The 42,126-nt window shown below is 63.1% G+C and carries 27 protein-coding genes and 1 pseudogene (1 of these 28 cut by a window edge); 8 read left to right on the forward strand and 20 right to left on the reverse strand.

What is annotated here, in order from left to right; translation table 11 throughout:
* The 6 genes from ABFD92_04600 to ABFD92_04625 form a co-directional block, all read right to left on the reverse strand.
* Positions 1 to 794, reverse strand: the 5' portion of a protein-coding gene (locus ABFD92_04600; GenBank protein MEN6503798.1) for a Gfo/Idh/MocA family oxidoreductase. The gene continues 205 nt to the left of window position 1, outside the view; 794 of the gene's 999 nt are visible here — the first part of the coding sequence; the start codon lies at positions 792 to 794; its stop codon lies beyond the left edge, outside the window.
* Between the two features lies 1 nt (position 795).
* Positions 796 to 1,368: an HAD family hydrolase gene (locus ABFD92_04605; GenBank protein MEN6503799.1), complete on the reverse strand. Its 573-nt coding sequence runs from the start codon at positions 1,366 to 1,368 to the stop codon at positions 796 to 798.
* On the reverse strand, positions 1,335 to 2,231 hold the full coding sequence (locus ABFD92_04610; protein MEN6503800.1) for an N-acetylneuraminate synthase family protein: 897 nt from the start codon (positions 2,229 to 2,231) through the stop codon (positions 1,335 to 1,337). Before ABFD92_04610 ends, ABFD92_04605 begins: the two co-directional genes overlap by 34 nt.
* A 29-nt stretch (positions 2,232 to 2,260) precedes the next feature.
* Positions 2,261 to 2,842: an SIS domain-containing protein gene (locus ABFD92_04615; GenBank protein ID MEN6503801.1), complete on the reverse strand. Its 582-nt coding sequence runs from the start codon at positions 2,840 to 2,842 to the stop codon at positions 2,261 to 2,263.
* Positions 2,843 to 3,300: 458 nt separating this feature from the next.
* A complete protein-coding gene (locus ABFD92_04620; protein MEN6503802.1) occupies positions 3,301 to 4,947 on the reverse strand; it encodes an oligosaccharide flippase family protein in 1,647 nt (548 codons plus the stop codon).
* Between the two features lie 4 nt (positions 4,948 to 4,951).
* Entirely contained in the window at positions 4,952 to 5,866 is a 915-nt protein-coding gene (locus tag ABFD92_04625; GenBank protein ID MEN6503803.1) for a glycosyltransferase family A protein, read from the reverse strand.
* A gap of 173 nt (positions 5,867 to 6,039) precedes the next feature.
* On the opposite strand from ABFD92_04625, the gene ABFD92_04630 reads away from it, so the two are divergent.
* Positions 6,040 to 7,458, forward strand: a complete 1,419-nt coding sequence (locus ABFD92_04630; GenBank protein ID MEN6503804.1) for a polysaccharide pyruvyl transferase family protein — start codon at positions 6,040 to 6,042, stop codon at positions 7,456 to 7,458.
* A gap of 10 nt (positions 7,459 to 7,468) precedes the next feature.
* On the opposite strand, the gene ABFD92_04635 is transcribed toward ABFD92_04630, so the two are convergent.
* From ABFD92_04635 to ABFD92_04645, 3 genes are all read right to left on the reverse strand, one after another.
* Positions 7,469 to 8,896 (reverse strand): Coenzyme F420 hydrogenase/dehydrogenase, beta subunit C-terminal domain, encoded by a 1,428-nt coding sequence (locus tag ABFD92_04635; GenBank protein MEN6503805.1) that lies wholly within the window; start codon positions 8,894 to 8,896, stop codon positions 7,469 to 7,471.
* Between the two features lie 94 nt (positions 8,897 to 8,990).
* On the reverse strand, positions 8,991 to 9,788 hold the full coding sequence (locus ABFD92_04640; protein MEN6503806.1) for a type II secretion system protein: 798 nt from the start codon (positions 9,786 to 9,788) through the stop codon (positions 8,991 to 8,993).
* A gap of 20 nt (positions 9,789 to 9,808) precedes the next feature.
* Complete coding sequence (locus tag ABFD92_04645; protein MEN6503807.1) at positions 9,809 to 10,654, reverse strand: type II secretion system protein; 846 nt, start codon at positions 10,652 to 10,654, stop codon at positions 9,809 to 9,811.
* Positions 10,655 to 11,182: 528 nt separating this feature from the next.
* On the opposite strand from ABFD92_04645, the gene ABFD92_04650 reads away from it, so the two are divergent.
* Entirely contained in the window at positions 11,183 to 14,527 is a 3,345-nt protein-coding gene (locus ABFD92_04650) for a hypothetical protein (protein ID MEN6503808.1), read from the forward strand.
* A gap of 17 nt (positions 14,528 to 14,544) precedes the next feature.
* On the opposite strand, the gene ABFD92_04655 is transcribed toward ABFD92_04650, so the two are convergent.
* Entirely contained in the window at positions 14,545 to 16,692 is a 2,148-nt protein-coding gene (locus ABFD92_04655; GenBank protein ID MEN6503809.1) for a bi-domain-containing oxidoreductase, read from the reverse strand.
* A 145-nt stretch (positions 16,693 to 16,837) separates the two neighbouring features.
* Between ABFD92_04655 and cysC the strand changes: the two genes are divergently transcribed.
* From cysC to cysN, 3 genes are read left to right on the forward strand one after another with little or no spacing between them, the layout of a single operon-like run.
* Positions 16,838 to 17,500 carry an adenylyl-sulfate kinase gene (gene cysC / locus ABFD92_04660; protein ID MEN6503810.1) on the forward strand — a complete coding sequence of 221 codons (663 nt, stop codon included), beginning with the start codon at positions 16,838 to 16,840 and terminating at the stop codon, positions 17,498 to 17,500.
* Positions 17,490 to 18,395: a sulfate adenylyltransferase subunit CysD gene (gene cysD, locus ABFD92_04665; GenBank protein ID MEN6503811.1), complete on the forward strand. Its 906-nt coding sequence runs from the start codon at positions 17,490 to 17,492 to the stop codon at positions 18,393 to 18,395. Before cysC ends, cysD begins: the two co-directional genes overlap by 11 nt.
* A 35-nt stretch (positions 18,396 to 18,430) precedes the next feature.
* Complete coding sequence (gene cysN, locus ABFD92_04670; GenBank protein MEN6503812.1) at positions 18,431 to 20,353, forward strand: sulfate adenylyltransferase subunit CysN; 1,923 nt, start codon at positions 18,431 to 18,433, stop codon at positions 20,351 to 20,353.
* Between the two features lie 961 nt (positions 20,354 to 21,314).
* Here cysN and ABFD92_04675 read toward each other — a convergent pair.
* A complete protein-coding gene (locus tag ABFD92_04675; protein ID MEN6503813.1) occupies positions 21,315 to 22,916 on the reverse strand; it encodes a hypothetical protein in 1,602 nt (533 codons plus the stop codon).
* 5 nt (positions 22,917 to 22,921) lie between these two features.
* On the reverse strand, positions 22,922 to 24,037 hold the full coding sequence (locus tag ABFD92_04680; GenBank protein ID MEN6503814.1) for an aldo/keto reductase: 1,116 nt from the start codon (positions 24,035 to 24,037) through the stop codon (positions 22,922 to 22,924).
* Positions 24,038 to 24,126: 89 nt separating this feature from the next.
* Between ABFD92_04680 and ABFD92_04685 the strand changes: the two genes are divergently transcribed.
* Complete coding sequence (locus ABFD92_04685; GenBank protein MEN6503815.1) at positions 24,127 to 27,336, forward strand: L-fucokinase; 3,210 nt, start codon at positions 24,127 to 24,129, stop codon at positions 27,334 to 27,336.
* Positions 27,337 to 27,427: 91 nt separating this feature from the next.
* Here ABFD92_04685 and ABFD92_04690 read toward each other — a convergent pair whose 3' ends face one another.
* Entirely contained in the window at positions 27,428 to 28,483 is a 1,056-nt protein-coding gene (locus ABFD92_04690) for a WG repeat-containing protein (protein MEN6503816.1), read from the reverse strand.
* A gap of 158 nt (positions 28,484 to 28,641) precedes the next feature.
* Entirely contained in the window at positions 28,642 to 30,060 is a 1,419-nt protein-coding gene (locus tag ABFD92_04695; protein ID MEN6503817.1) for a PEP-CTERM sorting domain-containing protein, read from the reverse strand.
* Positions 30,061 to 30,275: 215 nt separating this feature from the next.
* Here ABFD92_04695 and ABFD92_04700 point away from each other — a divergent pair, with 215 nt between their 5' ends.
* On the forward strand, positions 30,276 to 31,532 hold the full coding sequence (locus ABFD92_04700) for an ATP-dependent Clp protease proteolytic subunit (GenBank protein ID MEN6503818.1): 1,257 nt from the start codon (positions 30,276 to 30,278) through the stop codon (positions 31,530 to 31,532).
* A gap of 111 nt (positions 31,533 to 31,643) precedes the next feature.
* Here the strand turns inward: ABFD92_04700 and ABFD92_04705 are convergent, their stop codons facing one another.
* The 6 genes and pseudogenes from ABFD92_04705 to secA form a co-directional block, all read right to left on the reverse strand.
* A complete protein-coding gene (locus tag ABFD92_04705) occupies positions 31,644 to 32,966 on the reverse strand; it encodes a metallopeptidase TldD-related protein (protein MEN6503819.1) in 1,323 nt (440 codons plus the stop codon).
* 161 nt (positions 32,967 to 33,127) lie between these two features.
* Complete coding sequence (locus ABFD92_04710) at positions 33,128 to 34,564, reverse strand: TldD/PmbA family protein (GenBank protein ID MEN6503820.1); 1,437 nt, start codon at positions 34,562 to 34,564, stop codon at positions 33,128 to 33,130.
* A 99-nt stretch (positions 34,565 to 34,663) separates the two neighbouring features.
* On the reverse strand, positions 34,664 to 35,860 hold the full coding sequence (gene carA, locus ABFD92_04715) for a glutamine-hydrolyzing carbamoyl-phosphate synthase small subunit (GenBank protein MEN6503821.1): 1,197 nt from the start codon (positions 35,858 to 35,860) through the stop codon (positions 34,664 to 34,666).
* 13 nt (positions 35,861 to 35,873) lie between these two features.
* A complete protein-coding gene (locus tag ABFD92_04720; protein ID MEN6503822.1) occupies positions 35,874 to 36,029 on the reverse strand; it encodes a hypothetical protein in 156 nt (51 codons plus the stop codon).
* A gap of 21 nt (positions 36,030 to 36,050) precedes the next feature.
* Positions 36,051 to 36,158: pseudogene (locus tag ABFD92_04725) on the reverse strand (SEC-C metal-binding domain-containing protein).
* Between the two features lie 212 nt (positions 36,159 to 36,370).
* The gene (gene secA, locus ABFD92_04730; protein ID MEN6503823.1) at positions 36,371 to 40,072 is read right to left on the reverse strand and encodes a preprotein translocase subunit SecA; all 3,702 of its coding nucleotides are present in this window, start codon (positions 40,070 to 40,072) and stop codon (positions 36,371 to 36,373) included.
* A 309-nt stretch (positions 40,073 to 40,381) separates the two neighbouring features.
* Between secA and ABFD92_04735 the strand changes: the two genes are divergently transcribed.
* On the forward strand, positions 40,382 to 41,503 hold the full coding sequence (locus ABFD92_04735) for a Gfo/Idh/MocA family oxidoreductase (protein MEN6503824.1): 1,122 nt from the start codon (positions 40,382 to 40,384) through the stop codon (positions 41,501 to 41,503).
* Positions 41,504 to 42,126: the final 623 nt, after the last annotated feature.

A 42,126-nucleotide genomic window follows, 5' to 3' on the forward strand; every position in this document is an offset into this window, starting at 1 on the left:
CGATACAACCGCGCCGTGCCATCCGCGTTGTCCCAAGCCAGCGTGCCCTCGCGCCCGACGATCGTCAGCCAGTGCGCGGTCGGCCGCTGGAGATAGTCCAGGTATACACTCGCCACGGCCCCGCCGGCGAAACGCAGCGACGCCATACAGACGTCCTCGGTATCGGTATCAAGCACGTCGGATCGCGCCGAAGCTGCAACCGATTCCACTTCGCCCAGCATCCAGTGCAGATAATTGAACGGGTGGCACAGGGTCAGCGTAACGCCGCCGCCCAGGTCGGCCCGCGCGCTGTAGCTGTCGCGGTAGTCTTCCCACGGATGCCACTGCGGCAGATACTCGCCCCAATGCGCCTGGGCCGACACCACCGCGCCGATCGCGCCGTCCTTGAGCCATGCCCGGAGTTGGATCAGACCGGGGTGGAACAGAAACTGAAAGCCGACCAGCACGGCCAGTCGATTGGCCCGCACGACCTGCGACAACGCGTCGACCCCTTCCGGCGAATGCGAGAGGGGCTTTTCAATCAACAGATGGCAGCCCGCCTGGGCCGCCTGAAGCGCCACGGGAAGATGCAGTGAAGTGGGGTTGCTGACGATGACCGCCTGCGGACGCTTGGCAAGGCCTGCGGCCAGGTCGTGTACCGTCGGCAGGGCAGACAATTCATCGTCGGCCATCGTGCTCTTGCCGCTACGGTAGAGCACGATGTTGCGATGTCCCAGCGACTGGAGATTCCGCAGATGGCGCCGGCCGATGCTGCCCAGGCCGGCAATCAGGATAGGGCGTGTGGGATCAGGCAAATTAGGTTCCGGGAGTCTCGGCGGCGGCCTTGGGCTGCGTGTGCAGCGCCGTCAGGATCAGTTCGCACACTTCTCGCACGGCGCCGTGGCCTCCCAGGCGGGTGCAGACGTACATGACCTGCGTGGCGGTCTTGCCCGGCGCATCGGCGGGGCAGGCGGAAAGCCCCGCCTGGGCGAGCACCGCCTGATCGTTGACATCGTCGCCTACGTAAGCGAGCTGCGGCCAATCCAGCCCGTGCTGCGCCAGCAGCGCTGCGACGGCAGTGACTTTATCCTTGACGCCCAGCAGGCAGTCTTCGATCTGGAGCTTTCGCGCGCGGGCGGCCACAATGGGGCTGTTCTCGCTGGTGCAGATCGCCACGGCGATTCCGGCCTTGCGCAGCAGCAGCAGGCCCATGGCATCGCGGGTATCGAATCGTTTGAGCTCTTCGCCTTGGGCGGAGTAGTACATCCCGCCGTCGGTGAGCGTACCGTCCACATCGACGCAGATGAGCTTCACGCGCCGCGAGGCTGCTTCGAGATCCGCCGCCGAGGCCTTGCTCATGCCCGGGCCTCGCCCGACGAACGGTTCCACTTGAGCTTCTTGCGCTGGGGCAGCTCGATCGGGGCGATATCCACCGGCCGCCGCTGAAGGGCGTCGGCGATCTGGCGGTTGTTTCGTACGACCCTTCGCATGCCGTCGGGCTCGAGGCTGGCGGCGTGATCGGTGCCCTTCCACGTCCGGTCGAGAGTGAAGTGCCGCTCAACCCAATCGGCCCCGAGCGTGAACGCCGCGATATCGGCGCCGATACCGTTGTGGTGCCCGCTGTAGCCGATGGCCTTGACCGTGCCGCCGTACGTCTCGATGAGGCGTTGGATCTCCTGCAGGTACAGGTTCTCAAATGGAACCGGATAGCCGGACGTGCAGTGGTAGACCACGGTATCCTTGAGACGATCGTGACGGTTGATGAAATCGACGATGTGCTCTTCTTCCTTGCGCGTCGTCATGCCCAGGGCGATGTGGATCTCGCCGCTGTACTCCTGGCACAGCATCGCCAACAGATCGTCCCAGGTGTTGCAGGCCGAGGGCACCTTGATGAGCTTGGGATCCAGCGAGATGATCTCCCGCGCGCTGGTCAGGTCCCAGACGCTGGAGGAATAGATCACGCCATAGCTTTCGCAGACGGCCTTGAGGTCGCGATGGATCGCCACGTCGAACTCGAGGAACTCGCGATGCTTGCCATACGTGTCGCCATAGCTGTTGGCGGGGTTGGGGTGCGGGGCGTTGTATTCCTGAGGCGTCAGACATTCCTTGATGCATCGCTTCTGGAACTTCACGACATCGACCTTGCAGAACTGGGCGGCCATCATGATCATCTCTTTGGCCGTCTCGACGCTGCCGCGATGATTCCCCCCGATCTCTGCCACAACCTTCGGAATACGTTTTTGTACCGTCATGGGTGCCCTTCCTTCGCTCCATGTGGAGATTAAGATACCGCCAACGCGCTTTCCACGAGTTCACAGATGACGTGATAAATAACCGTCGAGACTTCCTGCACGCGCGGGGTCTGGTCGGACGGAACGTCCAGCAGGATGTCCGCCAGGGCGGCGGACTGACCGCCGCCGCGGCCGGTCAGGGCGATCGTCGTCAGGCCCATCGCCTTGGCCTGCTTCATCGCGGCGATCACGCTCGGGGCGTTGCCCGAGGTGCTCAGAGCGATGGCCACGTCGCCGCTCTTGGCGTTGGCCTCGAGCTGCCGCGCGAACACGCTCTGATAGCCGAAATCATTGGCCAACGCCGTCAGGACCGAGCTGTTGACCGTCAGCGCCTCGGCCTTGAGGGCGCGGCGGTTCTTGAGGAACCGCCCCACCAGCTCGCCGGCCATGTGCTGGGCGTCGGCGGCCGATCCGCCGTTGCCGAACAGGAACACGCCGCCGCCGCTGCGATAGGCGGCGATGATGGCGTCGGCAGCCGCGGCGATGCGCGTGGCCAAGTGCTCCGGCGTCAGGCGAGCCAGAGCAGCGGACTCTTCAAACCGCTGTCGGATTATTCGTTCATCGCAGTTCACGTGTGGTTGCGTCTGGATAGACTCCGTCCCCGTCGGGCGCACCCGAAAGCTCTTGTCTACCGCGTCCAGGCGGGGGATACCTGCATTCATTCCGCCGGGAAGCGGCAAAAGTTCGGCTATCCGTGAAATACTTTCCTGTCGAAATCCGTACTTGATTGTAACATCGGCACTTCCGTCGACAAACTGAACCCGATTCGCAACAAGGATGAGAGGTATCCCGAGGCCGTGGAGAAGCCTCCAGAGTCCATGCACTATGGGGGAAACGGCAAACCAATGAAGACCACCATCGACCGTTTCTTGCACAGGAATCTTCCTCTTCTGGGCTGTGCATGGCGTCGTCGGCCACGGCGGGGATAGCCGACCATGTTGCGGCCGTAACGGCAGACAGTTCGATGGTCTGTTGGCGCGTTGAGGAAACCAACTGGCCTCACATCGTCGGGGTGGTGGACGGCCCCGCATCACCGGGGCAGATCGGAGTCTTCGGAAGCCTCTGCGACCGGACCTGTCCAGGACACGGCCGCAGGCGGGGTGTTCGGCGGCTTTCTATCGCCATTGCCGCCCGACAGTCCGATCTTGCGACGAATGCCGTCAGCTATGCCGCCGAATCGCTTCTTGTCTTCCTTGTCAAAGCCGACCCACCAGCACAGGGGAATCCACGCCAAGACGACCATGGCGGCGCAGGCCAGCAGCGGCACAAGCGTCTGGGGATTCACGGTCAGGCGAAGACCAACCGCCACGGCCGACAGAACCAGCAGCACCCACAGCGGCTGCGCATAGGCCTGTCGAAAGTACTCCCGCACCGGAAGCCCTGCCACCCTTGCGGTATGGACGGCGATGATCGGCCGCATGATGTACTGCATCACCACTGTCGGGACAATGACGCCAAGGGGCCCCAGCGGCGTAAAGCCGGCCAGGAAGACCGAAGCTAGAATATTGATGATCCCTGAGACGGTGCTGAGCTTGGTCGCGAAGCCCAGCCGATTCATACCTATCAGGACTGCCCACTGCGTTCCGCCGGCATAGTTGCCAAGGTAGACCAGCGACCAACCAACCATGAACCAGGCAGCGACATGATAGTCATCACCGAGTTTTCCCCCCATCCACACTCTCATGATCGGATCGGCAAAGACGCCGAGCATCACGCAGGTGGCTATGCCCATCAGAAACGTGTATTTGGTGCCGCGCACCAGCAGCGCGTGCAGCCGTTCCTTGTGGCCGATGGAATGGTACCGAGTGGCCAGCGTATCCAACTGATTGCGGAACCCGCCGATAACCTGCTCAGCCATCATCGGCAGCGACATTCCCGGGGTATACAGCGTTACGCCCGCCGGAGAAAAGAAATACGAGATGACGATCGGGTCACTGCGGACGCTGATGAATCGCATCAGGTTGAAGATGAACATTTTTCCCCCGAGGGAGAACAGTTCACCGAAAGCATCTCGCCGGACGTAGACCGGGCTGATCCGCATGGCCGGCCAGATGTGCCAAGCCGCCCACGCCCGCACCAGCGTCATGGCGACCAGGATGCCCGCCGAAATCAGCGCGTAAGCCATCAGGCCAGCATGCGTGACGCTCAGGATCGGAAACAGCAGCGCCGCCGTCAAAATCACATCAACGATGCCGATGCCATTGCGAATATCAAAGCGGTTGTTGCTGACGATCGTGGAATTGAACACGGGGTTGACGAAAGACAGCACCATCGACGTGCTGCCGTAGACTCGCAAGAGGAAGAGGGCCTGGTCCCACAGCGCCGCCGGCACATTGAATGCCCGGGCGATCTGCGGCGCCAGCACCACCACCAGTCCGCCCAGGAACACTCCCAGCGACAGATAGATCAGCATCGCCGTGCTGGCAACTTCGTTATAGCGGCGGTAATTCTTGACCGCGACATGCACCGCCAGCGTGCGGCTCAGGGCCGCCCGAAGACCCAAATCCACCAGTTCGCTAAACCCGATTAGAACCCCCACCAAGGCCACTATTCCATAACCGTCCTTGCCCAGTTCCCCGACCAGGAACGGGAGCAAGAACATATGCATCAAGCCCCTCGTGCCTTGATATATCCATGAACTGGCGGTATTGACGCCGATCCGTTTGGCTGTACTCACGGCCTCACCTTGAAACTGCTTTCCCACACATTATTTGCAAGTATTGCCGTATTGCCCCGACTGTTCCCCATATTCTTCTCCAAATCAAGTGGCGCTTATAGGGGTTCAGTGTCAAAACGGCCTTGAGATATTGCCGGACGATACTCAAACAGGAACCCGCCAGCATCTTGAGCATTCGGAAGCGCCCGGGGCGGGCTGAATCATAAAATTCCATGGCCGATTGCCTTCCGCGATCAAAAGCGCTGCGCCTGAAGTACCGCCAATTCGCTCGAGAACCCGAGATATGCTGCACTTTCACATCAGGGTCGTAGATCACCGTGCCCCCACGTGCCAGCACCGCGCGGATTGCGGCGTCCTCTTCCCCTGCAAAAAGCGTTTTGCCGGTGCGGCCCATCGCAGGGCTGAACCCCCCAATCTCTTCAAGTGCGGCCTTTCGGAAGGCAAGGTTAAGACCGAAGATCCCAGAAGTAACGGGCTTGCGAACAGGGCCTAGGTCCACTCGCGACAGCCAGATCTCAAATTTCGGCCCCATCCAGACAGGGGCAGGTCCATCGAGAAGCAGATCGGCCCGTCCGCCAATAATATCGGCACGCGTTTCATTGAAAGACGTATCGAGGTTGCGCAACCAGTGTCGATCGAGCAACACGTCGTCATCGAGAAATGCAACGATATCGCCCTTCGATTCGGCGATACCCCGATTTCGTGCATGCGAGAGCCCTTGCTGGGGCTCAAGCACATAACGTACATGCGGATCGGACATGAAAGGCTCGATCACCTTGGCGGTGTCATCGCGCGAGTTGTTGTCCACCACGATCAGTTCGTAGTCCAAAGCTTGCATCGCTTCCTGTGCAAGAAAACTCTCCACCGCCTGGCGAAGCAATGGGGCCCGATTAAATGTACAGATCACGACCGAGATCATTGCGCGAACCTTAAAAAAGACCGTTCCGATTGTAACAGAGCGTCTTGGCGATACACTACCATTTTCAACCGTACCCCTCGTGTTGCCCAAATCGCTTGAAAGGTTTCCCAAAGCTTGATCCTATTTTGTCCGACTAATATAGTTATTGATCTCAATCCGACGCGGAGCGCTCCATGGGTATCTTGTCGAAGGAAGTCCCCGTAACCCCCCCGCTTGCCAGCCAGAAGCGTTGCCGGATCTATCTCTATCATGGCTCGGGATGGGGCAATGCCGGCGACAGCGCCCAGATGCTTTGCGCCCTGGAACGCCTGGAGCGAATGATACCCGATGCCGAAGTGGTGGTGGCGAAAGTCTACGCTGTTGACGATACGCAGCTCTATCGCGACCGCCCCATCGGCATCGGAATAAGCCCGTTTCTGCACAAGCCCCTGCCGCCGATCATACGGTCGGTGATGGCTTTATGGCGCCGTATCCCGCTGCTGGGGCGGCTTCATTCTGTTGTCATGTGGCATGTGCTGTCGTCTCGTGGGCGGAGGCTGGTATGGGCTGCCGCTATCGCCCGCCGCACCGGACGGGTCCCGCTCCTGAATGCCAAGGGGCGGGAGTTCGTGCGGCTTATCGCTTCCAGCGACGCCGTGTATTGTTCCGGAGGCGGCAACCTTAACGACAAATGGCTGACGAGCGAGTTGGTGCCCCGGTGTACCCTGTATCGCGTCGCGCACGCCTTGCGAAAACCCCTGATCGTCTCGGGGCAGGGTATCGGCCCGCTGAAAAGCCGCAAGGGCGAGGCCCTACTGGCCAGGAGCATGCGCTGGGCCAGGATCATCGGTTGCCGGGACTTCTCCGAGTCGCGCGACCTGCTGCTGAAGCTGGGGCTGGAACAAAGCAAGCCTGTATCGCTGGGAGATGACGCTACGGACCTGCGAGTCTCCCCCCCTCAACGCATCCGGGAGATTCTCCAGGCCGAAGCCGTCACCGACGATGGCAAGCCTCTGGTTGCAGTTCACGTGCGCTTGCATACGTTTCCGCAGGATTTTCGAAAGCATGAGTCGGTGACGCGCTATGTGCAGACGCTCGATGCCATGATCGAGGAACTGGATTGCCGGCTGCTCTTTATTCCCATCACCTACGCCAGGGCCAAAGCCTATGACCAGGATATGGGCGACGCTTTTGAGATCTTCACGCGGCTGAAAAACAGGAACAGATGTCATTTCATCTGCCGCGAAGCGTACAGCCCTCCAGACATGAAGGGCGTCGTCGCCGCCTGCAAGCTCGTTGTCGCTTTCAGTTATCACGCGTGGGTGTTCGGGATGACCTCCGGCGTGCCGGCATTGGGATTGTTCTTCGGCGACTATTTCCGCCTCAAGGCCGAAGGCTTCTTCGCCTGGTACGACCGCCGGCAGTGGGCGATCAACATCCAGTCAATCCAAAAGGAATCCTTTCTGGAGATGATCAGAGAGATCATGGGCAACTACGATTGTCACCGTCGTCACCTGCTCGATGTGACGCAGGAAATGAGCCGATCCGTGCAGATGCCGGCGCAGATGCTTCGTGACGCCTTACAGCAGGACGGCAGCCCCGCGGGTTGCTGACTCGGCCTCGTCAACGGCGTCCGACGAGCCTCTTAACGCCCTTTCGTGCCAAGCTGGCCATCCTACGCATCTTCTTGTGCGCCCAATACAACCGGTTGTGCAGCAGAATCCACGGGCGCATCGCTCGCAAGAAACGATCCAGAGTTGGATCATCCTGATACCGGTAGAACATCTTCCGGCTGCGCCGCTTGAGTTGCATGCGCAGCCGCTGGATCAACCGGTTGAACAACGGCAGCGAAGTGCGGGAGGGCGCCACGCGCTTCCTAGGCATCCACTGCTTCCTGCGACGTGCCAAGTAGAGCCGGTATGCCAATCCCTGGCGCCTATGGCGCAGCCCACCGGCCTGAGACTCAATCACCCTCTCCACTTCAATGGGCGAGACATTCAGGGCGCCTTTTCCCGCGGCGACCACGATCCGCTCCAGCAGTTCCGGGTTGCGACAAATCACGATATTCGTGCCCCGATCGTCCTGCGCGTATTCAGGCAGCCAAGCGTCTCCAACGGAGACGTCGGCTGTCTCTGACAAAACGTCATCACAGCAATCGCAGGCGTCCAGCATGAAGAAGTTCAGGCTCCAATTGCCGCCGACAACATCTAAGGAACGAATCTCTCTGGAGAGCGTCTCTTGCCCTTGGCATGTCTTGACCTCGAAGGCATAGTCCCAGGCATTCCTCCCGGGAATGGACTTTCGGAAATCCACCGTCTTGATGGCATCATCGCAAACCCCGCAGGTTCGCGAAAGATACTGAGCGAACTGGCGAGTCTTCAGATGCCCGCAGAACAGACCGATGGTATAGGCGATACGCTTGTTCAAGATTGGATCGGCCAAGCATGCCAATCGGATCGCCTTGACAAAGCAGGGCAAGCCCACAAACACCACTCGCTCTGATCCGGATCGTATCCGTGGGATCACCTGCGACAACTCAACTGGATAGTAGCGGCTCTTGCGGCACTGCTCTATCTCCTCGGCCGTGCGAATAATCTTGTACTCAAACAGGCGGTCCGGCGATGGGCCTGGGCCGACACATACCGCGGCGTCAACAGCCTTGCTCTTGAGAAGATCCTGGACCAGCCATGTTATGATCCCGCCCGACGTTGAGGCCGCTCGCTGCGCCTCGTCAGCTACGGCCCCTGCAAACGATCTGATGAAATATCCCGTCTCGCGACGGTGTTGAATCCCCGGGACACTTCCGAAGAGACGGCGGGCAATCGTGTCCTCGTCTTCGCCTTGATCTCCGAATGGACAAACCGCAAGGCCTTGGAGATTGCGGGCCTGGCTTGGGGCGTCCTTGCCGGATGCACGAGCCGCATAACTGCCGAATGCGTCGCAACCGATCTGCCAATGTTCGGGAAACATCCCGGCACAGAGTCCGCACCCGACGCACGCGTGCGCTTCAACACGGCTCAAGACACTGTCGGCGCTCTTATCAAGACCCATTCTGTGTTCTTTATTTCACGAACGTCATGCGCATCAAATCGGCAGATACGAGCAGTTTAACATATGCACCTGTTTTAAAAGGACCATATTCCAGTCAGGGGATCAGGAAATCATCGGTGCTGGAGGCAGGCTTCTCCGTTCCTGCCAAAGCCCCGCCGTGCCCCGTCGGAAGCCACATGTTGTCCGTTCCGTCGGACGAGATGAGAGGCGAAGTGGTCCACTTGACAGAACTGTCGGAATAAAGAACATTCTGCCCGGCACCGTGGTTGGAGGAATTTGCAGTTGCCGCCTTGCCGCTTGCCTCCATCCTGTAATACGTGGTGCCACCAATAGTCCCCGTGCTGCCTTTGAATGTGGTCAGTGGGTTCTTGTCAGCGCATATGGGGCGCGACTCCCCCATCCGACTCAGGCGGTTCTGGTTTGCGGTAACCTGAGTCTGATGCTGGTAGGAATAGCTGACATTATTATAGGAGGCGAACCCCACCTGCGTCGAAAGCGTAAGCGGATCGGGAACCGCAGTGCTGACGCTGGGACAGACAAACGCTGCTGGGTTGGCATAGTTGAGGGCCTTGACCCCTGTGCCACTGGGAATGTACATCAGCATAAACATCGGACGAGTGCCGTCAAGGATATCCACTGCTGTCGGAGAGTTACTGTAGTAGCCGATCGCGCGCCACCAGATGCTGGTTGAATCCAGGGCTGGAAAATTATCTGCGTTGTCGGCGGCGTATTCGTGGCAGGCTTTGCCGACAGCTTTGAGATTCGACATGCACTTGGCCCGCCGGCTGGACTCCATTACTCCCACGAACACCGGCACGAGGATGGCCACCAGGACGGCCAGGATGGCCATCACCACCAGCAGTTCGATCAGCGTAAAGGCCCGACGGTTCATTGCATCCTCGCTTTCACGTCTCAAGGGACCAGAAAGACATCATCGGCGCTCTGGGGCAGTTCATCCACGGTCAGAGCGCCGGTCAATTTATTGGACGGATCCCAGATGGTGTTGTTGTCCGGGCCGATGGCCACCGATGATGTCCTGCTGACGGAGGTGTCGGCGCGCAGGATGTTCTGCTCGCCGCCGCCGTGATTGGTCGACAGCGCCCCGTGGTTGGCGGTTGTGGGGTCCATCCTGTACCACTTGCCCCCCGCGGCATTGTCGCCGGTCACCGTCCCGTGCGCCGTCAGCGGGCTCTTGTCAGCCAGCACTACCTTATCCTTGCTCGTCAGCAATCCCAGCAGGAACCCCGTCGTGCCGGTCTTGATCTGGTGCTGGTAGGAATATGAGATGTTCCTGTAAGAGTTGAATCCCACCTGGTTGGGCAGGTCCATCGGATCCGGCGAGGCCCCGCTGGCGCCGGGGCAGACGAAGGCCCCTGGCACTGCGTAGTTCACGCTGCGGGCAGCGGCGTTGTCGGGCACCGCCATCAGCATGAACAGCGGGCGAGTCGCATCGGCCACGTCGAGCGTGGCCGGATCGTTGTTATTGTGGCCGATCTTCCCGTAAGCGTTGCCGGGGGCAACAGATTCGATCGAGGGAAAGCGGGATTTGTTCGCATGGGCGAACTGGTGCAGAGCCCCGCCGATGACCCGAAGGTTTGACGCGCATTTGGTCTTGTTGGCCTCACTCATCGAATTGCCGATCACGGGAACCAGGATGCCCACCAGCAAGGCGATAATCGCTATGACGATCAACAACTCGACGAGGGTAAAGGCATGGCGGCGGTTCATCACGTCCATCTCCTGTTGCTGCGTCGGCACTCGGTCCCTGGCAGGCTCCTGCGCGTGGCCCCGTCCGGACATATTGTAACGTCGGCGGGACTGCGTTGCCATATCATCTCTTCCGCCAAGGGATTTCACCGCGGAGGTCGCAGAGACCGCAGAGGTGTTTTGAGCGAAAAGACTTTACAGCGAATTACGCAGGCAGGCCGCGTGGACAGTCTGAGGGCGCAGAAGCTGTTTCAAGGATGGGGCTGTTATGCTTGAAGCCTATTTCGTCTCTGCGGTCTCTGCGAACTCCGCGGTGAACCATCTTGCTTGACAAGGCTCGCCGGCCGTACAATATGCCATCAGCGAGAGCCTTCGGAGCGGGAGGGGGTTACGAAGGTGCATGCCCGCGCCTCAGAAAGGCCTCCAAAGACGCTGGCTGGAGCAGTCCGATGAGCTTTTTGACCTGCCTGAGAACAATCGCGAGGGGATCAGCGAATACTGGCGATTGGTTTTGCGTCACAGCGGTGTCTCAAAAACCAAGTGTCCTGCCGAAAAAGGATTGAAAGGATGGGTTTTGCCATGAAAAAAAGTAGCAGTAAAAACGGCTCGGCATTGCTGATGGTTGTCGGCCTGCTGACCATTCTGGCAATGCTGGGGGGAACCTTCCTGATTGTCGCCTCGACGCATCGCAAGGTCGCCGGAAACGTCATTGCCGCCTCGCCGCTCAACGAAGCCCAGTCCGGAGCGGCCGCCCAGGTCGTGCAGTTGCTCAAGAGCGACCTTTTTCTCGATGCCCTGGGGCCTTACAGCCTGGCCAAGGGAGCCGCCACCGACGACGAATACCTCGCCTGGTATGCCGATACTGCCGTCTCGGATGTACTCAAGCAGCCGCTCAAGGCGGCCTACAACCTCTCCCAGGGAACATACGACGGATATACCCTTGTCGACACCAATGGGGACCTGGTCCCCGACGCGCGGCTGGTTCCCATCCCGAACATGACCAATGAAAACGGTGTGCAGATCTATATTGCCGTAAGCGTAGAGGATCTGGGCTCGAAGCTTAACACCAACACGGCGGGGGAAGTCGGCCTGGCCCTGACGCCCAGCACGCCGGCGGAGGTGTATCTCAAGCAATTCCTCGACTCGGATCTGCGGCCTTACTATACCTCCGTGCATGACGCCCGGCGTGGGACGGCCGCGGCGGACCTGGCGTCATACAGCACGGGCGCGGCGCTCAAGGCCGGCGGTCTGCCCTCCACCACGGCGTACAACCTCTTCACGATGGACGACGAACTGCAGTTGCGATGGCGGGGTTACTGCTCGGGCGCGAAGGTGGGGCGCCTGTACAACGTGCTGCACACCTTCTCCAAGAACGGCGAGCTGACGACCATGTCCCGCTCGCGATCACTGCTGCGCCACCCGACGGCGGCATTGAAGAAACGCCTGTCGCTGTACTCGTGGGACGCCACCGAGAACCTGGTGCTCAACCGGGCGTTGCTGGATGACGACGCCACGCGGACCTGGTTCTACGAGGAGATGAAGAAGGCCTTGGGCGCCAAAGGTGGGGTGGAACCGCAGGAAGTAATCATGGACAATGCCGGTTCAGGCGTGACCTTTACGGGCACGTGGGGCGGTAGCACGACTCTTCCGGGGTACTACGGCACGAACTACAGCTGGGCAAATGCTGGGAGCAATACCGCCTGTTTCACCCCGGGCATGACCGCTGCAGCCAACTACAATGTTTACCTCTGGTGGACAGCGTCGGCAGCCCGCCCGACAAATGCGTCAGTCACCGTCGTGTACAAAGGCGGGACAGATACAAAAACCGTCAACCAAAGAGTCAATGGCTCGCAATGGAATTTGCTTGGAAAGTATGCCTTTGAGGCCGGAACCCTTGGGAATGTCACAATTTCCGCGGCCGGAGCGGATGGCGTCGTCACAGCCGACGCCGTCCGATTTGAACCACTTCCGCCGGATCCCATCCCAATACCGCCTCCGGTCATCATGGACAATACATCAGCAGGCGTTGCCTATGTCGGGACCTGGGCCCTCAGCACGTCCTTGGCTGGATTTTGGGCCACGAATTATGCCTGGTGCGGAGCTGGAAACTATACGGCCACCTTCACTCCTAATATTCCCGTGTCAGGAGAGTATGAAGTATACATGTGGTGGACAGCAAGCAGCAGCCGCCCGACGAATCTGGGAGTAGACGTTAAATACGCTTCCGGTACCGCTTCGCACACGGTAAATCAGCAGACTAATGGAAGCGCTTGGAATCTGCTGGGCACATACCGCATGGACCCAGGCACAGGCAACTCAGTTACCTTGAAGAACGCCGGGATCAATGGAATATCCACAGCCGACGGTGTGAAATTTGTATGTATTTCGACCGAACCAGAATCTGATGGACCCGCCGAGACTGGCATGGTCGACCATTTTGTGGCCAATCTCTGGGCGTACTTGTCGAATCTGGACCCGACGACGCATGCGTTCAAGGTGGGCAAGGCGTACGGGGTCGTGCCGCAGTTGGTCATCAGCGAGGCCTTCGCCCAGACGTATCCCGAGAGCAACCCGGGCGTCGGTGATCACGGATGGGCCTACGCCATCGAGTTGATGAACCCGACCAACCAGAGCATTCCTCTGGGCAACTATGCCTTCTCCAGCGGCACGGCCAGCGAGGTAAGGCTCAGCACCATCGGATGCCCGGCGAACCTGGCGGCCGGGGCGAAGATCGTGCTGTACAGTTTCGGCGGCAAGAAGTTCGAGAACCGATTGCAGGCGGCGACGGCGAATGACGCGGCGCTGTTTGGCGTCTCTGCCAACGTGATGGGATGGAAGCGAGTCGGCGACAGCACGAGCAGTCTGCTGGACTTCGCCCAGGCCAACACCGCCGGCGGGGCGATCAAGCTCTACCGCCTGGTCACCGACAACGGCAACCACGTGATCCCCGTCGACAGCGTCACCGGCGCTGATATCGGTTTCACCATCAAGGACCCCAAGACCGAGACAAGAACCGGCAGCCCTCCCACGCCCTTTGTGGGAATGCGCGACGACAGTTGGGCGACCAATTTCGGCGGCCGCGGGCGCGCCATCGTCGCGGCGATGGAGAAGAAGACCCTCCATTCGCTGGGTCTGGCGGCCGATAACGGCATCACCGACGACAGCATCAACGCCTCGCCGGTGTCCAAGGGCTTCTTCATCCGCAAGGGCGAGACCATCCCGGCGACGCTGGGCGAGGTGCTGGGGCGGTTCATTGTGGGTCCCGAGGCCGAAACCGCCGTCACCGAGTACAAGGACCTGCCGCGGCAGTTGCTGGCGCTGGCGGCGTCGCAGACCCGCGGCAAGCTCGACTACAAGGGCGAAGCCCCCGCGGCGTGGACGAAGGATTATCCCAACATCAACTTCTCCTGCGTGATTCCCGAGCTGCTCCAGATGCTGCCCACGCATGACAGCGTCGCCACGGGCGTCCAGTACGGGTTGATCAACATCAACACCGCCAGCAAGAAGGTGCTCTCGCAACTGCCCTTCCCGCTGACGTTGAAGATGGGCGCCACCGACGTGACGGAGTGGAACAGCAAGCGGGACACGCACATTGCGGCTATCGCCGACGCCATCATCGCCAAGCGCGACGCGACGCCGTACACCACGCCCGGGGCGGTGGCGGCCGATATCGTCGACTACACCCGCACCAAAGTGCTGGGCAGCACTACGGGGCTGGGATATTACGAAGCCCAGAACGCCCTGTGGAACGCCGTCAGCAACTGCGTCACGGTCAGCAGCGACATCTATGCCGTCTACATCCGCGTGCAGTTGGGCAGCGCCGGAACGCAGGGCACCAAGTTCTACGTGGCGATCATCGACCGCAGCAACTGCAAGCTGCCCACGGATCAACCCGCCATCCTGATGACGACGCGGGTGGAATAGCCTTCACGCCCAGGGTTCTAATCCCTGGGCTTACCGCAGGCCCAGACCGTCAGTGCGTCGCGGTACTCCCGGTCGAGGATGATCGTGCGGTTCTCGGCCGCGGACGTGACGGCGGCAAAACTGGCCAGCGTGGAGTTGACGATCTGGTCCAGCGGGATCAGCGCCTCGCCGCCGCTGCCCAGGCGGTTGACGAACGCCGCCACCTGGCGCAGGTGCCCGCGGTCGCTCGACGTCGTTCGCAGCCGCTTGAACGAGGGGAATCCGAAGCCCTCTAGTTCCTTGAAGTCTCGCAGGCGCAGCACGCGCTCGTCGCTGAAAATCTCCAGTTCGTCGCCCAACCAGTCGGCGCTTCCATTGGCGAAAAAGTTCAGCACGGCCGTCGAACCGTCCTCGAAACCCAGGCAGATGGCGGTGCGATCTTCGCGCACCAGCCCTCGCGAGGCCCGCGTCGCCGCCACAGTCTTGATGGGCGCACCGGCCAGCAGCGCCAGCAGATCGATATAGCTGACGGCCTGGCCGATCACGCGACCCCCGCCGCGCACCGGGTCGTGCAGCCAGTGTTCCGGCGGCACATAGCCGGCGTTGACAGTCATGTTCATCGTCAGCGGCTCGCCGCGCCCGATCAGCAGGCGCTGGATCTGGGCGACGTGGCGGCTGAATCGCAGGTTGAAGCCCACCAGCAACTGCCGGTCGCTGTGGCGGTCGGCCGAATGCAGCACCGCCTGCAGATCCGCAAGGTTCGTCGCCAGCGGACGCTCCACCAGCACGTGCTTGCGATTCTCCAGCGACTGGATCACCAGATCGGCGTGGGCATTGTGCCCGGTGGCGATCAGCACGGCGTTGACGTTGGCGTCGCGCATGATCGTCGAGACGTCGGTGACAGCCCGGCCGGCGTTGAACCGCCGCGCGAGCGCTCGGGCGGCATCGAGTTCCAGGTCCGCCACGTGGGCGATCTGCGCCTGCGTGCGGGCCAGGGCCGGCAGCAGAACCTCGCCGGCATGGCGACCCGCCCCGATGACCGCCACCGACGGCTCCACCGCCGATGACGAACGCTGTCGCTGGACGGGTCCAGCCGAACGGGCCTCGCCGGAACCGGGATACTCGACGAGCACCGCCCCGGCCAGACGTGTCAGTTCGGGGTAGTGATCCGCGACGTCCGACAGGGCGATCCGCCGTTCGATCAGCGCCTCGGCGTTCAGACGCCCGCCAGCCATGGCCTCGAGCACGGCCTGGATATCCCGCTGGGCGGACCAGCGGATGAATCCCAGGGGATAATCCCGCCGCCCCAGTTCGTAATCAGCGTCAAAGCGGCCTGGCCCCTGCGTGCCGGCGGCCGTAACCGTCAACTCCTTGCCCTTGACCAACGCCTCTTCACCAACCACGCTGCCCAGGCCCGTCAGGACGACGCGCCCGCCGCGGCGGCATAAGGCGCCAGCGGTCGCCGCAGCGGCGTGCTCAGCGTCGAGGTTGACTATCACCGCATCGGCCCCGCCGCCGGGCAGAGCCGCAGCGATGCGGCGCAGACTCTCGGGATCGTCCAGCGACAGGCTCGTCGCGCCAACCCGGGCCGCCAGCGCCAACCGGTCGGCGTCACTATCGGCGGCCAGCACGTTGCATCCCCCTGCCGCCAGCAACTGCGCCGTCAGCAGCCCGATCAGGTCCAGGCCCAGCACCACTGCGCTTTCGCCCAGCGTGCATTGGGCCAATCGCACCGCGTGCAGCGCGATCGCCGCGGGGATAGCAAAAGCCGCCGCCGCGTCGGAAACGGTCTCGGGGACAACCTGGCAGAGTCGCTGAGGCGCCTGGGCGATCTCGGCGTGCGGGAACAGCCCGGCAACGCGCTGCCCCGGCGCCACGGACCTCACGCCCCGCCCCACCGCCAGCACCACCCCGACGCCGCTGAAGCCCAGCGGCAGCGGAACGTTCATGTGGCGGTAGAGGGTCTCCAGCGTGGGCATGACGCCGCCCGCGGAGGCGGCCTGGAGCGCTTGGTCGATCTGGGCGGCCGACGCCCCGCCGCGAGCCGCCAGGGCGGCGGCACTGCCTTCTGCCAGCGTGCGATCGAACGTACCGGCCACCAGCGTGCGGCGCGTGCGGATCAGCACGCAACCGCTCTGGCACAGCGGGGCCTCGACCTGGCAGCCGCGCACGCCTCCGTTCTGCATGTCCTCAATGATCTGTATCAATATATTACCTCGGAAGTCGCAAAGCCCTTCTCGATAGTATCGGCTGAAAGACGTTGCTGCCAGAGCGGATGTTGGGGGGAAAAAAGTTGAAACTTGGACCATTGCAGGCCACAATGTTTTACCCATGGCAAAAGAGATAACATCGCGCAATCTGACGACCGACCGCGGGTCGATCTCACGCGCCCACCGCGAGGCGCTGCTGGGTCAGCGCGGCTGCGTGGTCTGGTTGACCGGGCTGAGCGGGTCGGGCAAGAGCACCATCGCCCGCGCGCTGGAGGAGGCCCTGACGACGACGGGGCGGCTGGTCTACGTGCTCGACGGCGACAACCTTCGCCAGGGTCTCAACGCCGACCTGGGCTTCTCGCCCCAGGACCGCCACGAGAACGTCCGTCGCGGCGGGCAGGTGGCCGCCCTGCTGGCCGACGCGGGCGTCATCACGATCACCGCCTTCATCTCACCCTATCGCAAGGGACGCCGCGAGGCGCGACAGGCCGCCCCGCACGCACGATTTGTCGAAGTCTACGTCGAGGCTCCCATCGAACTGTGCCGACGCCGCGACCCCAAGGGGCTATACCGCAAGGCCAAACAGGGCAAGATTCCGGACATGACGGGCATAGCCGCGGCAGCGCCTTATGAGGCGCCGCGCACGCCCGAAGTCGTTCTCCACACCGCCCGATACACCGCCGCCCAATGCGCTCAGCGCCTGCTGGCGTATCTGCGCCGACGCAAGATGATTCCCGCCGGTCCCACCCCGGCCAAGAAGCAAAGGTCCTCCCGTGCCGTATAACCTGACACACCTGGCGCAACTGGAAGCCGAGAGCATCCACATTTTCCGCGAGGTCGTGGCCGAGTGCCGCAACCCGGTGATGCTCTATTCGGTCGGCAAAGATTCCTCGGTGCTGGTCCGCCTGGCACAGAAGGCCTTCGCCCCCGGGCCGATCCCCTTCCCGCTGCTGCACGTGGACACGACGTTCAAGTTTCGCCAGATGGTCGAGTTCCGCGACGCCTTCACCGCCGACATCGGGGCCAAGCTGCTGGTACATATCAACACCAAGGCCCTGGAAGAGATCGGCCCGTACGAAAAATGGACCTGCTCGCTCTGCTCGAACCTGCTCAAGACCCAGGCGCTGGTGGAGGCGCTGAAGAAGTACGATTTCGATGCGGCCTTCGGCGGCGCGCGACGCGACGAGGAAAAATCCCGCGCCAAGGAACGCATCTTCTCCTTCCGCGACGAGTTCATGCAGTGGGACCCCAAGAACCAGCGCCCCGAGCTGTGGAACCTCTACAACACGCGATGCGCCCGCACGGAATCGTTCCGCGTCTTCCCGCTGTCGAACTGGACCGAACTGGACATCTGGAACTACATCTTCGTCGAGAACATTCCCATCGTGCCGCTGTACTTCGCCAAACCGCGGCCGGTCATCCGCCGCAACGGCATGCTGCTGCTGGCCGGCGAGCTCAACAAGCCCCTGCCCGGCGAGAGCGTCGAGACCCTCAACGTGCGGTTCCGAACGCTCGGCTGCCAGCTTTGCACCGGGGCCGTCGCCAGCGACGCCGACACGCTGGAGAAGATCATCGAAGAGACGATGGTGGCGCGCACCTCCGAGCGGCAGAACCGCGCCGTCGACCAGGAAAGCGGCAGCGCTTCGATGGAAGAGAAGAAGCGCGAAGGGTATTTCTGAGACTCAAAAGACGCTAAACCGCAAGCGGGTATTCCATGGACGTTAAAACATTATTGCATCAAAACGAAACTAAGGACATGCTGCGGTTGGTGACCGCCGGAAGCGTCGATGACGGCAAAAGCACCCTCATCGGGCGGTTGCTGTACGAGTCCAAGGGCATTTTCGAAGACCAGCTCTCGGCCGTGCGCAGCGCGTCTGAGCTGGGCGGCTCGGCCGGGGGCGAGTTGGACCTGGCGCTGGTGACCGACGGGCTCAAGTCCGAGCGCGAGCAGGGCATCACCATCGACGTGGCGTACCGCTACTTCGCCACTCCGCGGCGCAAGTTCATCATCGCCGACACGCCCGGGCACGAGCAGTACACTCGCAACATGGCCACCGGCGCCTCGACGGCCAATCTGGTGATCATTTTGATCGACGCCGAACACGGCGTGGTGACGCAGTCGAAGCGTCACGCGTTCATCGCGGCGCTGCTGGGCATTCCGCACTTCGTGGTGGCGATCAACAAGATGGACCTGGTGGGCTACTCGCAGGACGTCTACCGCAAGATCGTCACCGAGTTCACGGAGTTCGCCGCCAAGCTCGAGGTCAGCGACCTGACGTTCATTCCCGTCAGCGCCCTCAAGGGCGACAACGTCGTCGAGCCCAGCGTAAACATGCCCTGGTATAAGGGCTCAGCGCTGCTCAACCACCTCGAGACGGTGCATATCGCCTCCGACCGAAACCTGATCGACCTGCGATTTCCCGTGCAGTACGCCCTGCGCCCCGACCGCACGTTCCGCGGGTTCCTGGGCACGGTGGCCTCGGGCACGGTCAAACCCGGCGAGGAGATCATGGTCCTGCCCTCGGGCGTGCGCACGCGCGTCAAGTCCGTCTTCGGCCCCGGCGGCGTCGAGTTGGCCGAGGCGTTCCCGCCCCTGTCGGTCGGCCTGACGCTCCAGGACGAAGTGGACGTCGGGCGGGGCTCCATGATCGTCCACGTGCATAACGTCCCGCACGTCGACCGCACGATTGACGCCATGGTCGTCTGGATGAGCGATCAGCCGATGACCCCGGGCAAGCCCTACACCATCAAGCACACCACGCGCCTCGTCGGCGGGACAGTGAGCGAGCTGCGATACCGCGTCGACGTCAACACGCTCCACCGCAGCGACGCGGCCGAGCTGCGACTCAACGAGATCGGGCGCTGTCTGATCACGCTGGCCCAGCCGGTGGCCTTCGACGCCTACAACCGCAACCGCGCCACCGGGGCGTTCATCATCATCGACCGCGTGACCAACAGCACCGTCGGGGCGGGCATGATCCTCGACCGCCTGCCCAACGAGTTGCTCGTCAACGAACAGAAGAAAGTCTCCGCCCCCGTCAGCACGCACGTGCAGACCCACGCCAGCCTGGTTTCTCCCGCCGAGCGAGCCGAAAAGCTCCAGCATCAGCCCGCCACCCTCTGGCTGACCGGTCTGACCGGCGCCGGCAAGACCACCACCGCCTACGCGCTGGAGCGCCGGCTCTTCGAGGCGGGGGCGGCCTGCGTGGTGATCGACGGCGAGAACGCGCGGATGGGCTTCAGCAAGGATCTGGGTTTCTCGGCCGACGACCGCAACGAGAACGTCCGCCGCACAGCCGAGATCGCCCGCCTGCTCAACGACAGCGGCCTGATCGTGATCGCGGCGCTGCTGTCGCCGTATGCGAGCATGCGCGAGACGGCCCGAACGATCATCGGCCCGGAGCGCTTCCTGGAGGTGTTCCTCTCGGCCCCCAAGGACATCTGCCGCCAGCGCAGCCCCGAGCACCTGTACGACCTGGCCGAAGCCGGCGAGGTCAAACAGTTCTCCGGCGTCAGCGCCCCCTACGAAGCCCCCGACGCGGCGGACTTGACCCTGCGAACCGACCAACTCGCCACCGACCAGTGCGTCAAGCAGATCGTGGCCATGCTGAAATCCAAAGGCGTGCTGAACAAGTAGTGTTTGGGTGCCATGGCGGCCGTTATTCAGCCGCCATGCCTTCAGGAAGCATTACCCGTGCGGGGGACGAAAAAGTGCCCCCTATGGCAACTAGTTTATATTGGATGCCAAAGTTGTCCTGTCTCGTTAAGCAACATACAATGCCTCCACGAGTATGTAATAGGGACTGAACTGACTTGTCTGGCGGTCTCAGCAGGGAGCGACAATGCAGGATTGGGGCACAACAACATGCCGCTGCAAGTGTGGCAAAGTCTTTGAACGACCCTCAAGCAAGGCTGGGACGTTGTTCAGTTGCAGCGCATGTGGACGCGTTCACAAAACCCCGGGAATTGGACGTCAATTGCAGGCCACAGCGGCCCAACTTGAAATCATACACCGTGCCGTCCAAAGGCATCGCCTCGCACTCAGGATAGCGCTGCCGCTGTTCGTTATCCTGGTCGCAACGATCGTCTTCAACGCTATGCTGGCTCCTGGGACAACTTTCCAGGGACCACTACTGCTTGCGGTCAGTCTCTTGGGGGTGGCAAACAGCATAGCCATTATCTTCCTCCTATTATCTGAGCTGCAAGCAATGAGTTGCTTGGGCTATGACAAGGGTACATCATTCCTTTTGTTCTTGTTTGTTTGGCCAATCTGGCTGGTGCGATCAGCGATCGGCGGTCTGGTACTCCGTTCTTCCTTGAAAAGGCTTAATGCAGCCGGCGCGCGGCAGCCCACTATCAAGGCCGCGCCCGCTGACGAAGTCGGTACCGCCGCTCAGAAAGCCCTTACTGGTACTGCCTCTTGAGCCGTTGGTGCGCTTTGACGATTTGCGGCTGAATTTTCACCGAAGCTACTCCTCCCTGTTACCGTCAGCTCGTGGCTCCACTTCCCGTCGAACTATTCGATAACGTCGAATAGTTGCCCTTGGCACCAGTTCCTTTTCATTGTAACTAGCCTCAGTATTCCCGCTTCCAACCGGTCACTTGCGCGGTTTGAGCGTGCAGGTGTCGATGAGTTTCCCGTCCAGGTCGACGGCTTTCATCTCCAGATGGTCGCGTTTGACTTCGAAGAGCACGTAGTGATTTGCGCCGCTGATGGCCTTGGAGCCTTCGACTTCCTTCGTCCGCAGCGGCCAGCCCAGTCCGCCGGCCTTGCCGGTGATGATCGTGGGCACGCCCTTGCCCGCCGGCGGGACGACGCGCTGGTAGCAGCGGTGGATGTTGCCGATGGCGGCTGTCACGTTGTACTTGACCAGCAGCGGGTCGATCTTTTCGGCGGTGTACTTTGTGCCGTCCTCGTACCATCGCGTGAAGCTCGTGGGCGAGCAGCCGGTCACGTGCGAGTTGAGCACCAGCACGTAATCTTCCTTGGCGTCTTTGAGGACATCCTCGAGCCACTTGAGCCCCGCGCCGCTGGAGTCGTGCGACTGGCCGAAGGTTTCAACGGCCACGAACCGCACGTTGCCGACGGCGACGGTCCAGTTGGCCCAGTCGGCGTCGTCGGGGGGAAAATAGAACGAGCGGCTGAAAGTCGCCGGCGACATCATCTCGGTAATGTTGACCGTGGCAAACAGCGGAATGCTCGCAAACGTCGGCTGCGTGATCCGGAAGAAATCGCTGGTCCACATCGCGTCGACGTTGGGGCAGTTCTGGTAGTTGCCCGTGTGGATGAAGACATCCGGGCTCACCTGGCGCACCTTGGCCATGAAGGCCTCGAACTCCTGCGGGTGGTGGCCGTAGATCATCGTCCCGCCGCCGAGCATGAAGCGGAACCCCACGCCGGTTTTGGGCGTGCGGGCCTCGTACGGTCCGTACTGCTTCGACGCCCCGCCGGCGGAGACGGTGACGGAGTACTTGAACGCTCGCGTGCCTTTGGGCAGCGGGGCCTTAGCCTTGAGCTGGATGAACGGCCCGAGGGTCTGGGTGACCGTGGGCCCCGGCGGATCGGTCGGCGTGACGGCGATGGTGAACTGCGAGGGGATGATCGCCCGGCAGGCCAGGCCGAAGTAGTCCTCGCCGATCATGCCCAGCACGGGCAGGCGATCGAGCACGGCCCGGTCGGGCGGGATAGTCTCCAGCTCCAGGTCGCACGCGACCGCCCCGGCGGGGTAGTTCTTGTGCCAGAAATTGCCCGCCAGTTCGAGCGTGTTGACGCCCTTCTTCAAATCGCCCGCCTCGACGCGCAGGTAGCGGTAGAGCGTGTTTTCATCGTGGTCCAGTTTCGTCTTCTTGCCGTTGAGGACGATCCGGGTCTCCAGCAGCGTCGGGCTGGAGCCGACGTTGTAGCGGTCGACGCTTTCGGCGTTGCTGAGGGCGAAGCTTCCGGCGGGGTTGACGCAGCGAATCTTCAGCAGGCCGATTTTGCCCGGATCGTCGATGGTGAACTCGCACTTGGCCGCGTCGCGGCGATTGGGGTCCGGCGCATGCATCCCGGTGATCGTCGGCGCCGTGCGGCTGTACGTCTGGCCGCCGTCGGTGCTGTAACGCCACTGGGACGGCAAGACGGTTCCTGCCGTGATGTCATCGCCAGCAAGGGCCGCGCCCGCGGTCAGCAGCAATATGCACAAAGCCAAGCGTTTCACGCCGATCATCCTTTGAGCAGTTGGTGGGCTTTTTCCAGTTGAGCGGGGATATCGATCTTCTGCGGGCATTTCTCGCGGCACTTGCCGCACTCGGTGCAGGCGTCGGCGCGTTTGCCAGGGTCCCACGCCACGCCGATGCCGGCGTAGCCCTGGCGGGCGATGTCCCACATGCCATACACGTTGCCGGTGTTGAACTTGTCGAAGATCGAGGGAATGTTCACCTCGGCCGGGCAGGGCATGCAGTAGCGACAGCCCGTGCAGTACAGGTCGGCCAGCTTTTTGAGCCTGGCCATGTGGGCGACGATCGCTTCGCGGTCGGCCGGCGTCAGGGCCACGCCGTCCGACGCCGTCGCCACGTTCTCGCGCACCTGCTGAAGCGTGCTCATGCCCGACAGCGCCACCGAGACGTTGGGATTGGCCAGCACAAACCGCAGGGCCAGTTCCGGCACGCGCTGGATGTTCGGGATCAGCCCCTCGAGCACTTCGCTGGAGGCGCCCAGCCGCCCGCCGGCCACAGGCCCCATCACCACCACGCCGATGCCCTTGGCGTGCGCGCGGGCGATGCCTTCTTCGTGAGCGCGGTTAAGCATGTTGTACTGCAGCGTGATGACCGACGGATACCCGCTGTCGATGAGCTTCATGAGGCCGTCGTTGTCGTCGTGGAACGACGCGCAGATGTGCTTGATCAGGCCTTGCTGCTGGGCTTTGAGCATCCAGGCCCCGACGCGCGGCTGCACGTTTTCGCAGTAGACCTTCCAGTTGATGCCGTGGTGGTTGTAGATGTCGATGCTGTCGACCTGGAGGTTCTTCAGGCTCGTCTCGAGGTGCCCCCACCATTCCTTCTCATCCTCGCCGTAGTAGTGGTTCTTGGTGGAGACGACCACTTTGTCGCGCCAACCCTTGAGCGCCTCCCCGACGGCGATCTGGCTCTCGCCGCCGTGGTAGAACACGGCCGTGTCGATGTAATTCACGCCGCCGCGGAACGCTTCGTGAATCATGGCCACCGCCGCCTCGCGGTCGACGTGCTGGGCGTCGCCCTCCTGCACGGTGGGCAGGCGCATGCAGCCGATGCCCAGTTGCGAGACCTTCAATCCGGTGCGGCCCAGGGTGCGGTAAATCATCATGCTTCCTTTGTGAATGCGTTAAGCGGCAGGAACCTCTGTCAGGTGGATACTATCCTACTGGCGGCTCAGTACAAGGGCGAATTACAATGGCACCGGTGCGGCATAACTGGGACTATCTGATTGTGACGGCCTCGGACGACGCCCAGGCGGCGGCGTGCGAGGCGCAGCTTCGTCATCGCGTGCAATTGGGGCTGCTTGCCGGCGTGGGCGAGGCGCTGGTGGTGGGCGACCCGATGGGGCGGCGCATCGGCTCGGGCGGAAGCACTATCCGCTGCCTGATGGAATTGCTGGGGCGGCGACTGGGGGCGGCAGCGCCTGACCGCACGCGATGGGGCGACGAACTGCGGCGCCTTCGGGTGTTGATCATTCATGGCGGCGGCGACTCCCGCCGCCTGCCGGCATACAGTCCCTGCGGCAAAGTGTTCGTTCCCGTCCCGGGCGCCTGCGGGGCGGCCCTGCCGGCGGCGCTGCTGGACCGCCAGCTTGCGACGTACCTTGCCCTTGCGCCCGGCGGCAGCGGCGCGGGACAGTTTGTCATCGCAGCCGGCGACGCGCTGCTGCTGTTCGACCCGGCTTCGGTGCGCCTCGACCGGGCTGGGCTGACCGGTCTGGCCACTCCCGCCCCGCCGGAACAGGCCGCCCGCCACGGCGTATTCTGCACGCAGGAGGATGCGGCGGTCAGCCTGTACCTCCAGAAACCCACCTGCCAGCAGCAGGCGCGCTGCGGCGCGATCGGCACTGACGGCCGCACGCTGCTCGACACCGGCTTGATGAGTTTCGACGCCGAGTTCGCCGTCGCGCTTCTGGGGCTGGTCAGCCCCCAGAGCGGCGCCGACGGAGCGTTGACCTGGAGCGGACCGGTCGCGGCGGCCATCGAATCGTCCGGGCTGGACTTCTATCGCGAGATCTGTTGCGCCCTGGGAACGCAGACGTCGATCGAGCGGTTGATCGAATCGTCATCCGCCGCCGGCGGCCGCTGCAGCGAAGCGGTGCTGGGCGAGATATTCCAAGCGCTCTCCTCCATGCCGTTCAGCGCCGAGGTGCTGCCGGAGTGCGGCTTTTTGCATTGGGGAACGACGGGGCAACTGATCTCGAGCGGCCTGGCCCTGCTGTCGCACGACGGCCAGCCGACGCCGGACGAACATCGGCTGCTCATTGGCAGCGTGAGCGGCCCGCGCGGGCGCCTCAGCGGCGGACCGGCCTGGATCGAGGGCTGCCGCATCGACGACGAGGTGGACCTTGGAGGCGACAACGTCCTCATCGGCGCCGACATCGAGATGCCGCTGCACCTGCCCCCGCAGGCGTGCCTGGACGTGGCCGCCGGTTCAGACCGTCACGGCAAGGGCGCGTGGTTCGTCCGCTGCTACCATCGGGACGATGACTTCAAATTGCCCGTCGACGACGCGAGGTTCTGCGGCCGCCCGCTGGCGCAGTGGCTGGCCGCCGTCGGCGCCCGCGAGGCGGACATCCTGGACGCCCGCCTCCAGGGCGCACGGCCTGCTCTGTGGGAGGCGAGGCTCTTTCCAGCGGGGGCAGTTGCGACGACATGGCGGGACTGGCTGTGGATGCTGCAACCGGAAACGGCCACCTCCCAGCAGAAGCAGGCGTACCTGGAAGCCGATCGCTACAGCCTGGCGGAGATGGCGCGGCAGATCGACCCGGGCGCCTTCATAGAGCGGCGCGGTCTGCTGCACATCGAGCAGTTGCGCCGCAGCATCGGCTGCCTGTTCGACAGCGACGGCACACTCTCCGCGGCGGATCTGATCTTTGCCCTTCGCTGCTGCGACGACTGCACGGGTTGGGTGCTGGACATTCTCGATCACGCGCGGCTGCGACAGGCCCAGCGTCAGTCTCCGCCGGGGCTGAACTGGCTGGACTTCAGCCAGGGTCTGCACACGCTGGCGACGGCAGTGGAAGGCCTTCCCGGCGACGCGTCGGCGCCGATCAATCGCGTGCTTCCGGGGCTGGGCTCGCGTGCCTCGGTCGAGTTGCGGACGTGGCTGGGACAGATGGCCCTGGTGCCCGACGTGGGCACCAGCGTGCGGGAATGGTCCGCCCGGTTGCGCCGCGTGGCGCTGGACAACCTGGCCGTGACGATCTTATCCGGCCGCACCATGCCTCCCGCGCCGCGATGCGCCCTGGCCCGCGGGCAGACGGTGCGGGCCCAGGCGCCGGCGCGGCTGGACCTGGCCGGGGGATGGACCGATACGCCCCCCTACTCGCTCCAGCGCGGCGGGCGGGTGGTCAACGCGGCCGTCATGCTCGACGGGCGGTTACCCATCAGCGTCGAGCTGCGCCTCATCGACGAGCCGGTCGTCACGGTTGAATCGCTCGACCAGGGCGCGTCGCTGCGGATCACGACGGTGGAGGAACTGCTGGACTATCGCGACGTGACGGGCGAGTTTTCGCTGGTCAAAGCCGCCCTGGACTTGAGCGGCTTGTCTCCGCGAGGCCCCCGCGACGGCGGAGCCACGCTGCAGGCGATGCTGGAGGCCTTCGGCGGCGGCATTGAGGTGCGGATGCACTCGGCGGTTCCCCGCGGCAGCGGCCTGGGCGCCAGCAGCATCATGGCCGCAGCGTTGCTGGCGGGGCTGGCACAGATGCAGGGGCGGTCGCTGGAGCGGCGGGACCTGTTCCACCAGGTGCTGTGCCTGGAACAGGCGACGACGGCAGGGGGCGGTTGGCAGGACCAGGTCGGCGGCGGCGTCGAAGGCGTCAAGCTGATCTCGACGCAGGCCGGTCTGGCCAGCGATCCCCAGATCCGCCCGCTGCCCGGCGACGTGCTCGACCCGCGAAGCAATGGCGGCAGGACGCTGCTGTACTACACCGGCATCGCCCGCCTGGCGCGCAACATCCTGCAGGAGGTGGCCGGGGGATGGATGAGTCGCGATCGCCGCGTGGTCGACGCGCTGGAACAGATGCCGGCGCTGGCAGCCGCCGTCGCACGGGCGATGGAAGAACGCGACCTTCCGGGCCTGGGGCGGCTGATCGGCCAGGCATGGCGGTTGAACAAGCAATTATGCAGCCACACGAGCAATGACCAGATCGAGGACCTGCTGGCGCGGGTGGAAGAGCACGTGTACGGGGCCAAGCTGCTCGGCGCCGGCGGCGGGGGATTCCTGCTGATGGTCTGCAAGAGCGCCCAGGACGCCGCGCGGGTGTGCGGCCTGCTGAGCGTGGCACAGCCTTTCCAGGCTGTGGCTTCACAGGCTGGAAAGCCTGTGCCACCGGATCCCTCCAGGCGATTCTACGATTTCCAGGTCAGCCCCCAGGGACTGACGGTGAGCGTGGTTTGAGCCAAAACCGGCCGGGTGGCATGGCGACACGCGTTGTTCAGCGGGTCGCCATGCCACCCGTCAATCATCCATCAGCGACCTCAGCGGCTGATTACTCGCTCGTCTGGCCGGGCCAGACCACTTTGCCTTCGGTGTTGATGTACAGCATCTGATTTTCGCTGGGGTACACTGCGGCCAGGGGGCCCTTGAACGCAGTCACCGCCTCGTACTGCGCCGCCACGGCGATGGCGCCGGTCTTGTTGATGAACCCCCACTTGCCCTCGGACATCACCGGCGCCAGGCCCGACGAAAAACTCCCGCACATGGCCAATTCCGGCTTGATGACCATCTGCCCGTCGAGGCCGACGAACCCCTTCTTGCCGGCCTGGGTGATCATGGCCAGGCCTTCGGAAAAGGGCTCGGCGCCGTCGAACTGCGGTTTGATGGCGTAGGCGCCGGACTTGTTGATATACCCCCATTTTCCCTGCAACATCACGGCCGCCAGGCCTTGGGAAAAACTGCCCGCCTGCTGCACGTTGAGGCGGATGATCGTGCGGGACTCTTCATCGATGAATCGCCACTCCTTGCCCAGCATCACCAGCGCCACTCCTTCGGAGAAATCGTTGGCCTGGGAGTAGACGGTGCGGCTGGGGGACTGGCCGGTCTTGTCGATGTAGTGAAACACCCTTCCCACGCGCACCGGAGCCAACTTGCCGCTGAACGAACCGACGGAGTCAAACTGCGGGGCGATCACGATCTTGCCCTGGGGGTCGCTGTAGCCCCACTTGCCGCCCATCTGCACCGGCGCCAGGCCGCCCACGAAAGAGCCGCCCTGGTCGAACTTGGGCGTGATCACCATCCGACCGGCGGAATTGACATACCCCACGCCGGCCTTGATCTGGATCCGCCCGCCCTCCATCGCCCGCACCGGCGCCAGCCCCTGCGAGAACGGGCCCGCCCAGGCATACTCCAACTTGGCCACCAGTTGCCCCGAGGCGTCGATGTACCCCCACTTGCCGCCCTTCTCGACGGGATAGAGAACCCCCGCCCCGGCGGCCTCTTCTTCCTGTGCCCAGGCCGAAGCGTTCCACGAGGCCGGCGCCAGGCTCCAGACCAAAACGATGCCCAGACCCGCCGCGACGAATCCAATAGCTGAACGCTTACTCATTGAGGCATCTCCTGTGTGTGAGGCTGCCCTCTATTCTAGCGTCAGCAGGCCCATCGTGCCACCCGGCAGATGCGCGGCGGCATTGGGGAGCATGCACAACATTTCTGCCAGAGATCCGCCTGGCGGTGATGCGTCTGGGAATCTCCCCCGGATGGTGGTCACGCAGCCTTGCGACGCCGAAGCATCAGCGCCAGTCCCCCGCCGGCCAGCAGCACCAGGGTGCAGGGCTCGGGAATATCAAGCGTCATCAGCGTGCTGCGCCATGCCAGCGAGAAGTCCGTGCCTGCCGTGTCGCTGTTGACGGCGATGGCATAGCGTCCGGCGGCAAGGTCGGTCTGGTAGATGTGCTCGACGTTGTCGAGCGTGCTGACGCTGCTGTCCAGCAGCGAGCCGAGGGCAAACCCGTCGGCGGCGTAAAGCCACAGGTCCAGGTTCGCCAGTGAAGACGCCGGACTGCCCCAACTGGGCCCGTTGAGCGTGTCGGTGATTGTCCGGTTCCAGGTGAGGATAACGGAAAGATCCGACATGCTCGTGCCGTCGGCGACTTCGAAGAAGTAGTACTTCATCTGGCCGCTGGTGGGAGCGGCGTCGAAGTCCCATCCGGTGGTTTGCACGTCCGAGACGGCGCTGGCGTTCTGCTCGCCGGCGGTGAGGATGTGGTAGCTGTTGTAGATGTTCAACTCGCCGGCGCCATACACCTCGTCGAGCGGGCGGGTCGTGGTGCGATCCCAGGTGGCGAACTCTTCCTTGGTCGCGCCGGCCAGCAGGATCGCCTTGACAGACTCGGAGTTCCGCGCGTTGACCAGCGCGGGGCTGCCATCGGCGGTCTGCAACAGCATCGTTGCCGCCGCCCCTACCATCGGCGTGGCGTAGCTGGTGTAGGTGGCCGGGGCGACGATATCGGGCTTGACGCGCCCGACCGTGTCGATCAGCGTCGTGCCCCGGCTGTGGTTTCCGCTGCTGACGCCGACGGCGATGGAGTTGTAGCTGGCCGCCAGCAGATTGGGGACCGTGGTGCTTGATCCGTTATTGACGCCCACAACGGCGACATAGTTGTCGCGACTGATCGTGTAGTCAAACCGCCTCAGGGCCTCAATGTCGTACGCTTCATATCCGGCGCCAAAACTGCCGACCCAACTGTTGTTCTGCACCCGCTGCGTCTCTACCAGCGGCGCTAACGTGGTACCGGTTTTGAGAAAACCCGATTGGAGCCAGTTGCCCGCTTCCCAGTTATTGATGGCCGCAACGCCTTTGCCCATGCCGCTGTTGCCATACAGATACGTCCCGACTGTCGTGGCATGGCTGGAGATTCCCGTGGCTCCCGACTTCAGGGTGAAGGTCTTACCGGTGAAGGATGTACTGGCCGTGTTGGGCGAGTAGTTGTTCGACGAGTCCTTGGCCTCAACCTGGCTGACCGAAATGCCGCTGCCGGTGGGAACGCCAGCGCCGAGTTCGGCGACCAGTTGCGTATAGCCGATGTCATCAAGGTAGCCCGCCTGCACGGGAGCAGCCAGAAGCGCGATCAAAGCAAAGACGCCAATGAGTATACTTAAGCCTCTGCTGCCGACGCTTTTCATCGGGACGCTCTCCTTCTACCGCGAATCTGCTCCACTCTCTTTACCACTTGCAGTTCCTATCTTTTAGCACATTATGTGCGATTTTGCAAGTGCAAACCTCCGTCTCAGGGTATTCCCTCAGTTACAGGGGAAGGAAAAGTCGCGGCGGAGGCATTAACTGTTGCCGTTGGCAAAAGGCGCTTGTTATGCCCCCGGCCGGATATAGAATCATGCATATGGCCAAAACCCTTCATCCGGTGCTGTACGGGTGGCACATTCGAGCCTTCTTCGTCTTTTCTGTCGCGGTGTCTGCAGCGGCGCCGTGGGCCCGCGCCGACACGCTCGTGCTCGACAGCGGCAGGCAGCTCCAGGGGCGGCTGGTGCAGCAGTCGGCCAAAGAAGTGCTCTTCGAGGTGCAGACTAACGACGGCAAGATCATCGGCGTGCAGTCGTTCGACGCCAAAAACGTCGTCCGCGTGGTCGTTGCGGCCGCGGCTCCGCAGCGGGAGATCGACCCGTCCAAGCCCACGTATATGGTCGTGCCCATTGAGGGCACCATCGGGATGGACATCTCGGCGGTGCTGCTGCGCAAGATGCTCACCCTGGCGCGCAACACCCGGACCGACGTGGTGGTGCTGGAGATCGACAGCCCCGGCGGAATCGTCGAGGACCTCTTCGACATGCTCAAGGTGCTCCAGGAGTTCCGCCAGATGCGCATCGTCGCCCACGTGAGGCGGGCGCACTCGTGCGCGGCGATCCTGGCCATGTCGTGCAAAGAAATCGTCGTCACCCCCACCGCCTCCATCGGCGGGGCCGTTGTCTTCACCTTCACGCCCCAGGGAACGCCCTCGAACATCAACGCCAAGTTCGAGTCCATCGTCCGCGCCGAGTGCAAGAGCTTCGTCGAAGCGGCGGGGCACGAGCCCAAGCTCGTCGAAGGCATGATGCAGACCGACTCTCAGCTCACGCTGGTTGAAAAGGACGGCCGCAAGGTCCTCACCGACCAACCCGCCCGCGGCAAGGTCATCAAGAAGAAGGGGACGATATTGACGCTATCGGCCGGCGAGGCCGTCGAGGTCGGTCTGGCCAAAGGGCCCGCCGACACGATCGACGAGCTGCGCAAGCTCCTGGGCATCGAGTCCTGGCAGGAGGGGCTTGGCGACGCCCGCGGCGTGGCGGCGGCGTGGAAACGCAAGATGGCTTCCGATATCAACCGCATCAAGGCCGTCATGCGCCAGGCCGACGCCATGCTCGCCCAGGCGGCGGCGAACCATCCCCTTCGATTCCGCTACAGCACGCGACTGCAGCTTCAGCAGCAGGCCGACAAGTGCCTCAAGTTCCTCAACATGGCCGATGCCAATCTCGAACAGGCCCGGCGCACGATCGACGCCAACGCCGAACTGGGCCTGTCCACCACCGGCCTCGACCAGACGCGCCAACGCATCGATCAATACCGAAAAGAAGTCCAGACCCTCCGCAACGGCAGGCCGTAGGAACTCACCGCAGAGATCGCAGAGAATCAGAGAGACGGGGAGGAATCAGAAACCGTCTTCTCTGTCTCTTTATCTCTCTGCGTTCTCTGCGAACTCCGCGGTGAAGCGGATTTAGAGCGTGAAGGCGAAGTTGTCGATCAAGGCGCCGGGGAGGCGCATCGAGGCCGTGCTGCGGGAGTCGTAGGTCTCGCTGTCGGCAATCAAATCGCGCTCGGCGGTCAGGCCCAGCAGGTTGCTGCCGAACATGCGGTAGACCGTCTCGTCGAATCGCATCACGTTCAGCGGCGCGGCGATCTGGCCGCCTTCCACCCAGAACGTCGCGAACCGCGTCATGCCGGTGATGCGCCCGCCGGGGCGGTCGGAATAATTCAGGTACCACAGCGTGTTGACGTAGACGCCCTCGCCGATGCGCGTGGGCACGTCGGCCAGCGATAGCTCGCCGGCGGCCATGTCCAGCGACGCCGGGCTCTCCCAGCGGTCGGCGCCGTTGGTGGGCACGGCGTATTCTTTGGCCGAGCGCGGGCTGGCCAGCGCCCCGGCATGTCGGCCGCCTTCGACCAGCGAGACTGAATCGGGCTTGATGAACCCCTCGGCCGAGAAGTTCGCCGCCAGGCCCTCGCGCGTATTTTCCGTCAGCGCCACGCCCGGGGCGAATGTCTGCTCGCCTTCGATGAGCTTGAGCAGGCTCGTCGTGCGCGTGCGGTGGGCCTTGAGACCGAACCCGCCCCAGCAGAGCATGTTCATGACTTCGCCCACGGCCGCCGGGGACAGGTAGACGCGGTATTGGCCCGGAGGCACAGTCTTGGGCGAGCGCTTCATGACGTCGAGCTGCCGGCGTGCCAGGTCCATCTTGACGCCGAAAGCGGCGGCGTCCCAGGCGAATCCGGCGTACTGCGTTTTCACCGCCTTGTCGGCGGCGTGGTAGAAGCTCCAGTCGAGATTGAAGCTGTGCGTCGAGAACCAGTTCCGCTGGCCCAGCGAGTTGGCGAACCCGCGCGTGATCTCGCCGGCGGCGTAGAGTCCCACCAGGTCCAACCCGCCCGCGGCGGCCAGCACGGTGTCCACCGCGTCGGCGGCGTCGGGCAGGCGGTCGGGGCCGATCTGTTCGGTGCTGTGGACCTGCTCGGCAAAGAGCAGATACGGATCCTCGGACAATTCGCCCAGAGCGGTTCGAAGCTCGTCCAGCGCCTGGCGCGCGGCAGTCAGATCGGCCTGTTCGTCGGCGGAAATGCCGATCACTTTGGCCGCATGCCGCCGGCCTTCGATCAGCTCCACTCGCAGGCACTGCTGGAGGACGCTGCCCGGCTGTCGGACGGCGGCCTTGTTAAAACGGACGAAATCCGACCGCTCGCCGGCAAGGTAGAGGAGGATCACTTCGTTCTTGCCCGCCGTGGCGGTCAGTTCGTCGGCCAGTTTGTAGAAAGTTTGCTGCACAATTCACATCCTTACCAAGGGCCGGATGGGTGCCACGCACAACTCCGTTGTGCGTGTCCCTGATCGTCCGAACGGTCTGGGAGCATGGGCGAGACGCCCATGCCACAAAACCGGGAGCATGGGCGAGACGCCCATGCCACTCACTGGCGGGGACGCCCGTGCTATGCCCCGCCAAAGACTTCAACATCCGCAAACAGGCACGCTGGGCTGGCGTGGCCGGTGCCGACGCACTGATTGGGCTCGCCCTTGCCGCAGTTGGGCGTGCCCAGCGTTTCCATCGTCGCGGCAGAGCCTACCATCTTGAGATTCCGCCAGAACGTGGCGGAGATCCCGCGGTAATTGGGGTTCTTGACCACCGTCGTCAGCCGCCCGTCCTCGATCAACCGCCCCCATTCGCAACCAAACTGGAACTTGTTGCGGCTGTCGTCGATCGACCAGGAGCGGTTGGTCTTCATGTAGACGCCGCGCTTGACGGCCGCGATCATCGCTTCCAGGCTCGCGCTGCCGCACTCGACGTTGAGGTTGGCCATGCGGTCGATAGGCGGGCGGTTCCAGTTGCACGCGCGGCTGGACGCCGTCCCGGAGTCGCGCCCCGCGCGGGCCTGCGAGAACGCTCCGCCCTGCACGCCCTTGAGGATTCCCTTTTCGATGATGGCCGTCTTGCGCGCGGGCGCGCCGTCGTCGTCCCAGCCGAAGCTGGCGTTGGCGAACGCGCACGTCGGATCGTAGAACACGTTGAGCAGTTCGCTGCCGTAGCGGTACGAGCCGATCATGTCCAGCGTGACAAAACTCGTGCCGGCGTAGTTCTGCTCGTCGCCCAGGATGCGGTCCAGCTCGAGCGGGTGGCCGATCGACTCGTGAACCTGCAGCACCATCTGGTCGCTGTCGATCAGCAGGTCCATCGAACTCTTGGGGCAGTTGGGCGCATCAAGCAGCTCGATTGCCTCGCCCGCCAGGCGCGGCGCGGCGGCGGTGAAGTTGCACCGCGTCAGCACCTCCGCCCCGCCCTGCTGGCTGTACCCGTGCCCGCCGAGGGTGCGCGTCTGCGTGTCGCTGCCGCGATTGGCCGAGACCGACATGAACACCGCCGCCGACGAGAACGATTGCTCGATGCGAGTCCCCGCCGTCGTCAGCAGCAGCGTCTGCCAGTTCCAGTGTCGCACGGCCGTCATCCAGTCGACGATGCAGTCGGCGGTCTTAAGTTTCCGCGACTGCTCGGTCAGCACCTCCAGCAGCGCCGCCAGCGACAGCGACGACCAGGGCGTCTCCTCCGGCGTGCGATATTCGCCCGTAACCGCCGCGGGAATCAGCTTGCTGAAGTCGGTCACGCACCGCCCCGCGGTGTGTTTCGCCCAGCGGGCAGCTTGCTGTGCAGCGTTCTTGAGTCCCTCGCGCGACAGATCGCACGTGGCGCCGTATCCGATCCCCCCACCGGCGATGACGGTGATCATCGCTCCTTCGTCATGACTGAGCCCCGGCGCCTCAGGGACATCCTGACGCACCAGGAGCGACCGCCCGTCACTGCACACGTGTCGCAGCGAACAGAAGTCCACCCCGGAAGGAACGATATCGCGAAAGATTGACTCTATGTTCTTCACGTTTGCTCTGGTTGTATGTTCAGGGACACGCACAACGGAGTTGTGCGTGGCACCCTCCTGATTACTGATTACTGGTTACTGATTACTTTTCACCGATTACTACTTCTGCCCCGCCTTGGCCAGCTTCTCCTGCGCCGCGTGCATCTGCTGGCCCGTCGGGGCGCTGCCGCTTTCCATCATGTCGCGGAAGCAGTCGAACAGATACGTCGCGTCGTGCGGACCGGGGCTGGCCTCGGGGTGGTACTGCACGCTGAACAATGCCTGGTCCGGGTGCGTGAAGCCTTCAACCGTGTTGTCGTTGAGGTTGATGTGCGTCACGGCCGCCCCCGTGGCGATCAGCGACTTCTCCTCCACCGCAAACCCGTGGTTCTGCGAGGTGATCTCGACCTTGCCCGTCGACTGGTTGCGCACCGGCTGATTGCAGCCGCGATGGCCGAACTTCAGCTTGTACGTCTGCGCGCCCAGCGCCAGGCCCAGCATCTGGTGGCCCAGGCAGATGCCGAAGATCGGCACCTTGCCCAGAAGGTCGCGCAGCGACTCGATGGTGTACGTGACGGCCGCAGGGTCGCCCGGGCCGTTGGAGACGAACACGCCCTGGGGCTTGTGCGCCAGGATCTCCGCGGCGCTGGCGCCGGCCGGCACGACCGAAACATTGCAGCCGCACTCGACGAGGTTGCGCAGGATGTTGGTCTTGGCCCCGCAGTCGATGGCCACCACGTCGTAAACTTTCGCCCCGTGCTCGCGGTGCGCCTGGGCGAACTTGCTGGAGTAACCGTCGGCCCACTTATATCCTTCTGTCGGGGCGACGACCTTGACCAGGTCCAGTCCGGCCATGCTCGGAATGGCGGCCGCTCGCTTGACCAGTTCCGCATCGTCGAGAATCTCGGTGCTCAGCACGCCGTTGAGCGCGCCGGTGATGCGGATGTACCGCGTCAGCGCCCGCGTGTCGATGCCGGCCAGGCCCATGACGCCGGCGGCTGCGAGGTACTCATCGAGCGATTTGCTGGAGCGGAAGTTGCTGACAACGGGCGAGAGTTCCTTGATGATGAACCCCGCTACCTGCACGCGCGTGTTGTAGCTTTCGATATCTTCGGTGTTGATCCCGTAGTTACCCACCAGCGGATACGTCATGGTGACGATCTGCCCGTTGTAGGACGGATCGGTCAGCACTTCCTGGTAGCCGGTCATGCCGGTGTTAAAGACGACCTCGCCCTCGCTGGTCCCGGCCGCGCCGAAAGACGTGCCGGTGAAGACCAAGCCGTCTTCCAAGGCCAATTTGCAGACTTGTTTAGTCATACAACTTCTTCTTTCACTTCTGAGGATCGCTCTTGTCCAGTGCCTGCGCGATCCGCCGCAACGATATCGCGGCTGACCGAACCGAACCCGTCAGCAGGGCCAGCAACAACAGCCCAACGATCGTAATAGTCATGATGAACTCTTCAAAACCAGTGCTTCCTAGCATCATGTCAGGCTCCTTTGCAGCGGCTCAGGCCTTGGCGCCACAGCACTTCTTATATTTTTTGCCCGACCCGCATGGGCAGGGAGCGTTGCGATCGACCTGCTCGTGGCCTTTGATCGGCGGGACCTTTTCGGTCTTCTTGATCAGCTCTTCCTCGGCGGCCACGTCATCTTTACCGCGGGCGGCCTTGGAGAGGTCCGTCAACTTCTTCTCGTTCTGCTTCTTTGCGAATCGCTCGCTGATGGGGTCATGTGCCATGGCAAAGTCCTCGTCTTCATTGTACCGTCAGGCAGGTCGTAGGTCGTAGGTCCCGAAACCCCTATGACCTACGACCTATGACCTAAACCCTAGTCTTTCCCTATCCCGTGACACTTCTTGTACTTCTTGCCCGAGCCGCAGGGGCAGGGATCGTTGCGGCCGACTTTCGGCTCGTCGCGGCGGATCGTCAGCACCTTCTGGTCTTCGCCGGCGCGTTGGCCCTCGCCGCTGAGGTGCCCGAAGCCCGCCAACTGCTCGTGCGCCGCCGACGAAACCTGGTACACGCTGGAGACTTCTTCGCCGGCGGCCAGGCGAACTTTGAAGATCATCGAGCTGACGCGGTCGCGCACGGCTTCCATCATCTCGTTGAACAGCGCCGAACCCTCGCGCTTGTATGCCACGCGCGGGTCCTGCTCGGCGTAGCCGCGCAGGCCGATGCCGCTCTTAAGATGGTCCATCGCCAGCAGGTGGTCTTTCCACGCGCTGTCGTAAATCTGCAGAAAGACGTACCGCTCCAGCTCGGTCATCTCGCGACGCAGATACGTTCGGCCGGCGTGGATCACGCGGCCGATGATATCGCTGTCAAAATCCGCCTCGCTCAGCTCGGCGCCGAAGCGGCGTGCGGCGAACTCGATGGCCTTTTCTTTGCTCGGGTCGCTGCCCAGGGCGGCGCGGACCGCCTGTTCCAGCCGCCCGCCTTCGTTCCACTGGCGCGACAGCTCCACCAGCCGCTGGTGAATGGACTGGATGCTCTTGCCCTGGAGCTCCTCGACCGTCAGGGCGGCCTCGTACTTGGCGTTGGCCCAGTCGACCAGGTCCTTGAGGGCGTAGACGTTCTCGGTGCCGGCCTTGGCGACCGTCATGTCCAGGGCGTATTCGACGGGGTACTCGATCTCGCGGCGCCGGTAGGCGTCGTTGAGTTTGGCAATGAGCAACTTCGAGGCGGTCTCGGGCGTCTCGCCGAGTTCTTCCAGGGTGACGGCGATGGAGAACTTGTCAGCCGCCCAGGCAACCAGGGCCTCTTTGCCCAGGTCTGCTTTGAGGTAGCGTTCGACTTCGGAGATGTCGAGCTTGTCGATGCGTTCGGCGGCGGCCTCCTGAAGGGCCTCGTCCACCTCGTGCGGCTGCATCTTGCGGAGCTGGTTCTGCGAAAGCTGAACGCCGAAGCGGCTCATGGCCCAGCTCGAGAGGCCGCGGAGATCCCACTCCTTGGGGTCGGCCTCTTCGTCCATGTATTCGCCCAGGGTCGTGGTGATGACGTTGACGGCCTCGTCCTTGGCCAGGCGGCGCAGGTCTGCTTCGAGGTTGGGCAGTTCTTCGGGCGTGTCGGCCTTGACCTGGTCGGGCGTGATGTTGATCTGCAGGGTGGTGGCGGCCCACTCGGCGATACCGCGGCGGTGGTAGCTGGGGTCGAGATAGTTGGCCACGCCCTCGGACACGGTCGGGGCGATCATGTCCATCAGGAGGCCTTCAAGGTCGCGCCCTTCGAGGATGCGCTGGCGTTGCGAATAGAACGCCCGCCGCTGGAAGTCCATGACCTCGTCGTATTCGAGCAGATTCTTTCGGATGTCGAAGTTGCGTTCCTCGACCTTCTTCTGCGCCCGCTCGATGCCCTTGCTCACGCGCGGGTGCTCGATGGCCTCCTGACCCTGCAGGCCCAGCCATCCCAGCACCTTGAGCGTCCACTCGCCGGCGAAGATCGCCAGCAGCTCGTCCCGCAGCGACAGGAAGAAGCGGCTCGAGCCCGGGTCGCCCTGGCGGCCGGCTCGCCCGCGAAGCTGATTGTCGATGCGCCGCGCCTCGTGGCGCTCGGTGGCCACAATGTGCAGCCCGCAGGGGACCACGACGCGGCAGTCGGTGCGGCCGCGGAGGGGAAAATCCTTGTCGATCTTGGGCTTGAAGCAGTGGGCGCAGTCGGTGGCGGGGTTGTACTGCTGGCAGTTGATGCAGCACTTGGTCACGCCCGGCGGGTAGAGCGGGTCGAACGCCACGCCCAGTTCGGTGAGCTTCTCGGCCGGCGGCACCTTGCAGTTTTCCCACACGACGCCCTGGCCGAGCTTGATGTCGGTGCCGCGCCCGGCCATGTTCGTGGCGATGGTCACGTTGCCGACCATCTGTTTGGAGTCTTTCTTGAGCGGGTGCTGCAGACCGGCCAGTTTGACGATCTCGCCCTCGACCAGGGCGTCCTGGATGCGCCCGTTGAGGACGCGGTGCTCGATGCCGTAGCGCCGCTGGAGCAGGGTGCTCAGGTGCTCGGACTTCTCGATGCTGGTGGTGCCGACCAGGACGGGGCGGCCTTTCATCGAGTACTCGTGAATCTCCTCGACGACGGCGTCGAACTTGGAATCGATCTCGGCGTAGATGCGGTCTTCGTGGTCGACGCGGTTGACCGGGCGGTGCGTGGGCACGGTGATCACGTCGAGCTTGTAGATCTTGCGGAACTCGCCGGCCTCGGTCATCGCCGTGCCGGTCATGCCGGCGAGCTTCTTGTAGAGCTTGAAGAAGTTCTGCAGCGTGATCGTCGCCAGCGTCTGGTTCTCTTCCTTGATGGTGACGTGTTCCTTGGCCTCGACGGCCTGGTGGAGCCCGTCCGACCACTCGCGCCCTTCCATCAGTCGGCCGGTGAACTGGTCGACGATCACCACCGTGCCGTCGCGGACGACGTAGTCCTTGTCGAGCTCGTAGACCAGGTGCGCCTGGAGCGACTGCTGCATCAGGTGCGGCCATTCCATGTTGGCCCCGACGTAGAAGCTGCCCACGCCGGCGATGTCCTGGGCCACGCTGACGCCCTCGTGCGTGAGGTGGACGGACTTCTTGTCCATCTGCACTTCGTAGAGCTTGTCGTGGCGCGCCTCGTCGGCCTGGGCCTCTTCGAGCTCCGCCTGCTTGGCGTCGAGGCGGTTTTCGATCTTCTTACGCTCGTCGCCCTTGAGCTTGCCCAGTTCGCCCTCGAGCGAGCCGAGCTCTCGCTTGATCGCCTCGACGCGCTTGTTGGCCTGGTCCCACGGGCGGTTGCGCTTGATGACCTCGCGGGCGACGGCGTCGGCCTTGCGGTAGCGGTCGGTCTGGCCGTACGCCGGACCGGAGATAATCAGCGGCGTGCGGGCCTCGTCGATCAGGATGCTGTCGACTTCGTCGATGATGGCGAAGTCCAGCCGCCCCTGCACCTGCTCGGCGACGGACATCTTCATGTTGTCGCGCAGGAAGTCGAAGCCGTACTCGCTGTTGGTGCCGTAGGTGATGTCGCAGGCGTACGACGCCTGCCGCGCGGCGGCCTCGGGACCGTAGGCGGGCATGTCGGCGGTGATGAACCCGACGCTGACGCCCAGCAGATTCATGATCGGCGTGGCGAAGTCGGCGCCGACGCGGACGAGGTAGTCGTTGTGCGTGACGAGGTGGACCTTGAGCCCTTCGAGCACGGCCATGTACATCGCCGGGTAGCAGGCGATGGTTTTGCCTTCGCCGGTGGCCTCTTCGGCGATGGCGCCCTCGTCCAGGACCATGCCGGCCACAAGCTGCACGTCGAACTGGCGGTGGTTCTGGGCGCGGCGGCTGGCCTCGCGGACGACGGCGAAGGCCTCGGGCTTGATCCGCTCGCGCGACTCGCCGGCGGCGAAGCGCTGCTTGAACTCGTCGGTCTTGGCCCGCAGCGCCTCCGGGCTCAGGGCGCGGATCTGCTCCTCCAGCGGGTTGATCCGCTGGCGCACATAATACAGCCGCGATCGCACGAGGCGCTCGTTGCGCGTGCCGCCGATGAGCTTGATAAAGATTTTGCCGAGAATCTTGATCATCTACCACTGCCCAAATCATGGGATATCAATACTACGCCGGATGAACGCCCAATGCATCCGCCACATCCGACAACCGACGCAGAATAAGATTCTTAGTATCGCACGGGGAAGGCACGGCAGTCAAGCTAGCAGAGAGACGCTCAGAGGATCGTTGGATGGGTGGATGGTTGGATGGTTGGATGGTTGGATGATTGGATGATTGGATGGTTGGACAACGCAGAGTTCCCATTCATCCATTCATCCATTCATCCATCCGTCCATCCGTCCGTCCGTCCGTTCATGCGCTATCCGTATTCAGGAGAATCAGCAATGGCCAGTAATGACGTCATCACCTGGGGACTCATCGGTTGCGGCGGGTTCGGGCAGTTTACGCTGGAGTCGGTCAGTTCGCTGCCATTCATACAGCCCGTCGGCGCCGCCGACGTGGTGCAGCCTGCCGCCGACGCGGCGGCTGAACGCTTCGGCATCCGCGCCTACGACAGCCCGCAGGCGCTGCTGGCCGATGAGACCATCCAGATGGTCCACATCGCCTCGCCCCCCTCGAGCCATTACGAACTGGCCCTGGCGGCCCTCAACGCCGGAAAGCACGTCCTCTGCGAAAAGCCCCTGGCACTGAACACCGATCAGGCCGACCGCCTCCTTCAGGCGTCCGCCACGGCCGGGACCATCTGCCCGGTCAACTTCGTCATGCGGTACGTGCCGGTGACCGAGGCGGTCAAGGCCGTCATCGACAGCGGACGGCTGGGCAAGGTCCTCTCGGCGCGGCTGACGAACTGCGCCTCCGACAGCAATCTGCCGGCCGAGCACTGGTTCTGGAACCGCGATGTTTCCGGCGGGATCTTCATCGAGCACGGCGTACACTTCTTCGACCTGTACGAGTACTGGCTGGGCAAGGGGCAGATCGACAGCGCCTCGGCGCAGACTCGCGAGGGCACCAACCAGCAGGACCGCGTCACCTGCACGGCGATCCACGACGGCGGGACCATCGCCAGCCACTACCACGGCTTCGACCAGATCGCCCCCCTCGACCGCACCGACCACCGCCTGGTGCTGGAGACCGGCGACATCCGCGTCGACGGCTGGATCCCGCTGAAGCTGACGATAGACGCCGCTGTCGACGACGCGGCGATAGACGAATTGACACGCTGCTGCGGCGGCGGCGCCGACGTGACGGTGATGGAGACGCTGGATGATCGCGAGCTTGTCGGCCGCGGAAAACGCCGGCACCTGACGCGCCGCATCCACCTGGAGTACGCCCCCTTTACGGATAAATTCGCCCTGTACGCCCAGGCCGTTCGCGACCTGGTGAGCGACCAGATCGCCTTCGTCAACGGTAGCGGCCGGCGTCGTATCAGCGAGAACAACGGCCGACGGGCGGTGGCGTTGGCGCAGGCGGCGACGCGGATGGCGGAAAAGTCGGGGCGTTCTTGAGGAAAATCGAAAAACTTTTCGGTCTTGAAAAGTTATAAAACAGCTTGTTTTAAGCCATATTCGCGATGTTTGCCAAGTGATGCATTGCCCGCCAAACGCTAAGAAAAGAACCCGTGGTATATTGCCTCCATCAGTTGATCGAAAGGGATTGCGGAAGCTTAGCGAGCCCGGACGGTACGAGACTGATACTTGACAACCTAAGACCTCTGCTCAGGAGTAATCGGTTCCTCCACCGATTGCTCCAGAAAATGGTAGCCGGCCCCTCCTCCGGTTGCCAACCTAAGTGGTAGCGGGCCCCTCCTCCCGCTGCCAGACAAGGTAGCCGCCTCCTCCTAGCGGTTACCTGGTTTCCTCTAAGGGCGGTCGGCTCCTTCTCCGATCGCCTTTTTTTATGCGCACTTGCAGCCGGAGGGGACGACACACGAACCCTGAGGGACAGGATTTTGCATAATTCCTCCTTCATGAGTTTTGGCCCCAGAGGGGCCTTCGTGCTTAGCCCGGATATTTCACCGCGGAGATCGCAGAGACCGCAGAGGTGTCTTGAATTAAAAGACTTACAGAAACTTTACGGAGTGGGCCTCATGGACAGTCTGTTTTTTCAGATTAGCGCCGCTTACGACGTG

This window comes from Planctomycetaceae bacterium (genome assembly GCA_039680605.1).
Lineage (GTDB): Bacteria > Planctomycetota > Phycisphaerae > SM23-33 > SM23-33 > JAJFUU01.

Bases quoted from the DNA above. Each gene is read 5' to 3' on its own strand.
- ABFD92_04630 (MEN6503804.1), top strand. From the start codon at position 6,040: ATGGGTATCTTGTCGAAGGAAGTCCCCGTAACCCCCCCGCTTGCCAGC.
- ABFD92_04635 (MEN6503805.1), bottom strand. From the start codon at position 8,896: ATGGGTCTTGATAAGAGCGCCGACAGTGTCTTGAGCCGTGTTGAAGCG.
- ABFD92_04650 (MEN6503808.1), top strand. From the start codon at position 11,183: ATGAAAAAAAGTAGCAGTAAAAACGGCTCGGCATTGCTGATGGTTGTC.
- ABFD92_04720 (MEN6503822.1), bottom strand. From the start codon at position 36,029: ATGATGCTAGGAAGCACTGGTTTTGAAGAGTTCATCATGACTATTACG.
- ABFD92_04610 (MEN6503800.1), bottom strand. From the start codon at position 2,231: ATGACGGTACAAAAACGTATTCCGAAGGTTGTGGCAGAGATCGGGGGG.
- ABFD92_04690 (MEN6503816.1), bottom strand. From the start codon at position 28,483: ATGAGTAAGCGTTCAGCTATTGGATTCGTCGCGGCGGGTCTGGGCATC.
- ABFD92_04625 (MEN6503803.1), bottom strand. From the start codon at position 5,866: ATGATCTCGGTCGTGATCTGTACATTTAATCGGGCCCCATTGCTTCGC.
- ABFD92_04680 (MEN6503814.1), bottom strand. From the start codon at position 24,037: ATGATTTACCGCACCCTGGGCCGCACCGGATTGAAGGTCTCGCAACTG.
- cysC (MEN6503810.1), top strand. From the start codon at position 16,838: ATGGCAAAAGAGATAACATCGCGCAATCTGACGACCGACCGCGGGTCG.
- ABFD92_04700 (MEN6503818.1), top strand. From the start codon at position 30,276: ATGGCCAAAACCCTTCATCCGGTGCTGTACGGGTGGCACATTCGAGCC.
- secA (MEN6503823.1), bottom strand. From the start codon at position 40,072: ATGATCAAGATTCTCGGCAAAATCTTTATCAAGCTCATCGGCGGCACG.
- ABFD92_04640 (MEN6503806.1), bottom strand. From the start codon at position 9,788: ATGAACCGTCGGGCCTTTACGCTGATCGAACTGCTGGTGGTGATGGCC.
- ABFD92_04735 (MEN6503824.1), top strand. From the start codon at position 40,382: ATGGCCAGTAATGACGTCATCACCTGGGGACTCATCGGTTGCGGCGGG.
- cysN (MEN6503812.1), top strand. From the start codon at position 18,431: ATGGACGTTAAAACATTATTGCATCAAAACGAAACTAAGGACATGCTG.
- ABFD92_04685 (MEN6503815.1), top strand. From the start codon at position 24,127: ATGGCACCGGTGCGGCATAACTGGGACTATCTGATTGTGACGGCCTCG.
- carA (MEN6503821.1), bottom strand. From the start codon at position 35,860: ATGACTAAACAAGTCTGCAAATTGGCCTTGGAAGACGGCTTGGTCTTC.
- ABFD92_04695 (MEN6503817.1), bottom strand. From the start codon at position 30,060: ATGAAAAGCGTCGGCAGCAGAGGCTTAAGTATACTCATTGGCGTCTTT.
- ABFD92_04655 (MEN6503809.1), bottom strand. From the start codon at position 16,692: ATGCAGAACGGAGGCGTGCGCGGCTGCCAGGTCGAGGCCCCGCTGTGC.